The 56,467-nt window shown below is 62.6% G+C and carries 53 protein-coding genes and 3 pseudogenes (2 of these 56 cut by a window edge); 25 read left to right on the plus strand and 31 right to left on the minus strand.

The window, feature by feature from the left end; genetic code table 11:
• On the minus strand, positions 1–813 hold the 5' portion of the coding sequence (locus QZ648_RS20400; protein WP_169067374.1) for an efflux RND transporter permease subunit. The gene continues 2,361 nt to the left of window position 1, outside the view; 813 of the gene's 3,174 nt are visible here — the first part of the coding sequence; the start codon lies at positions 811–813; the stop codon falls past the left edge of the window.
• An 11-nt stretch (positions 814–824) separates the two neighbouring features.
• Positions 825–2,039 carry an efflux RND transporter periplasmic adaptor subunit gene (locus tag QZ648_RS20405; protein ID WP_291998137.1) on the minus strand — a complete coding sequence of 405 codons (1,215 nt, stop codon included), beginning with the start codon at positions 2,037–2,039 and terminating at the stop codon, positions 825–827.
• A gap of 186 nt (positions 2,040–2,225) precedes the next feature.
• Between QZ648_RS20405 and QZ648_RS20410 the strand changes: the two genes are divergently transcribed.
• Positions 2,226–2,837 (plus strand): TetR/AcrR family transcriptional regulator, encoded by a 612-nt coding sequence (locus tag QZ648_RS20410; protein ID WP_291998138.1) that lies wholly within the window; start codon positions 2,226–2,228, stop codon positions 2,835–2,837.
• A 68-nt stretch (positions 2,838–2,905) separates the two neighbouring features.
• Here QZ648_RS20410 and fabR read toward each other — a convergent pair whose 3' ends face one another.
• Positions 2,906–3,574 (minus strand): HTH-type transcriptional repressor FabR, encoded by a 669-nt coding sequence (gene fabR, locus QZ648_RS20415; RefSeq protein WP_291998139.1) that lies wholly within the window; start codon positions 3,572–3,574, stop codon positions 2,906–2,908.
• Positions 3,575–3,818: 244 nt separating this feature from the next.
• On the opposite strand from fabR, the gene QZ648_RS20420 reads away from it, so the two are divergent.
• The 3 genes from QZ648_RS20420 to QZ648_RS20430 all read left to right on the plus strand — a co-directional run bounded on the left by QZ648_RS20420 (position 3,819) and on the right by QZ648_RS20430 (position 6,428).
• Complete coding sequence (locus QZ648_RS20420) at positions 3,819–5,642, plus strand: acyl-CoA dehydrogenase C-terminal domain-containing protein (protein WP_169067379.1); 1,824 nt, start codon at positions 3,819–3,821, stop codon at positions 5,640–5,642.
• 76 nt (positions 5,643–5,718) lie between these two features.
• Positions 5,719–6,174 carry a hypothetical protein gene (locus tag QZ648_RS20425; protein ID WP_169067380.1) on the plus strand — a complete coding sequence of 152 codons (456 nt, stop codon included), beginning with the start codon at positions 5,719–5,721 and terminating at the stop codon, positions 6,172–6,174.
• A 47-nt stretch (positions 6,175–6,221) separates the two neighbouring features.
• Positions 6,222–6,428, plus strand: coding sequence for a hypothetical protein (locus QZ648_RS20430; RefSeq protein ID WP_169067381.1), 207 nt, complete (start codon positions 6,222–6,224; stop codon positions 6,426–6,428).
• A gap of 398 nt (positions 6,429–6,826) precedes the next feature.
• On the opposite strand, the gene QZ648_RS20435 is transcribed toward QZ648_RS20430, so the two are convergent.
• From QZ648_RS20435 to QZ648_RS20445, 3 genes are all read right to left on the minus strand, one after another.
• Positions 6,827–7,294, minus strand: coding sequence for a nuclear transport factor 2 family protein (locus tag QZ648_RS20435; RefSeq protein WP_291998140.1), 468 nt, complete (start codon positions 7,292–7,294; stop codon positions 6,827–6,829).
• A 77-nt stretch (positions 7,295–7,371) separates the two neighbouring features.
• Entirely contained in the window at positions 7,372–8,661 is a 1,290-nt protein-coding gene (locus QZ648_RS20440; protein ID WP_291998141.1) for a pyridoxamine 5'-phosphate oxidase family protein, read from the minus strand.
• A 53-nt stretch (positions 8,662–8,714) separates the two neighbouring features.
• On the minus strand, positions 8,715–9,260 hold the full coding sequence (locus tag QZ648_RS20445; RefSeq protein WP_291998142.1) for a peroxidase-related enzyme: 546 nt from the start codon (positions 9,258–9,260) through the stop codon (positions 8,715–8,717).
• A 130-nt stretch (positions 9,261–9,390) separates the two neighbouring features.
• On the opposite strand from QZ648_RS20445, the gene QZ648_RS20450 reads away from it, so the two are divergent.
• Positions 9,391–10,290, plus strand: a complete 900-nt coding sequence (locus QZ648_RS20450) for a LysR family transcriptional regulator (RefSeq protein ID WP_291998143.1) — start codon at positions 9,391–9,393, stop codon at positions 10,288–10,290.
• Positions 10,291–10,849: 559 nt separating this feature from the next.
• A complete protein-coding gene (locus QZ648_RS20455; protein WP_291998144.1) occupies positions 10,850–11,590 on the plus strand; it encodes a PEP-CTERM sorting domain-containing protein in 741 nt (246 codons plus the stop codon).
• Between the two features lie 553 nt (positions 11,591–12,143).
• Here QZ648_RS20455 and QZ648_RS20460 read toward each other — a convergent pair.
• The 6 genes from QZ648_RS20460 to QZ648_RS20485 all read right to left on the minus strand — a co-directional run bounded on the left by QZ648_RS20460 (position 12,144) and on the right by QZ648_RS20485 (position 17,636).
• Positions 12,144–13,391 (minus strand): DUF6596 domain-containing protein, encoded by a 1,248-nt coding sequence (locus tag QZ648_RS20460; protein WP_291998145.1) that lies wholly within the window; start codon positions 13,389–13,391, stop codon positions 12,144–12,146.
• Entirely contained in the window at positions 13,388–13,816 is a 429-nt protein-coding gene (locus QZ648_RS20465; protein ID WP_291998146.1) for a YciI family protein, read from the minus strand. Before QZ648_RS20465 ends, QZ648_RS20460 begins: the two co-directional genes overlap by 4 nt.
• Positions 13,817–14,147: 331 nt before the next feature.
• A complete protein-coding gene (locus QZ648_RS20470) occupies positions 14,148–14,951 on the minus strand; it encodes a DUF2971 domain-containing protein (RefSeq protein WP_291998147.1) in 804 nt (267 codons plus the stop codon).
• Positions 14,952–15,033: 82 nt separating this feature from the next.
• A complete protein-coding gene (locus tag QZ648_RS20475) occupies positions 15,034–15,426 on the minus strand; it encodes a hypothetical protein (RefSeq protein WP_291998148.1) in 393 nt (130 codons plus the stop codon).
• Positions 15,427–15,515: 89 nt separating this feature from the next.
• Positions 15,516–16,232: a DUF2971 domain-containing protein gene (locus tag QZ648_RS20480; protein WP_291998149.1), complete on the minus strand. Its 717-nt coding sequence runs from the start codon at positions 16,230–16,232 to the stop codon at positions 15,516–15,518.
• Positions 16,233–16,736: 504 nt separating this feature from the next.
• A complete protein-coding gene (locus QZ648_RS20485) occupies positions 16,737–17,636 on the minus strand; it encodes a LysR family transcriptional regulator (protein WP_291998150.1) in 900 nt (299 codons plus the stop codon).
• A gap of 106 nt (positions 17,637–17,742) precedes the next feature.
• Between QZ648_RS20485 and QZ648_RS20490 the strand changes: the two genes are divergently transcribed.
• The 4 genes and pseudogenes from QZ648_RS20490 (at position 17,743) to QZ648_RS20505 (ending at position 20,316) form a co-directional block, all read left to right on the plus strand.
• Positions 17,743–18,204, plus strand: a complete 462-nt coding sequence (locus QZ648_RS20490) for a DoxX family protein (protein ID WP_291998151.1) — start codon at positions 17,743–17,745, stop codon at positions 18,202–18,204.
• A gap of 91 nt (positions 18,205–18,295) precedes the next feature.
• Positions 18,296–19,033, plus strand: a pseudogene (locus QZ648_RS20495) (class III extradiol ring-cleavage dioxygenase); the annotation flags it as partial.
• 123 nt (positions 19,034–19,156) lie between these two features.
• Positions 19,157–19,281, plus strand: a pseudogene (locus tag QZ648_RS20500) (HU family DNA-binding protein); the annotation flags it as partial.
• An 804-nt stretch (positions 19,282–20,085) separates the two neighbouring features.
• Positions 20,086–20,316: a hypothetical protein gene (locus QZ648_RS20505; RefSeq protein ID WP_169067388.1), complete on the plus strand. Its 231-nt coding sequence runs from the start codon at positions 20,086–20,088 to the stop codon at positions 20,314–20,316.
• Here the strand turns inward: QZ648_RS20505 and QZ648_RS20510 are convergent.
• Positions 20,313–20,570: a hypothetical protein gene (locus QZ648_RS20510; protein ID WP_169067389.1), complete on the minus strand. Its 258-nt coding sequence runs from the start codon at positions 20,568–20,570 to the stop codon at positions 20,313–20,315. The genes QZ648_RS20505 and QZ648_RS20510 overlap by 4 nt on opposite strands.
• Positions 20,571–20,953: 383 nt before the next feature.
• Here QZ648_RS20510 and QZ648_RS20515 point away from each other — a divergent pair, with 383 nt between their 5' ends.
• A complete protein-coding gene (locus QZ648_RS20515; RefSeq protein ID WP_291998152.1) occupies positions 20,954–26,209 on the plus strand; it encodes a DUF4157 domain-containing protein in 5,256 nt (1,751 codons plus the stop codon).
• A 78-nt stretch (positions 26,210–26,287) separates the two neighbouring features.
• A complete protein-coding gene (locus QZ648_RS20520) occupies positions 26,288–27,187 on the plus strand; it encodes a hypothetical protein (protein ID WP_169067391.1) in 900 nt (299 codons plus the stop codon).
• 2 nt (positions 27,188–27,189) lie between these two features.
• On the opposite strand, the gene QZ648_RS20525 is transcribed toward QZ648_RS20520, so the two are convergent.
• Positions 27,190–27,582 (minus strand): hypothetical protein, encoded by a 393-nt coding sequence (locus tag QZ648_RS20525; protein WP_169067358.1) that lies wholly within the window; start codon positions 27,580–27,582, stop codon positions 27,190–27,192.
• Between QZ648_RS20525 and QZ648_RS20530 the strand changes: the two genes are divergently transcribed.
• Positions 27,548–27,769, plus strand: coding sequence for a toxin HicA (locus tag QZ648_RS20530; protein ID WP_169067392.1), 222 nt, complete (start codon positions 27,548–27,550; stop codon positions 27,767–27,769). The two genes, QZ648_RS20525 and QZ648_RS20530, sit on opposite strands and share 35 nt — an antisense overlap.
• Positions 27,759–28,082, plus strand: a complete 324-nt coding sequence (locus QZ648_RS20535; RefSeq protein ID WP_169067393.1) for a type II toxin-antitoxin system HicB family antitoxin — start codon at positions 27,759–27,761, stop codon at positions 28,080–28,082. Before QZ648_RS20530 ends, QZ648_RS20535 begins: the two co-directional genes overlap by 11 nt.
• Before the next feature lie 455 nt (positions 28,083–28,537).
• On the opposite strand, the gene QZ648_RS20540 is transcribed toward QZ648_RS20535, so the two are convergent.
• The 7 genes from QZ648_RS20540 to QZ648_RS20570 all read right to left on the minus strand — a co-directional run bounded on the left by QZ648_RS20540 (position 28,538) and on the right by QZ648_RS20570 (position 34,206).
• Positions 28,538–29,587, minus strand: a complete 1,050-nt coding sequence (locus QZ648_RS20540; RefSeq protein WP_169067394.1) for a hypothetical protein — start codon at positions 29,585–29,587, stop codon at positions 28,538–28,540.
• Positions 29,588–29,681: 94 nt separating this feature from the next.
• Positions 29,682–30,524, minus strand: coding sequence for an SIR2 family protein (locus QZ648_RS20545; protein WP_248595478.1), 843 nt, complete (start codon positions 30,522–30,524; stop codon positions 29,682–29,684).
• Positions 30,461–30,757 (minus strand): hypothetical protein, encoded by a 297-nt coding sequence (locus tag QZ648_RS20550; RefSeq protein ID WP_169067395.1) that lies wholly within the window; start codon positions 30,755–30,757, stop codon positions 30,461–30,463. The genes QZ648_RS20545 and QZ648_RS20550 overlap by 64 nt, the downstream gene beginning before the upstream one ends.
• A 1-nt stretch (position 30,758) precedes the next feature.
• Positions 30,759–30,953, minus strand: coding sequence for a hypothetical protein (locus QZ648_RS20555; RefSeq protein ID WP_169067396.1), 195 nt, complete (start codon positions 30,951–30,953; stop codon positions 30,759–30,761).
• A gap of 365 nt (positions 30,954–31,318) precedes the next feature.
• Positions 31,319–32,083 (minus strand): substrate-binding domain-containing protein, encoded by a 765-nt coding sequence (locus QZ648_RS20560; protein WP_169067397.1) that lies wholly within the window; start codon positions 32,081–32,083, stop codon positions 31,319–31,321.
• Positions 32,084–32,299: 216 nt separating this feature from the next.
• Positions 32,300–32,527 carry a hypothetical protein gene (locus tag QZ648_RS20565; protein ID WP_169067398.1) on the minus strand — a complete coding sequence of 76 codons (228 nt, stop codon included), beginning with the start codon at positions 32,525–32,527 and terminating at the stop codon, positions 32,300–32,302.
• Between the two features lie 125 nt (positions 32,528–32,652).
• Entirely contained in the window at positions 32,653–34,206 is a 1,554-nt protein-coding gene (locus QZ648_RS20570; RefSeq protein ID WP_291998153.1) for a hypothetical protein, read from the minus strand.
• A gap of 188 nt (positions 34,207–34,394) precedes the next feature.
• Between QZ648_RS20570 and QZ648_RS20575 the strand changes: the two are divergent.
• Positions 34,395–34,508: pseudogene (locus QZ648_RS20575) on the plus strand (aminopeptidase); the annotation flags it as partial.
• A 152-nt stretch (positions 34,509–34,660) separates the two neighbouring features.
• Here QZ648_RS20575 and QZ648_RS20580 read toward each other — a convergent pair.
• The 5 genes from QZ648_RS20580 to QZ648_RS20600 form a co-directional block, all read right to left on the minus strand.
• Positions 34,661–37,687, minus strand: a complete 3,027-nt coding sequence (locus QZ648_RS20580; RefSeq protein WP_291998154.1) for an ankyrin repeat domain-containing protein — start codon at positions 37,685–37,687, stop codon at positions 34,661–34,663.
• Positions 37,688–38,182: 495 nt separating this feature from the next.
• Positions 38,183–38,542: a hypothetical protein gene (locus tag QZ648_RS20585; RefSeq protein ID WP_291998155.1), complete on the minus strand. Its 360-nt coding sequence runs from the start codon at positions 38,540–38,542 to the stop codon at positions 38,183–38,185.
• Positions 38,539–38,727 (minus strand): peptidylprolyl isomerase, encoded by a 189-nt coding sequence (locus QZ648_RS20590; RefSeq protein ID WP_291998156.1) that lies wholly within the window; start codon positions 38,725–38,727, stop codon positions 38,539–38,541. Before QZ648_RS20590 ends, QZ648_RS20585 begins: the two co-directional genes overlap by 4 nt.
• Before the next feature lie 492 nt (positions 38,728–39,219).
• Positions 39,220–39,390 (minus strand): hypothetical protein, encoded by a 171-nt coding sequence (locus QZ648_RS20595; RefSeq protein ID WP_291998157.1) that lies wholly within the window; start codon positions 39,388–39,390, stop codon positions 39,220–39,222.
• Positions 39,383–40,396, minus strand: a complete 1,014-nt coding sequence (locus QZ648_RS20600) for a MerR family transcriptional regulator (RefSeq protein WP_291998158.1) — start codon at positions 40,394–40,396, stop codon at positions 39,383–39,385. The genes QZ648_RS20595 and QZ648_RS20600 overlap by 8 nt, the downstream gene beginning before the upstream one ends.
• A gap of 129 nt (positions 40,397–40,525) precedes the next feature.
• Between QZ648_RS20600 and QZ648_RS20605 the strand changes: the two genes are divergently transcribed.
• From QZ648_RS20605 to QZ648_RS20625, 5 genes are all read left to right on the plus strand, one after another.
• Positions 40,526–41,110 carry a high-potential iron-sulfur protein gene (locus tag QZ648_RS20605; RefSeq protein WP_291998159.1) on the plus strand — a complete coding sequence of 195 codons (585 nt, stop codon included), beginning with the start codon at positions 40,526–40,528 and terminating at the stop codon, positions 41,108–41,110.
• Between the two features lie 53 nt (positions 41,111–41,163).
• Complete coding sequence (locus QZ648_RS20610) at positions 41,164–41,346, plus strand: hypothetical protein (protein ID WP_291998160.1); 183 nt, start codon at positions 41,164–41,166, stop codon at positions 41,344–41,346.
• A complete protein-coding gene (locus QZ648_RS20615; RefSeq protein WP_291998161.1) occupies positions 41,339–41,521 on the plus strand; it encodes a hypothetical protein in 183 nt (60 codons plus the stop codon). Before QZ648_RS20610 ends, QZ648_RS20615 begins: the two co-directional genes overlap by 8 nt.
• A gap of 207 nt (positions 41,522–41,728) precedes the next feature.
• A complete protein-coding gene (locus tag QZ648_RS20620) occupies positions 41,729–42,136 on the plus strand; it encodes a hypothetical protein (protein WP_291998162.1) in 408 nt (135 codons plus the stop codon).
• 172 nt (positions 42,137–42,308) lie between these two features.
• Positions 42,309–42,776 (plus strand): fasciclin domain-containing protein, encoded by a 468-nt coding sequence (locus QZ648_RS20625; RefSeq protein WP_291998163.1) that lies wholly within the window; start codon positions 42,309–42,311, stop codon positions 42,774–42,776.
• A 357-nt stretch (positions 42,777–43,133) separates the two neighbouring features.
• Here the strand turns inward: QZ648_RS20625 and QZ648_RS20630 are convergent, their stop codons facing one another.
• From QZ648_RS20630 to QZ648_RS20640, 3 genes are all read right to left on the minus strand, one after another.
• The gene (locus QZ648_RS20630) at positions 43,134–44,753 is read right to left on the minus strand and encodes a GIY-YIG nuclease family protein (protein WP_291998164.1); all 1,620 of its coding nucleotides are present in this window, start codon (positions 44,751–44,753) and stop codon (positions 43,134–43,136) included.
• Positions 44,750–47,143, minus strand: a complete 2,394-nt coding sequence (locus QZ648_RS20635; RefSeq protein ID WP_291998165.1) for an ATP-dependent DNA helicase — start codon at positions 47,141–47,143, stop codon at positions 44,750–44,752. Before QZ648_RS20635 ends, QZ648_RS20630 begins: the two co-directional genes overlap by 4 nt.
• Before the next feature lie 196 nt (positions 47,144–47,339).
• Positions 47,340–47,858 carry an NUDIX domain-containing protein gene (locus tag QZ648_RS20640; protein WP_291998166.1) on the minus strand — a complete coding sequence of 173 codons (519 nt, stop codon included), beginning with the start codon at positions 47,856–47,858 and terminating at the stop codon, positions 47,340–47,342.
• Positions 47,859–48,248: 390 nt separating this feature from the next.
• On the opposite strand from QZ648_RS20640, the gene QZ648_RS20645 reads away from it, so the two are divergent.
• A complete protein-coding gene (locus tag QZ648_RS20645; protein ID WP_291998167.1) occupies positions 48,249–48,827 on the plus strand; it encodes a hypothetical protein in 579 nt (192 codons plus the stop codon).
• Here QZ648_RS20645 and QZ648_RS20650 read toward each other — a convergent pair.
• The gene (locus QZ648_RS20650; protein WP_291998168.1) at positions 48,736–49,599 is read right to left on the minus strand and encodes an NAD-dependent protein deacetylase; all 864 of its coding nucleotides are present in this window, start codon (positions 49,597–49,599) and stop codon (positions 48,736–48,738) included. The two genes, QZ648_RS20645 and QZ648_RS20650, sit on opposite strands and share 92 nt — an antisense overlap.
• Positions 49,600–49,840: 241 nt before the next feature.
• Positions 49,841–50,476 (minus strand): NAD(P)H-binding protein, encoded by a 636-nt coding sequence (locus QZ648_RS20655; protein ID WP_291998169.1) that lies wholly within the window; start codon positions 50,474–50,476, stop codon positions 49,841–49,843.
• A 1,060-nt stretch (positions 50,477–51,536) separates the two neighbouring features.
• On the opposite strand from QZ648_RS20655, the gene QZ648_RS20660 reads away from it, so the two are divergent.
• The 4 genes in view from QZ648_RS20660 to QZ648_RS20675 are tightly spaced (at most 10 nt apart) and all read left to right on the plus strand, a layout consistent with a single transcriptional unit that may run on beyond the window.
• Entirely contained in the window at positions 51,537–52,847 is a 1,311-nt protein-coding gene (locus tag QZ648_RS20660; RefSeq protein WP_291998170.1) for a TolC family protein, read from the plus strand.
• A gap of 10 nt (positions 52,848–52,857) precedes the next feature.
• Positions 52,858–53,400, plus strand: coding sequence for an LPXTG cell wall anchor domain-containing protein (locus QZ648_RS20665; RefSeq protein WP_291998171.1), 543 nt, complete (start codon positions 52,858–52,860; stop codon positions 53,398–53,400).
• Entirely contained in the window at positions 53,397–54,548 is a 1,152-nt protein-coding gene (locus QZ648_RS20670; RefSeq protein ID WP_291998172.1) for an HlyD family efflux transporter periplasmic adaptor subunit, read from the plus strand. The genes QZ648_RS20665 and QZ648_RS20670 overlap by 4 nt, the downstream gene beginning before the upstream one ends.
• A 1-nt stretch (position 54,549) precedes the next feature.
• Positions 54,550–56,467, plus strand: partial view of an efflux RND transporter permease subunit gene (locus tag QZ648_RS20675; protein ID WP_291998173.1) — the 5' portion only. 1,187 nt of this gene lie beyond the right edge of the window; only the first 1,918 of its 3,105 coding nucleotides appear in the window; its start codon is at positions 54,550–54,552; the stop codon falls past the right edge of the window.

A 56,467-nucleotide genomic window follows, 5' to 3' on the forward strand; every position in this document is an offset into this window, starting at 1 on the left:
GCCGATTTCGATCCGTGCCACATCCCCGAGTCGTACTTCGCCGCCCTGGCTGGAGCTGCGCAGCAGGATGTTTTCGAACTCCCCGACGGTCTGCAGGCGACTCTGGGCGGTAATCGCGGCGGTGAAACCCTGCCCGGGCAGCGCCGGCGTGCCGCCGAGCTGGCCGGCGGAGACCTGCGTGTTCTGTGCCTCGATCGCCGTCCGGATGTCGGCCGGCGTCAGCCGGTAGTTATTCAACTTGGCGGGATCGACCCAGACGCGCATGGCGTACTGCGATCCGAAAATTTGCACCTCGCCGACGCCGCTGACGCGCGACAGCGGATCCTGCACCGAGGAGACAATGAAATCCGCCAGGTCGACATTGTCGAGCGTGCCCTGTTTCGAAACGAAACCGATCACCATCAGGAAGTTGCGCGCCGACTTGGCGACCTGCACGCCCTGCTGCTGTACCGCCTGCGGCAATAGTGGCAGCGCAAGTTGCAGCTTGTTCTGTACCTGCACCTGCGCAATATCCGGATTGGTGGCGGCATCGAAAGTCAGCGTGATGGCGGCGCGACCGAAGGAGTCGCTCGACGAGTTGATGTAGAGCAGGCCGTCGAGACCGGTCAGTTTCTGCTCGATGATCTGGGTGACGGATTCCTCAACCGCCTTCGCCGAGGCGCCCGGATAGCTGGTGTTGATCACCACGGCCGGTGGGGCGATCGACGGATACTGCGAAACCGGCAACTGCAGAATGGAAAGTGCGCCCGCCAGCATGATGACGATGGCGATGACCCAGGCGAAGATCGGCCGGTCGATAAAGAAATTGACCACGCTTCAGGCCCTCACTTCGCGGCCGCAGCGGACGCCGCCGCAGACGCCGTTGCTCCGGCACCGCCACCGCCACCGGCGCCGGCTTCCAGCACCGTCACTGCTGCGCCCGGACGGATTTTCTGCAGCCCGTCGACAATGATCCGGTCACCCGCGGCCAGTCCTGCGCTTACCAGCCACTTGTCGCCGATCGAACGGGGTGTGGTCACCTGGCGCGCCTCGACCTTGTCCTCTGCACCGACCACCATCACCACGGCATTGCCGCGCCGATCGTGAGTCACCGCGGCATGCGGCACCAGGATGGCTTTTTCGATCTCGCCCTGTGCGATACGGGCGCGGACGTACATGCCGGGCAGCAGCTCACCCTGCGGATTCGGAAAGACCGCACGCAGGGTCACGCTGCCGGTATCCGTGTCGACCGAAATGCCCGAGAAGGCAAGCCGGCCGCTGGCCGCGTATTCGCTACCGTCCTCGAGCAGCAGGCGTACCGGAACCACCTGTTCTGCAAGCTGCTGCAGTGTGCCATCGGCGAGATCGCGCTTGAGGCGCAGGAGTTCGACGCTCGACTGGGTGAGGTCGACATAGATCGGGTCGAGTTGCTGGATGGTGGTCAGCGGGTCAGCCTGATTGGCGGTCACCAGCGCGCCGGCAGTGACGCTCGAGCGTCCGCTGCGGCCGGCGATGGGGGAGGGCACGCGGGTATAGGCGAGGTCGATGCGCGCTTTTACCAGCGCAGCCTGCGCCGAAGTGACGTCCGCCTCGGCCTGCTTGAGGGCCGCCACGGTGTCGTCGTCGGCCTGCTTGCTGATCATCCCTTTCTTCCCCAGGTCCGCGTAGCGCTGGGCTTTCAGCCGGACAGCATAAAGGTTTGCTTCGGCGCGGCTGAGACCTGCCTTGGCGCTTTCCAGGGTGGCGCGATAGCTTGCCGGGTCGATCTGGTAGAGCGTTTGTCCTTCCGTGACCTCGCTACCCTCGGTGAACATCCGTCGCTGCACGATGCCGCCGACCTGCGGCCGTACCTCGGCGACCATGTACGCCGCCGTGCGTCCGGGGAGTTCGGTGGTCAGCCTGACCGCCTCGGTGCTGGCCACGATCACGCCGACCGGAGTCGCTGCGGGAGCGCCACCGGCTGCCTGCTGCGGGCCACCGTCGCTGCATGCGGCCAGCGCCAGGGCGCTGGCGAGCGCGAATACCAGGCTTGGGGATGGCAGCCGTGATGGGAGATTCATGTTGTGCCTCGGTGGAGTCAGTGTAGTTGGTAGGGTTGGTGGAGTCGGTAGCGTCGGAGACTCCTGGGCAGGAGCGCTTGGATAGGTGGCGAAGGATAAACTAGAATGAACGTTCAATCTAGTGTATCTTTCCTGGCCCATTGCAAACTGTTTGCGAACTTTTCTCAGCCACTCCGTGGACCGTCGATGACCGAAGAAATGCACCCTGCCGCGGAATGCTCGCGCGCGGAAGCGCGGCGCACCCAAATCCTCGACGCCGCCGAGAACTGCGTTCGCGAATACGGCTTCCATCGAGCCAGCATTTCGAAGATCTCAACAGCTTCCGGCATGGGTGCAGGCCACATCTACCACTATTTTGCGAACAAGGAGGCGATCGTTGCCGCCATTGTCGCGCGTGAACTCGAGCGCTTGCTGACGCTCACCGCCGAGGTGCAGGCGGCAGAGAACATGCTCGAGGCGCTGGCCCTGCGTACCGCAACGGGTGTGCTCGGAAACCTGGATCCCCATGCTGCGGGACTCAAGCTGGAAATCGTTGCCGAGGCGTCGCGCAACCCGACGATCGCCGAAATCGTGCGTGCGGCGGACAGTCGGCGTAGCGCCGGTCTCGAAGAAACCCTCAGGGCCTTGCGGCAGGCGCACGGCCTCGCCGACGACCCAGCAACGATTTCAACAATTGCCGAGGTGATCGCGGCGATGTTTGAAGGTCTGATGGTGCGCGCCATACGCAATCCGGCCGCCGACCGTCAATTGATCGCCCGAAAATTCCAGCAGGTGGTCCGCGATCTGGTGCTTTCGTGAGCCGGCAGCGTGCCCGGCGGGCGTAAGCGGCGGCGGGGTACGCGGGGGGAAAGAGTGGTCTGTCGCCCTCAGCGTCTGCTCAATTCCTCATTCAAGCGGGTCGCGCCAAACAGGATGATCTTGAGTTGCTGCACGAAGTTTTCCGACATTTCGGCTTCGAGCAGGGCCTGCCCGGGCGGCAGGTCGAGAATGTCGGTTGCCGCCGCGAGCATGGTCATCACGATGATCCCGCAAACCATCTGCAAACTTGCCGTTGGCAGTTGCGTGTAAAGGCCGCGCATCCGGAAATCCTGCGCCATTTCATTGGTGAAATGGGAGACATCATTGCGAATCGCCAGGCGCAGGATGCGGCTGCCCCCTGAGCGCTCGCTCGAGATGAACATGAACTGCAAGCGGTTCAGCTTGACGTACTCCAGATAGACGCTGACTGAACGCCGCAGCATGTCGCGCGGCGCCACCGCCATCTTGCGTGCCTCGCGCAACAGCCGCCGCAGCGTAATCCCAACGTCCTCAACCAGCACCAGACCCAACTCATCGGTATTGCGGAAATGGCGATAGAAGGCGTTCGGGACGACGCCGGCTTCGCGGGCGATTTCACGCAATCCAAGACTGGTGAAACTGCGCCCCTCGCCCATCAAGGTCAGCGCGGCCTGCAGCAGATTCGCGCGCGTCAAGTCCTTGCGCGCGCTGCGTGTCAGGTACTGGGGATTCGTCGATGCCGTTCTATCGGCGGGCATGGCAACACTCCTGTTTCAGTGGCTATAAAAACACGTGTATCGAACGACGTGCATGAAATTGACCTATTATCGCTTAACAATCATGTTCCTACCTATAGACGGCAAGAGCAAGCTTGCTATCAGAAAGTTTTCAGAGGACACTCGTGCACTAAGCGTCGCAGCCCGGCAAAAGTGGCCGCTGATCGCTGCTCACACAGCGAACGCGGCACCGAGTCACTTTGCCCTCTTCTCGAAGGACAGCAGCATGCCGACCTATAAAGCTCCCCTGCGCGACATGCGCTTCCTGATCAACGAGGTGCTCGACTATCCCGCGCACTACGCGGGCCTGGCCAACGGCAGCGAGGCGACACCCGAGCTCGTGGACGCCGTACTTGAAGGCGCCGCTACCTTGTGCGAAGAGGTCCTCGCGCCGATCAATCTTTCCGGCGATCGGGAGGGCTGTCACTTCAACGCCGGCGAAGTCACTACTCCGGCTGGTTTCAAAGAGGCTTACCGCCAGTTCGTCGACGGCGGTTGGCAGGGACTTTCATTCCCGACGGAATATGGTGGCCAGGGGCTGCCAACATCGCTCAGCCTGTTCAAGACCGAGATGATGGGCGCCGCCAACTGGTCGTTCAACATGTATCCGGGACTAAGCCTGGGCTGCATCAATACCCTTTTGCGCTACGCTACCGAGGCACAAAAATCGCTCTATCTACCATCGCTCGTCAGCGGCGAGTGGACCGGCACCATGTGCCTGACCGAGCCGCAGTGCGGCACCGATCTGGCGCAGGTCAAGACCAGGGCCGCGCCGCAGCCCGACGGCAGCTACAAGCTCACCGGCACCAAGATGTTCATCTCGGCGGGCGAGCACGATCTGGCCGGGAATATTGTGCACATCGTCCTCGCCCGCCTGCCCGACGCCCCGGCCGGCACACGCGGCATTTCGCTATTCGTCGTGCCGAAGTTTCTTGTCGCCATTGACGGCTCTGCCGGCCAGCGCAACACCGTCAGTTGCGGCTCCATCGAACACAAGATGGGAATTCGCGGTTCGGCAACCGCCGTACTGAATTTTGACGAGGCAACCGGGCACCTGATTTTCGAACCCAACAAGGGCCTGGAAGCCATGTTCACCTACATGAACACCGCCCGAATCGGAATCGCGATCCAGGGTGTCGCCCACGCCGAAGCCTCTTTTCAGGGCGCGCTGGCCTATGCCAAAGACAGACGATCAATGCGCGCCCTCTCGGGAAAGAAGGAACCCGAGGCCAACGCCGACTCTCTGATCTGGCACGCCGATGTGCGACGCATGCTGCTGACCCAAAAGGCCATCGCCGAAGGGGGGCGGGCGATGATCTATGCGGCCGCCCAGACAGCCGACCTGATGTTCAACGCCACGCTCGAAAACGACCAGACCAACTACGACCGCTACGACAACGAACTCGGCTTCTACACCCCCATCCTCAAGGGCTTTCTTACCGAAATGGGCCTCGAAGCCGCCAATATCGGCATGCAAGTGTTCGGCGGGCACGGCTATATTCACGAGCACGGCATGGAGCAGATCGCCCGTGATGCGCGCATCTCCACCCTTTACGAAGGCACCACCGGCATCCAGGCGCTCGACCTGCTTGGCCGCAAGGTATTGATCGGCACCAAGGGAAAGTGCGTGCGCGAATTCACGCGCCTCATGCTGCGCCTGGCAAGAGCCAACTTGTTTGCGCGCGGCCCCACCGGCACCATGGCGCGCTCAATCATGAAGCGCGCCGTCGAGTGGAATCTCCTCACGCTGCGCATCATGCTACGCGCCGGCAAGGATCGAGATCTCGTGGGGTCGGCGAGCGTGGACTACTTGATGTATTCAGGCTACGTCATGATGGGCTACTTCCTCGCCTTGCAGGCGGAGAAAGCGCAAACGCTATTGCTCAACGGCAAAGGAAGCGAATCCGCCGATTTCTATCGCGCCAAGATTCAGACGGCCACCTTCTACTTTGACCGCATCCTGCCGCGGGCCGACGCCCACCGCAGCAGCGCACTGGCGCCAACGCACTCGCTGATGCAGATGGACAACGCAAGTTTCGCGTTCCTGTGATTCGGCTTGAACAATGCGGCAAGGCAAGCCATCTGCATCACGCCACACCCTGACCCGACAAAACAAAGGAGAAATTGTGCCCACCACAACAAGCTCATCGACAAAAGCAGCCGACACTCCTGTCGCCAAGACAGCCAAGGAGAGCATTCCGATCGCCGCCAAAAAGCCGCGCACGGTCAAAGCCAAGGCCAGCACTTCCACCCAGCCATCCCTGCGCTTCTATTATTCAGAGGCTCTTCGTGAGAAAACGGACACCGTCCTCTCGGCACTCGATACACGGCCAAGTGAGCCCGGCCACGGAGAGGCCATTGCCGACCTGGTCACCGAGTTGATCGATGCGGGCATGGATTACTATTTCCTGAAACCGCTCAAACAGGCTGAAGTCGGCTTTGTCGGCGAGCAGTCGGCCCGACTCGGCATATCCGGGGCGGTCAAGCTGCTCAGCTCGGTTAGTCGCAAGTTCCTCACGCGCATGGATCACGCACAACTGCTGGTCGTTGCCAAGCACCTACGCACTCTTGCCGCTCCATAACAGCCGGTCGTGGCGCTTGCGGCCATCACGGCAGCCGCAGACGAGACTTGAGCAGCGACCGTTCGGGGACGAGCGCGGCGGCAGCCAGTGGCCTGGCCGCCGCCGAAGCTTGTCCGGCCGATGCCGGCAGGCGCCAGAATATCGAGCATCGTGTTGGCGGCGTAAGAGCGTGCAAATCTGGTGGCTATGAGCGCAAGCGCAGTCCGAGCGACGACAATCAACGACCGGTACTTGCTTTCAAGCAGGCATTCTGAAAGAGGCGCACCTCGCCTGGTCATCGGCCGTTTCGGACATTGGCGTCACTCTGGGCGGACCTCCGGCAGGGTTCCTTTACCGGGCGCAGGACGGGAAATTGCACCGAACGGCTGCTTCGACCGTTTCGCTACGCCCGGTTCCGACCCAAAGGGGCCATCCGGACTTCTCTGAAGCTGTCACTCAGGCAGACTGGGCTTCCGCGGGTTTCGTTGCTACAAAGCTGCCGTTCGTGATCTCACACACCCGGCCAGAACCGGCCGAAGCAGGCCCCAAAAACCGAGCTTCGCGAACGGCTGCTCGCCCATCAGACACCGGCCGCTCTGCACTGTTGGGCGTCGGGCTATTGATCGGCCTTCGCGGTCACGGGCGGATACACAAGATCCCGTATTTGCTCTGATCACAGGTCCAGATCGCTGAGGCCCGGATGCTCGTCAGGGCGTCGTCCCAGAGGCCATAAAAACTTGCGGTCGGTGGCCTTGATCGGGAGGTCGTTGATGCTGGCATAGCGGCGCTTCATGAACCCCTGTTCATTGAACTCCCAGTTCTCGTTGCCGTAGGAGCGAAACCACTGCCCGGAGTCGTCGTGCCATTCATAAGCAAAACGCACAGCAATGCGGTTGCCAGCGCAGGCCCACAACTCCTTGATCAACCGGTAGTCCAGTTCCTTCGCCCACTTGCCGGTGAGGAACTGGTGCACTTCGTCGCGCCCGACGGGAAACTCGGCGCGATTTCGCCAGCGAGTATTCGGCGTATAGACCAGCACCACGCGATCGGGATCGCGCGAATTCCAGGCGTCTTCGGCCATACGAACCTTCTGTCTTGCAGAATCTTCGGTAAAGGGTGGGACGGGGGGTCTGGTTTCCATGGATCACCTCATTGTGAGCGGGTCAAAAAAAACAATTCGCGCCTGGGCGTGCCAGCCGTTGTCCAGCACGCCCACGTTCATTCAAAACTCTCGTACTGCACACGCCCGGCGCTGATTGCCAGTTCGTGTGCTGCTGATTTGGCGGCTTCGATCAAGCGGCGGGGGCCGCAGACGTAACACAGCGCGTCAGCCGGGGCGGCACGCATCACCGCATGCAAGTCGATGCGGGCTCCCCCTGGGACGCGCGTGAAATACAGATGCAGCTGCCCGGGAAACTCGACTTCGAGCCGATCCCGATAGGCCATCTCGGCGCCGCTCCTGCCGCTGTAGTGCAGCTCGAAGGTGTTGCCACGCGCCTTGAGCACCTGGCCCATCGCCTTGATCGGCGTGATGCCAATCCCGCCGGCGATCAGAATGGCCGGGCGATCGTCATCATGGAGCGGGAACTGATTGGCCGGATGATCGACAGCGAGTAGGGTGCCAATCTGCCACGACAAATGGATGGCCGCCGAGCCGCCGCGTCCTGACTGCTCGTGCAGCACGGCAATCTCGTACCTGTCGCGCCGGTGCGGATGGGTTGCCAGCGAATACTGCCGGGTGACCACAGCGCCGTCCGGAAGTCGCACAGGCACGGCGAGATGCGCGCCTGCCGTGACCGGAGGCAACTCGGTCCAGTCGGGGGCACGCAGTTCATAGGCCCGGACGCGTGGCGTCATCTGGCGTATGCCCGCAACGACAAGCTTCAGCGCGCCGCGACCGATCTCTTCGGCGCTTGCGGCGGCGGTATTGCGTTGTTCCGCCTCCCGCTGCCAACCGGTGACGAGCCCCCTGACTTCGCGCTCGGTAAAGCGCGGTGTGATGTATTTCGGGCAGTTCCAGTCGAACGCCTCCACCGTGATGATCACCCCACGCTCGACCCGTGCCCGATAGTCGGGCGACTCAAGGCGGGCAACGAGTGCCGGCTCCGTGTCCTCGTCGATCAGGCGTGCGCGTCCCCAAATCTTGAGCCGGCGCTGCGCGGGATAGTCCATCAGGAACAGGCTGACCCGGTCATCCCCGTCGAGGTTGCCGACCGAGATGTATTGGCGGTTGCCAGAGAAGTCGGCATAGCCGATCGTCTGTGGTCCCAGTACCTTCAGAAAACCCATCGGTCCGCCGCGGTGCTGGACGTAGGGCCAGCCGTTCTCGCCCACGGTGCCCTGGTAGAAGCTGTCACGTGCACCGATGAACTCGATCTCGACGGGTCTGAGCTCAACCGTTTCGGCATCGCCCAACTCGGTTGAACGGTAGGCGTCGCGGCTGCCCATCCGCGCCTGGGCGGCTTGAACTCTCGGGGTGAAGGCGATCTTTGCGAATGCACGTGCCATGGGGAACCTCCATGCGGCCCCGGGGGCGTGGCCCCCGGTTTTGGTTGACATGATCAGGCGGCAAGCTTCAGTTCGACTTTCGGGAAGTCAATGTCGACGCGTCCGGCCTTGCCCAGCAGGTTGGTCAGGATGTTCATGCCGACGTGGGTGATGACCTCGACGATGTCGGATTCGCTGTAGCCGGCATTGCGCATTTCCAGCAGTTCGGCGGTGGTGACTTCGCCCATGTGGGCGACCAGCGAGCGGGCAAACCTGACGGCGACTGCCGCTTTTTCATCGTGGCTGGTACCGGAACGATTGGCCTCGATCTCGTTGCCATCCAGGCCAGCCTTTCGGCCGATCGCCGTGTGCGCCGACAGGCAATACTCGCAGCTGTTTTGCTGGGCTAGGGCAAGGGCGATGCGCTCGCGCGTCTGCGGGTCGAGCGAACCGTCGCCTGCGATGCCATGCAGTCCCAGAAAGGCCTTGAGGGCGGCCGGCGAGTTGGCAAAGACCTTGAGGAAATTGGGCACCATGCCGAGCTTGGCATGGATTGCGTCGAAGAGAGCTTTCTGTTCCGGATTGGCCGATTCGGCGGTAACGAGATTGATGCGTGCCATGATGATTCTCCTGTTTGGTTTTGGGTTTGGGTGTGTCGTGTGCTGCCGACGGTTGTCACTTTGCCAAAGTCCACTGAATATAAGAATAGCTATATAATTGAATCCACTATTCCATTCGAAGGAATAACACATGGATCGATTTCATCTCATGACCGTGTTTGTCGCCGTGGCCGAAGAGGAAAGCTTCGCCGCCGCAGCGCGGCGACTGCGCCTGTCGCCACCGGCCGTGACCCGTGCCGTTGCTTTCCTTGAAGAACGGCTGGGCGTGCGGCTCCTGACACGCACCACCCGCTTGGTACGGGCCACCGACGCCGGCGTCCGCTATCTTGGGGACGCGCGGCGCATCCTGCTCGAGGCGGACGAGGCCGATGACGCGGCGGCCGGCATCAATGCCACGCCGCGCGGACACCTTGCGATCACGGCGCCGGTGCTGTTTGGCAAAATTTACGTGATGCCCGTCATCACGGCCTACCAAACGACGTTCAAGGAAACCACCGTGTCGGCGCTCTTCGTCGATCGCGTGGTCAATCTGATGGATGAAGGTCTCGATGTCGGCATCCGCATCGGGGTACTGCCCGATTCCTCCCTAAGGGCCATTCGGGTCGGGCAGGTGCGTCGTGTTGTCTGTGCATCGCCGGCCTACTTGAAAAAGTACGGCAATCCCCAAACCCCGGCGGATCTTGCGCACCATCAGATCATTGCAGCCACTTCAGTGTCCACCGGTTCGGAATGGACGTTCACAAGAGGGACGGAAAAGGTCGGCATCAAGCTCCTGCCGCGGATTCTGGTGAATACGAATGACGGAGCCCTGGAAGCCGCTAGGAGCGGCTTTGGCCTGACGCGGCTGCTTTCCTACCAGGTGGCAAGCGAAGTGGCGACTGGCACGCTCGAGGTAGTGCTGGCGGAGTTTGACGAGGCGTCGATGCCGGTTCAAGTGATACATCGGGAGGGGCGCCACGGATCGGCCAAGGTTAGAAGTTTCGTCGATCTGGCTGTGGAAAGGCTGCGGGCAGATACCGCATTGCAGTGAGTTTGTGCCCCTCCCGCAGGCATTCGTTCTCTTGAGAAAGCCGCGATTACCGTTCCAGCCAGCGACGGGCAATTTTCCCGCCAGGACCACTCTTTTTGATCGGCAGCTGTAGCATCATCTTGCTGGCGGTAAACGACTGCGTCGCTGTTAGATGAACTCAAAGTCTCTTTGAGGGCGTGAACTGAGTTTTTCAACTGCATCGGCGAGAAGTGGACTCTGGCTCTGGAGAACCCAAACCCACCAGTCAGCAGCCGTTGAACCGGTTCTGACCAATTGTTTCGCTTGGCGGGCGGTCAAGCAGCGAGAACTGTCCCTGACGACCCTGACAAGGCGATGGTTCCGGCAAGTGCCCGCTGTCAGAGTCTCCAACTGTCGAAAATTTTTACACCCGCAAAGGCTTTTGGCGATGGCGCTAACGTAAGTTGTTGTATTTAAATATAACGTAGTTCCGGCATATATATTGCTCACACAAAGGCGAGTTGTCTATCAGGATGTGAAAAATGAAAAATCAATTATTTCCTATCCTTTCCTTCCTTAGCTTCAGAAAAGGAACACGATCATGAAACGCATTCTGCAAATCAGCGCACTGACGCTGGCGCTGGTCGGCGTTGGCGGCGCTCAGGCCATCACTCTGTCGGACCTGTTGAGTGGCGGCAGCATCACCGCCGGCGACAAGGTCTTCAACAGCTTCACGGCGCTCAGTTATATGTCGGGTGACGGGCGAGTCGCGAACTACGCCAACATAGACGTCACCGCGCTCGACGATGGCGGCATGGACCCTGGCCCCGGCCTGCGCTTCACGGCATTGAACGGCGAGCTGACCGTGACGGGCAACGACAACTACAACTTCATTGATCTCGCGTTCGGCTTTCGTGTCACGGCACCGGTGGGCAAGCTGATCAAGGACAACACGCTTGCGTTTGCTCCGTTTGGCGCGAGCGTGTTCTATAACGGTGACGGGGCCAACGACCTGGGGGTCAGAATCCAAGAGTGGGTGGGCGACGCCTTCGTGGACCCGACAACGTCGGGTTACATCTACACGGAGTTCTCAAATCTTGACGGGACGCTGAACTCCGTAATCTCGGCCAGTTCGAATTTCGCGCCGCAGCAGTCGGTCTACGTCACCAAGGACATTCTGGTCTGGGCGGCCGACGCCACCGATACGGCCACGTTGTTCGGCTTCGACCAGCGCTTCTCGCAGCAGCTCAACAACGTGCCCGAACCCGGCACGTTGGCACTGGCTGCGTTGGGCGTGCTGGGCGCGCTGGGTATCGGCCGGCGCCGCAACCGCAACACCTGAGGCGCGCATTTAGCGCCCGGCGAGCATCGCAGGGCTGGGCAATGAGTCGGGGGTGGTTCCAAAAGAGCCACCCCTTGTTTCGTGTGCCCGGCGCTGGCCACGACGGGCGATGGCAGCTCGTCTTGCTTTGGCTTCGAGCTTTGCGCCTGTTCGCCTTCATGGAAAGCGAATGTCGGCAGCGGGAGCAGCACCGGCCATCCAACGCTCGCGAGGTTCAAGGACAGGAATGGGTCGTGATGCGCCCGACCTCTCGTCGACTTCGTCGCCGGAAAGCGGTCAGTGAAGTTTCGCTTCCCGGAAGCGGCCATTCATCACCGAGTGCTGACGACCCTCAGCGGCCGATCAGGTTTCTCCAAACCGGTCAGTCAGCCAAATCCAGATTCTGCGAACTGGAATTCTCCGCAGCGGCCATTGGCGACCTCAACCTCCCGGCCATATCCGGCCGTTCGTGGACGGCAGCTTCCTGGAGACGATGCGCAGCTCCGTGGTGACTCCAGTTCCTCTCTTTCGACTGTCGTATGCTCTGAAAAATCGGGCCGGCCCGGTGCATTGCCTACATGCGCCCCAAGCGCTCCAATAGCAACACGCGCTCACGTTCGTTCCCAGTCCAGGCAATGGCCTGGCGCAGGGCTTCGCGCGCTTCCTCGATGCAATCCAAGCGCTGTAGCAGGTCGGCACGCGCGCTGGCCCACCAGGGATAGCCGGCCAGGGGGAGTGCCTCCACAAGCGGGAGCGCTTGCGCCGGCCCGATCGCGTGGCTCAGCGCAACGGCGCGGTTAAGCGCAACGACGGGGCTGGGTTGCAACGCGAGTAGTGCGTCGTAGAGCCGCAGCAAATGAGGCCAGTCGGTGTCTTCGGCGTAGGTGGCGCGGGCATGCACCGCCGCCAGTTCGGCCTGCAGGGTGAGAGTGCCCGGCCCCTCCGATCGCAGTGCATTCAGGCTGCGGCAGCGCGCCAACGCAGCCAAGCCGCGTCGCACCAGTAGGCGGTCCCAGCGGTGCCGATCCTGTTCCAGCAGCAGCACTGGACGGCCCAGCGCATCGGTGCGCGCCGGCAGGCGTGAGGCTTGCAGCTCCATCAACGCCTGCAGCGCCTGCGCGTCTGCCTCCGTCGGAAGCAAGGCGGCGAGGTGTCGCGCCAGTCGCAGGGCCTCGTGGCACAGGGTCGGCCGCGTCCACTCGGCACCGCTGCTGGCGACATAGCCTTCGTTGAACATCAGGTACAGCACCGTACAGACGGCATCCAGACGCGCGGCGCGCTCGGATGCCGGCGGCAACACGAAGGGTTCACCGGCCAGCTGCGCCTTGGCGCGCGTGATTCGCTGAGCGATGGTGGCCTCCTTGGCGAACAGGGCGCGCGCGATTTCGGCCACCGTCAGTCCAGCCACTAGGCGTAAGGTCAGTGCCCATTGCGCCGCGTGCGCAAGCTTGGGGTGGCAGGCGATGAACATCAGCCTCAACGCGTCGTCACCCACTTCGTCGGCCTCGTCGGCCAGCAGCAAGTCCAGCGGGTCTGGCGCGAGGTGGGCCGCGCGCGCATCGGCGTCATCACCCAGCGCTTGCTGTTCCCGCGCCGCCATTTGTGCATGGCGCATTCGATCCAACAGGCGGTGCTTCGCGGCGATCATCAGCCAGGCGCCGGGGCGTTCGGGCCAGCCCTCGGCCGGCCAGTGTTGCATCGCTGCCACCAGCGCGTCTTGCACGCAGTCTTCGGCCAACGCCAGATCAGCACCTGCGCGCAGCAGAGCCCCGGTAAGGCGCCTGACTTCCAGGCGCCAGACGGCTTCGATGGGAGGCGTCATCCGCCCTGCTTGATGGCGGCCAGCTGTTCGCGGATGATGCGCTCGGCATCTTCGGGTGGCAGGTCGATGCCGCCCATCAGCGGGCGCACCTCGATGCAGCAGGGCTGACCAGGGAACGGAGCCGGAAATCGCTGCGCCCAGGCCAGCGCTTCGTCGTGTGATCGCACCTCGATCAGCGTGTAGCCGGCAATCAGCTCCTTGGTCTCGGCGAAGGGACCGTCCATGACGAGCACCTGACCGGCGGCGTCGTACTGCACGCGAAATCCCTGACTGCTGGGCTGCAGACCGGCACCATCGAGCAGCACGCCGGCCTTGGCCATCTCGTCGTGGAAGGCCATCATACGTGGGACGAGCGTAGGGTCATCAGGGAAGTCGCCAGACTCGCTCATTGTGGTGGCGCGAACTTGGATCATATAACGGGGCATGGAAGTCTCCTAAAATGGTTACATTACTCGACGAACGGCGGCGGCGCATTTCGACAGCCCCCCAACTTTCGGGGTTGCACTACTCCGGCTGGCAGCTTTGCGGCGGCGAGATCAGGGCAGCGAATGGCCCTTCTGGGTCGTGATGCGACCGACCTCTCGTCGACTTCGTCGACGGAAAGCGGTCAGTGAAGTTTCGCTTCCCCGAAGCGGCCATTCATCACAGAGTGCTGACGACCCATAGCCGACCGCCGGCGTCGAGGAAGCAGACGTTCAACGCCGTGGATAAGTCGCGCGCGATTAGCGAGTCGATCTTCATCTGCTTGTTAGGTTGTTAAAGCTCCAGCCTATCAGGCACATACAGTGCAAATTTACCTTGGAGTGGCCTAGCCCTATGTAGAGTTACATTCGTCGCTAATTCTTTGTTTAGGGCCTCAATTGTTAACTTAAGCTCGTCAAATTCTTCCTCTTTCATTCGCATTCCTGCTATGACTGATTTGAGAACACGTTCCCGGTCATACGGATGAATGCCATGGCCACGGATGAAATCCACAACTCTTTCTTCTTGTTCGTATTCCCAATCAGCGCTTTTTACAAGAAAGTGCTTCTCCGTACTGACGAGGCGATCATCAAAAGGGTCAATACTAGGCTTTTCTTGCGCATATTTGACCTCTTGTGGATATAGCCATTTAAGGATGCAATCTGTTGCTTCCTTGTGGGTTCCCATGGCGGACGTTGGTATGCTGAATTCAACTACGAACCCCGTGTGCGATTCCGCATAGTGCGCCCACATTAAAAGGTTTAAAGGGTCTCTTGAAAGGGAGCATATTCCTATTCGACTAGTGAATTCGCCGCCATATTCCGGGGACTTAACCGCCTTCTCGTAGCGTTTTATCATCTCCGGCTTTTTTTGAATTCGCTGGGCAGGAGATAGTCCCAGGGCATATCCAGCATTTTTAATTAAATCGCTTCGAGTCGCTATATATTTAGAATGTTGTGCAGGGTCAAAATCAGGAGCGCAGTCGAAAGGATCATTAAAATCTTTGGGTGAGGTGAATTTCATTGTACCGTCGCTTAGCACAGAAAGCGATCCCTCATTGCAAGGGAGATATTTATAACGAAGCAAATCAGTTTTCATCTGTTTTGAGTGGCCTCGCACCGCGTCATCGCGCCGCGTCTAGCGACCTAAGGAGGCGAGAACAACGCCAGGTTGCGCCTCATCAAAGAGTAGCGCAAAGATAACCCTGCAAGCTGCTGCTGACACCACCTGCCGCGTAAGTAACGGTATGTGCATCTGCGTTGACGGACACCACTCGTATTTCTGGGTGAATGCGGTCGATGTAGGTAGCTGGGTTGTCGTAAATTGCGCGAATAAACGAAACTGGCATTAAGTAATAGAGCGCTGAGCTTCCGCAAACCCAAAGTTCGTAGTCGGCGCTAAGAGTGTTGGGGTTGATGTTGAACTTAAACTTTCCTGATGCGTCTAGGTTTCTTGCGCAAAAGCGAACGTGAACAAGAGCTTTACCAATTTGCGCCTTGGCTTTTCTCACTGAGACTATGCTCACTCCATTTGCGACGTTGGCAAGTGCAGCATTCTTTTCACTGGCGCTCATAGAAGTCCCTACCTTTAGGTCCCGCGCTCAGCTAAGCGACGAGAACGAAGTGAGCAATCAGTACGGCGTGTATTGTCCGTTTGCTCGGTTTACTTTGGCAGCCAAGTAAGCTTTGAACGACGGATGGGTTTTGTAATGCCATATTTTTGGCTTACATCTTTAATCAGATTGTAAAAGGATAGTTCGGCCTCTGGCGAAACCACCACGCTCCGAAACAATGTGTTCAAGTTGCGTACCGGCAGGCGAATTGCACTGGGGTTGTTTTCCCACTGGCTATGTTGGCGTGGTACGATCATACGAACTTCCGCCTCATATCTATAAGCTTTGTGCTTGAAGCGTAGAAAATCGGTGTAACGCCCCACAATCATGTCTGGATTCTTAAAGTGATCAATGTATTGCACCTTATGAATAAGAATTTGCTCATTCCATTCAAGAGCCGTTTTAACCAGCTTGTCAACCGTCGTCGTGATGACTACGGCATTCTGCGAAGCGCCGTATAACTGCCACAATGCCATATTGTCGTGGGCTCCTAAACTCCAGCAATTTGCGTAGTTCCCAATACGAGACCTTCTGTAGAAATGATCGGCGTCAGTGTCAACGAGTTTCTGTCGGTGAGCTTCATTTCGGGCTTTGCGGAATGCTGGTGTTAATGCGCCCTCAAATCGATCAGAAAATCGGTCTGCGCGATTGAAGTAAAGTTCTCGAGAGCAGAGAAGGTCAAGATATTTGTAGAGATCCAAATATCGGCGGAGAATTTGTCCAGGCTTCAAGTCGACGTCGGTTGACACCTCTGGTGAAGCGTTCATGGTTAAGTTGGCCTAACGTTGTTATCGGGAGACGGTTTTGCGCTACAACTCCGCCGCCTGATCCCCAAGTCAGCGTCGCGCGACACGCTGTAAGCCTCACCATCGCAGGCTTTCGCGCGTACGGCGGCTACTTCTACGCGCTACCAAATCTCTGCGAAAAGCAGCACTTCGTGTGTAGGGGGATAGCATACACTGAGAGAGCCTCAATGGCCGTTTTGGGCGGAATTCTTCAGCGTCCGTTGCTGGCCGGGTCGAGACAGTGCAAGCATCAAGTTGCTTGCCGAATTCCGGACATTCAGCCGCGTCAGGGAACGCCTTGGCTATTCAAATTGGATGACCACCTCGACCGGCGGGTTGGCCGACTGCTGACGCTCAAGAATGTAGCGCAGCGGCGTGCTCGCCGGCGAATTTTCCGCGCGGCCACAGCGTGATCGGATAGCACTCAGCGTGCAGCTCCCCTGAACCTGTGCCGTGGCTGCCTCGCCACGGAAATTCCAATAGCCCCTATCCTGGCCAGGCCTGCATCCGGAAAGAGTCGGCGAGAAAGTCGATCAGCAGGCGAACCTTCGGCGCGACGAACTTGCGCGATGGGTAAACCGCGTACACGCCGAGTTCGATCGAACGGTAGGCCGGCAACAGCTCGACCAGGGTTCCGGCGATCAGATCCGGGCCGACGAGGAAGGAAGGTTGCAACACGATTCCCTGATGGCGCAGCGCGGCGACCCGGCAGGTGTCGCCGTTATTGGTGCGCAGGCGCGGTGACACTTTCACCGACAGCGTGCCTTGTGGCCCCGTGAACGGCCAGTTGTCGCCCATCGAGAACAGGCTGTAGGCGACGACCGCGTGCTGCGCCAGCTCCGACGGATGCGCCGGCGTGCCGTGATTGCGCAGATAGCTGGGGGAGGCACACAACACCAGGCGCGCCGAGGTGAGCTGGCGGCTGATCAGCGTGGAGTTGGGCAGGCGCGCGATGCGCACCGCCATGTCGAAGCCTTCCTCGACCAGATCCACCACGCGGTCGGCCAGCGTTACGTCCAGCGTCACTTTCGGGTGCAGGGCCATGAACTCGACCCATAGCGGCGCCAGATGCAAGTGGCCGAAAGTGAAAGGGACGTTGATGCGCAGGATTCCCGTGGCCTCGCCGCTGACCGAGGTGATTTCGGCTTCCGCCTCTTCGACGCCGGCGAGCAGTTCCTCGCAACGCGCATGGAAGACCTCGCCCTCGGCCGTCAAGGACAACTTGCGGGTCGTGCGGTGTATCAAGCGCACGCCCAGGCGCGATTCCAGATCCGCGACATGGCGCGATACCGCCGCCTTGGACAGCGCCAGCGCGTCGGAGGCGCCGACAAAGCTGCCGGCGTCGATCACGGCGACGAAAACCCGCATGGCTTCGAATCGGTCCATTGGTCTCGAAATTCGGAACAGTGAATCGCATTCAAGCATGTTTATCTGTCCAGAGGCAATTTCTACAATGCGCTCTTCGCTTGACCACCCTTGTCCGGAGCACCCCATGAGCACCGCCAACACCACTTCCCTCCTGCAACGAATCGTCGCTACCAACGCCGGCTGGAGCGCGCTGGCCCTGCGCATTCCCGTGGGCATCATCTTCGTTGCCCACGGTGCGCAGAAGCTGTTCGGCGCCTTTGGCGGCTACGGCCTCGAAGGTACCGGCCAGTTCATGGCCTCGCTCGGCCTGACGCCGGGCTACCTGATGGCCTTGCTGGCGGGCAGTGCCGAGTTCTTCGGCGGTCTGGCGCTGATCCTCGGGCTGCTCCTTCGTCCTGCTTCAGCGACCCTGGTGTTCGCCATGCTTGTCGCGATCTTCAGCGTGCATATCGACAAGGGCCTGTTCATGGCCAACAACGGCTACGAATTCGCCCTGGCACTGCTCGCCGCATCGCTCTCGCTGTTGATCAGCGGCGCGGGTCGAGGGTCGCTGGATGCCCTGCTGGCCGCGCGCGGCGCGCGCTGAAGCGCAGCGCGCGAACACTCATCCGACCAGGAGCGACGCCATGGAACGTCTACCCAGTTTGTTCGTCTCGCACGGCGCCCCCAGCTTCGCGATGGAGCCCGGCCTGGCCGGGCCGCGACTGACGGCCCTGGGTCGCGAACTGCCCAAGCCCCGCGCGGTGCTGATCGTGTCACCGCACTGGATGACGCCCCGTCCGCAGGTCGGGATGGTGGAACGGCCGAGGACGATCCACGACTTCGGTGGCTTCGACCCGGCGCTGTACGAGATCGACTACCCGGTGGCCGGTCACCCGCAGCTGGCGCGTCGCACGCTCGATCTGCTGCAGGAAGCCGGCTGGTCGCCGCGAGCGGACGAGCGCCGCGGTCTGGACCACGGCGCCTGGGTGCCGATGCTGTACCTTTACCCCGCGGCCGACGTGCCGGTCTTCCAGGTCTCGCTGCCGTCACGGCTGGACGCCGATTCGGCGTGGACCTTCGGTCAGGCGCTCGCGCCGCTCGCCGACGACGGCGTGTTGATCGTCGGTTCGGGCAGCCTGACCCACAACCTCAACGAGGTTCGCGGCGCCCACGGCCCCCACGGCCAGCGCGGGCACCACGGTCATGAAGAGGCCTATGTGGCCGAATTCGCCGCCTGGGTTCGCGAAGCCCTTGTCGCCGGCGACAGCACGCGCTTGCGCCAGACCCTCGCCTTGGCCCCGTATGCCCAACGCGCGCATCCAACCGCCGAGCATTTCTGGCCACTGCTGGTGGCCGCCGGCGCGGCTGCCACGTCCCTGCCGGCGACGGTGATCGATGGCGGCATCACGCACCGCGTGCTGGCGATGGACAGCTTTGTTTTCGGAAGAGCCGGCCGCGAAGGTCGCGAAGGTCGCGAAGGTCGCGAAGGTCGCGAAGGTCGCGAAGGCCGGGATGACGGCATCGTGGCGAAGGAAATCCTCGACGCCGGCGGGCACTCTCTTGCGCAAGGCGATAGCGGCGAAATTCGTGGTACGGAAGCTTCCGTCTGAACCACCACCCAGCGAGGAGCGGGCGCGATCCAAGAACCGGCGCCACGGTTCCGGTCCCCGAAAAGCGAGTGCTTCCACTTCACGGTTGTCGGGAGTGCCGCCCTATTGCGAGCACTCCCTACGGTAGTGATGCATTCTGGATGAGACGTTCGGCAAGCATCTCCCACCCACCGTCATTGCGAAGAGGCGCAGCCGACGCGGCAATCCAGAGCTTTGGTTTTTCGCGTTGTGAATAGGTCAATGCGGCGGGAAAGAGTTAGAGGATGGAACTGGATTGCCACGTCGGCTGCGCCTCTTCGCAATGACGTGTGGGCTGGTGTAGTGCCGCACTCCTCATTCCTCGTTCCCGACAAGCCTTTCAGTAAACCTGACAGCGGAGCGAAACCGACGCGGTAGCCGTAATTTAGAGGTCCCATATTGCGTGTAATACGACACTAGCGACGATCGCTCCGCTTCGCGCCCTCTCTCGCAAGCAACGCCGAACGCCGAAGCGCATCCGGAAATTCTCCCCGGCAGCCTGGGCCTCGAAGAATTCCGCGTCGCCGTCCAGCTCATCGAAGCGCTCTACCCCATTCGCCACGCCGCCGAAACCCTGGGCCGCCGGATCGACGACAGCTACTTCGCCGCCGGCAGCGAAGCCTACGTCCGAGCCTTGCTGGTGGGCCAGTACGCCAAAGTCCACCACATCCACACCGGCGCACTCGAAGAAACCCTCGACGACCTCGGTCGCCGCTTTGCCCGCAAGACCAGGAAGAGCACCGAAGCCCCGTAAAGCCAGCCCTCTGGCCGGCGGCGACCATCCCGGTCATTGTGCCGGCCAGGGGTGCCCATTCCAGGGACGGATCGATCGATCCATGCCGGAGAAGCAAGGGTCCATGCCGACGATCGATCATTCCATGAAAAACATGGGAGGTTTCATGTCGCTGATAGAACGCTTCATGAAAAAGATGGAACGTTTCATCCACACGATCGACGCTTCCGTCAAAAACAAGAAACGACCGAGGTTGGCGATGAAACATTCCCTGCCAACGATAGAAGGCTTCACCACCGACAGGGAGCGATTCGCCAATCTCGGCCAATTCTGCCGTCAGATCCTCAACGACTAAGCCGCAATCTCCAGCCACTGCACGACCCCAGCCTGCCGCTCACCAACAATGTGGAAAATCTTCCCACCTGGCCCAATTGTCGCCTCGACGAATGGTTGCCAATCAAAAAACTGCCTGCCTGATTTACAAAAGGGTAGGTGGGTGCGCTGCACGTTCACCTTGACGAAGCGCCACAAGATTCGGATGCGGAAGGTGGCACTCTGCCGGGTTTCCCGGTTTCCCGGTTTCCCGCGGGTTTCCTGCTCTTCCGGCATCAGGCAGTGCTCGGGGTGCCATTTGGAAGGGCTCTTCTGCAAATGGTGACGCATGCCGGCCCAAGATCGGCGATTGACGGCTGCACGCGGCGTCAGCCATACTCTCCGAAGGCCGGTTGGATTTCCTCTCCTTTACGCGGCCGCCGGGCTTTCGCAGAAACCATGAAGGCATGCCACGCAGGGCGTTGACCTACGGCGCCATGCGAGCCTTTTGCGAGGGCGCGACGAGGCGTGCCGGGCCATGTTTCTCTGGTCCGGTTCATGGCCGCGAGCCACCGACAGTGACGGGGCATGAAATGAGCAAACTTGCTCTCTCTCGCAGGCGTGTCTCCGACGGGGTTGCCAAATCGGCGGACGCCGCGCGCCCGGCGACGAACTCGGGCATGCCGCGCTACCTGGAACGTCGCCCTGCCGCCGTGGCCCAACCGACCGACGCAAGCGCAGTGCCGGGCGATGCGATCGCCGATCGCGTGATGTCGAATGCATCGGCTTTTCCGCAGGCAGGCGAATCGACACCGCCCCACTCCCGAACCAACGAGACACACGCGGCAGCGTTCGCTCTGCACGGCGTTCGAGCAAAGCTCACCGTCAGTCGTCCGCAAGATCCGGACGAGGAGGAAGCCGACCGCTTGGCGGACCAGGTCATGCGTATGCCGAGAGGCGGGCCGCTGGCGACGTCTCCGTTCGTGAACTCGGCCGGCGCGTGGGCGTCGGCGAAGGCGGAGCGCGACACGCGCAGCCCTTCCCTGTCACGAAAACCCACAGCGTCGGGCGCGGCGCCCACTGCCTCCTTCGCCGTTCCGGACCGGAACAGCGGCCGGGCCTTGAACGCGAGCGTGCGTGACTTGTTCGAGCCACGCTTTGGTCGTGATCTCGGTGACGTTCGCATCCACGACGACGCGGCGGCCGCCGATTCGGCGCGCCGGATCGGCGCGCGTGCCTATGCCTACGGTGATCAGGTCGTCTTCGGCGTCGGCGAGTTCGCGCCCGACAGCGACGCCGGGCGGCGCCTGCTCGCCCACGAACTGACCCACGTCCTCCAGGAAAAAGAGGGTGAACAGCGCATCCGCCGCGCGCCCGAGGACGTCACGCGACTTAACCAGCTTCCCTTGTCGGCACACCGATCCCGGCCGCATTTCACCATCGCTTTCTACACGGTGTACGCGGAGGCGACCGGAGATCTCCCGGATTTCAAGGCACGCGTCAAGTCGGCCTGCGCCGAGAGCAGCGAGGGGCTGAATCTGGACGCGGGCAACCAGGGCGCGGTCAACGCGGCGGCGGACGAGATGGCGGAGTTGACCGACGGCCTCACCGTCGGCGGAGCCTACCAGCCCTTCGATCTCGCCGGGGCAGTGAAGAAGCTCTACGAACTGATGCCCTCGGTACCGGGCGACATCCAGGTCACCAACTTCGGCTTCGAGTACATTTACGGGCGGCTCGTCTCACATTCGGCCGATTTCGTGGCCTTGAGCCTGCAGGAGCACGCGCACGGCCCCGATATCGACGCCGACCCCGATCTCAGCGCGGTGGCCGGCAGCAGCGACACGGCCTTCGTGCAGCTGTCGCAGGACCTGGCGCGCATCGTCGCCGCCCTCAGCGACGGCAAGAGCCTGCTGATGCTGGAGCTGGAGGGTTTGGTCAGCACGCTCGTCGATCTCCGCAACCAGTTCGATCCGCGCGCATCGCGAGACGAGCAGGCTGAGAACTACCGGATGCGCAGCGAGCTGGCGCGTCGGGCGCTGCTCGTCAACGACAAGCTGATGAAGATGAACGACGATCCGACGGCGCCCACACCGCTGGACACGAGCGTGGAAAAGACGCTCTCGGAAATCCGTAGGACGGCAAGAAGCGAGGAAGACACGCGCACCGCGCTCGGCGACACGAAATCGCTGCTGGCGGCACAGCCGCTCAACATGGCCGATCGGGTGGACGATCCCTTCTTCAAGGAAAGCGGGCTGAGCGAGGAGGCCGAAGGGGCGGAGATCAAGCCGCAAGTGGCGTTTCCGAAGACCACAGAGGGCTTCGCGGCCGAGGCACAGCACGACCTCGCGGATCGGATCAACAGGCAAAGCAAGGGCCTGCAGGAGCAACTGGCCCAGATCGTCCCGCCGCACGAGGAATCGAAATACAACCTGCCCGAGTTCGCGAAAGTACACAAGCACTGGTTCAGCCTCTTCGGCATCGAGGCGGAGAAGGCCATGATCCAGCAGGCCGGCGCGCTGGACCTGTGGCACGGTATCCACCAGGCAACCGCCATCGGCACGCTCTCGGTGAGCGGCGACATGATGACGGCCTGGCTGCGCTACGAAACCATGAAGCAGACCATGGGCCTGCTCGGACTTTTCGTCGGCACCGGGGTTGAGCGCGAGTTCGGCAGCGTGATCGCGCAGCAGACCATGCGCCGAAAGCAGGCGCTTTCCGGAACCGGTGCCAGCGATGCGCGATACGAGTTCGCGGAGCTCTACGGCAGCGCGTCCTCCCTGACCACGGGCGGCGAGGAGGCCTCCCGCAGCAAGGTCGCCGCAGAAGGCGCCAAGACCAGTTCGGCCCAGTTCTCGCGTGCCGCAAGCGTGCCGACCTTCCTGCAGACGCAGGCTGCCCACCAGCAGGGGCTTACCCCGGCACCGCTGCCGGTGCTGGGACTGCGCAAGGTCGAGGCCAAGGAAGGTTGGAGCTATCTGGTCGAAGTTCCCGATTACCTCTCGGGAAAAACCATCGCCTACGAGCAGAAGACGGCCACGCCCGAGGTCGCGGATTACCTGTTGGCGCAGCGCCAGCACGCCGCGACCCTCAAGAGCACGCATTCGGCCTTGGTGACGGTGTCCTCCCCCGGCAAATTCAGCAATGCCAGAACACTGCGGCACGTGGGGCCGACGCCCGCGCTGGAGGGCGCCCAGACCTCGCAGACTTCCAGCCTCGAGCGAGCCGACCGGGACGCGCGCGAGGCCATCGCCATGCCCGGACGTGGCAGCAGCAAGACGGCTCCGACGGGTACCGAACTGCTGCAAGGCGCGATGCTCGACTATCTCAACTTCTTCTTCAAGGAGGGCGATTCGGCGCTGCGCGTCGCGGCGATCATCCATATGATGAATGTCGAGCACGGCATCGGCAAGGTGTTCGACAAGATGCTGGAGCCAGCGGAAATCGCCAAGGTGCTGACAAAAGCTTTCGGCATGGGCTTCGGGCTCGGCGTGCTGGCCAGTCTGGGACCGATCGGCAGCATATTGTCCTTGGGGATCGGCAAGGCGATGAAAGTCGCCGGCGGAAGCGACATTACGGCCGCTCTCACCGTGGCGGCATTCCTCAAGGAAGCGGCCGAAACCGGAGACTTCTTCACGGCGCGAATGATGGGCTATCTCGGCGTTCCCATCGTCGAGGACATCAAGCAGCTCTTCGAGTCGGTGATTTCCGCCCCGGCGGCGATGGCCGGCGCGAAGGCAGCGGATGCCAGCGTCAAGGCGGTGCTGGACAAGATCAACCAGAAGCCGCCGGCAACCATCGCCGAGGCGGCCGATCTCGCGCGCGAGCTGGCGAACGCCTCGCCGGACGCGCGCGCGGACATGCTGGCCGCCATGGACAGCCATATCGCCGATATGGAAGCGCAGGGATTCGGCAAGACGCAGTCCAGCCAGGACTACGACGTCATGATCGCGTTCCGCAACGCCTTCCATCAGCAGAGCACGCTGAACCAGATGCTCGATCCGTTCACGACCAAGCTCGAAACCAAGGTGCCCGAGGAGGCGAAGACAGCGTTCGGCGGCGAGCCGTTCCGCCTGAAGACGCCGGGAGAGCGTGCCAAGCTGCTGGCGGCGATGGGCGACCTCGCCGGCAAGGTGATGCTGTTCCAGGATCCGACGCTGCGTGGCGGCGACGCGGCGACAGTGCGGGTCCATTACGACAACGGCAAGGTGCGGATACATCACGGCAGCGAGGCCTCCGCGCGCGACATCGAGCTGCACTTACCCACGGTGCGTACACTGCGCAAGTATGAGGGCTTCAGCGGGTCGGTGCGCAGCCTGCTCGCGCGCGCGATTTCCCTGCTCGGCTTCACGCAGACGCCGCAGTACGGCAGCAAGGGCTTCGAGGCCGAGCTGGAAATCAAGAAGCTGACCGAGATCCGCGACGATCTTCTCGCCCGGCAGGAAGCGATCGATCTCAACGCGCGGCGCCTGATCGACAAGCAAATTGACAACGCGATCATCGACCGGCACATCGCCGACATCGACAAGCAGATCCTGCAGCACATGCGCGATCTCGACTCGCTGGAGGCCGGTCAGGGTTTCATCGCCGCCCGGAAGAAATCGGCTGGACTCGCGCGGGCAGAGACGCTCGGGCTGGATCAGGCGACTCCGACGGGGCACTACTGGCGAGAGCGCGAGGGGCAGCTCGAGTTGGTATGGCAAAACGAGAAGGCAGCGGGGTACTTCCTCAATCAGGACATCCTGCGAGCGGAGATCGCCAAGGGCAAGGCGGGCGATGCAAAGCTCGCCATTCGCCCGATCGCCGAGAACGCGTCCGCAGGTGCCCTGAAAGCGACTTCGATCGGGTTGGGAGACGCGCCGAAAGGACATCATTGGCGCGAGGACACGACCGGCGGGCTCACGCTCATACGCACGGACGAGAAGGCGCCGCACTTCTGGTTCGACCACGACGCCTACAGCAAGGCTGCAGACAAGTCGAAACCCTCGAAGTTCATCCGCCCGATCGCGGAGAAAGCAGACAGCGATTCGGCGTCATTCGACGCCAAGACCTGGGACGAAGCCTACGGCGAGCTCGGTGGCGGCGAGGCGAAGTCATCGTTCGGCAAGTTCACCAAAGTGATCGGCGAACTCGGCGTCGACAAGGTCGCGATCATCGACAAGATGAAGCAAACGGAAGGCGGGGATTCACGAGGCGATTCGCCGACCGGACTCAAGATCAGAACGATTCGGCACACGACCAAGCAGCACTTCATCGATGAAGTCATCCTGCCCCACCTGATCGATCCCAAGTCCCTGGCGGATTCACCGCGCTACCAGGCGCTGATCGATCAGGGCATTAATCCGCGCGAGGCCCAGATCGCCGCCAGCCACGAGCGTCTGCTCCGCATCACGCGCCAGCTCGACAGCGCCGACATCGGTAGCCTGGGCGAAAAGTGGCACACCCACTGGTTCGCGCAAACCGGCGACAAGACGCAGTTCAGCGTCAGCCAGAAGGATATCTCCGATCGGTACTCGGGCACCGACCTCGGTCAGGATCGCAATCTCGACCTGCTGAAGCTCGTGGGCGACGAACAGGCCGATCTGGTGGAAATCAAGAACCTCTCCTCGCCGGTCGGCGAGCGCGAAAGGGGCGAACTGGACGCGCACCTCGCGCTACAGGGCAAGGATGTCATGATGCCGGGCGCGGCAGGGGCCAAGGCGACGCCGCGAACGATTCGCATGGTCGTATGGGTGATCCTGAATCCCGATTTCCTGACCTCCAATGCGAACGTCGTATTCATGACGGATCGGCTGAAGAAGAACGCGTCCCTGGAGTTCCGCGTCTACGACGACAACGGGAAGATGGTTTCGGTCACCGGCGCGAACTATCGGACGGTGCTGGCCGGGCTGGCCGCCGCGGCGAAGAAGTCGAAGGCTGCGCGCGAGGCGGAGCCTTGAGCCGCCGCGATCGAAGACCCCGGTGCGCTTGGCAAGCGCGCTCAAGATTGCAGCAAGATGGAGACGAGGGCGACAAAGGTGATTGAACTAAGCTTGTCCGGAAAAGACATCAATGCGCTGGCAAGACAGATCAGCGAGCAGTCGTACTTCCACGAGTCGCTGCCGGAAACGCTGGAAACCGATTACGCCGCGCAAGCGATCGCGCCCGGGTGGCCCGATCGGATCGGCGACGCCTCCAAGTGCTTCGAGGCGGTGTGGGACGGGCAGCGGCGCCTCGCCGTCTACCCCGGCCTGACGGTGGAGGTCACACTGCCGCTGCCGCCGGAGTCCGAACCGATCATCGATTGGCTGGGCGAGCTCGATTTCGAGCTCGCATCCTTCTACACGCTGCATCCCGAGTGGCAAGCCATCGATCCCGATTACCTCCCGCCGGGCTTTACCAACCGTCATCGCCTGCACGGCGCCTTTGCAGCCATCAAGGGCAAAGGCCACCGGCGCCTGGTATCGGATCGGTGGCTCGACTACTGTCCGATCAAGCTGACGCGCCGGGGTGATCTTTCCTTCGTCCAGTTCCACGACCTGAAGGCCGACGCCGCCACCAGTCTGCAGCAAGCCAAGCCCGGTCACATCGCGCTCAGCAGCGAACCGCAGGGCGGCTTCATCAAGGATGGCTATCTGCTGCGGCATGACTTCAATGGGGTTCTCGAAGAACGAAGGGGCGTGCTGAAAGTCGCCGTGCTTGGGCGTAGCCTCTCGGCGCGGGAAATGCTCGACGCCTGCGCGGTGCGCGGGGAGGTCAGGGGCAAGAGGCTCAACAATGTTGGCTTCGTCTTTCTCGACGAGACCGAAATCGGCGATCATCTTCACCAGTTGTGGTTGCGCGGACTCGAATGCTGGACGATTCGCGACGGACGCGAGATTCGCCTGGACGATGCCTACGCACCGCCGCCGCTCGCGCCGCCTGCCTGGGCGCGATAGGCTCAGGAACGAAAGGCGAGCGATGAACAGATGCAGCTTTCACCCACGCTCCATTGCGAGCGCCGATCGATCGAGAAGCGCTCCATCGCGGCGTGACGCGGGTCGCGGTTTCGGCGCGTCGCCGCAGCGCTACCTGACCAGCACGCGCGTGACGATGACCCGGCGGCCGCGCCGCGCGCGCTGCAGTGCGGATCACGTCGAGCGAGGCCGCCACCCTCGGTGTGTTCGAGATTGGCATGACGACGCAGCCCTCCACGCCGACCAGCAATGCCGGGATCGTGGATACGATCAAGCTCCCCCCTGAGCCGAACGGCCCGTACTCGGTGGAGATCGGCCTCGTCCCGGCGGTCAATGTGACCGATGTCGCCGGAGAACGTCCGCTTCGGAGATCTCATGAAGGTTTGCGAGGAGCACTTCGCGAAGCCACGCCAATCGGGTACGAGTCTTGCGATCTTCAAGACGCCTTGGGTGGGCGATCCCCGGATCAACATCCAGGACGACAAAGGCAGGGCGAAGGGGTATCAGGTTCGGCAGGTGCTAACGGCAATTGATAAGTTGGAGGACATGCGCAATGAACGTTGATCATTACACCTGCCGTGTCACCTGGTCGCCCGAGGACGGCGAGCACCTTGCCCTGTGCGCTGAATTCCCGTCGCTGTCGTGGCTCGCAGCGACGCCAGAGGCAGCGCTGAAGGGGATCCGTCAGGTGGTATCCGATATCGCCGCCGACATGACAACGGCTGGCGAGACCATTCCTGTAGCTCTGGCGGAAAAACACTACAGCGGTGAGTTCCGTGTCCGAACTCCGCCAGAAGTCCATCGCTCATTGGCCATGCAGGCGGCTGAGCAAGGCGTGAGCCTGAACAGGCTGGCCAGTGCAAAGCTGGCTGGCTGACGGCCACGACGTTCGCTAACAATCTGGCTACACCTGCCGCCAGATGGTGATGGACTGCTTTCGGCGCAGATGCTGGGGGAGTCCTGTCGGCCATCAAGAGACGTAGACGCGGGGAAAAATCGCCCGGCACGAATGTCGGCTAACTGATAAGAAATCGGCAGCGGTGTTTGGTCGGTCAGACCTTGACGATCTCAGGAATGGACCCACTTTTGCTCACAAAAACGGACCCCCCTGGTCGTCATGGCCATGCGCGCGAAAGTGCCGCGCACACAGCCATTCCCGAGCGTACTCGCCTCTACGCGGCGTCAAGGGTACGCTGCGCCGGGCTGCAAAAACCGCAGCCCGCCCTTGACCCCGCTCCGAGGCGAAAACCTGAGTGTTGGCGCGCGCCAACGGTGGGTCAATTTTCGTGAGCAAAAAAGAGTCAGTTTTCGTGAGCGTCGAGGGTCAGAGCATTACACCTCACCGCACAGCGCGAGGAGTTCACGCGTCTGTGTGACCTGCGCGTCCATCTGCGCGCGCGTGAAGAGCTGCAGCGCGGTTTCGAGCCATGGCCTGGCTTCCTGTGGCTGCTGCAGGTCCTTGAGGAGCGAGTTCCCCACCAGGAGATACAGCGGCGCCGCGCTCTCGAGCTTGCCATCGGCCTCCAGCAAGCGCGCCGCCTCCAGTCGCGCGCGGACCGATTGCTGCGGCCGCTGCAGGTCGCGAACCGCTTGCGACGAGGCCGCACCCTCGAGCAGTTCGACCATCGCCGGCACGGGCCTTCCGGTCGCGCGGCTGGTGCAGCGCTGCAGCTTCTCCTGCAACGCCGGCATGCGCTCGGCGATGTTGCGCAGGCGCCAGTTCGCCATCGCCCGCCAATACGATCGCACGGCAACCGCCTCGAGACCCGGCGCTTCCGCTTGTGCGTCACCGATATCCTCGGCCACCGTGGCGGCGCGCTGGGCGTCCCCACACCGTTCCAGCACGTCGAGCGCGGCAATCATGAGGGGCACACGCTGTGTCACCGGCATGTCGACCGCACGCATCATCGATGCATAAGACGACAGTGCCAAGGCGGTCTGGTAGTCATCCTGCACACTGAATCCGAGCTCGACTGCCCTTCGGACGCTCTCCCTCGCCTCTTCGTCGCGCCCCTCTTTCGCCAGTAGCGTCGCCGACAACATCGCGATCGAAAAATCCAGAGATCCGTTCGGCTCGACCTTCGCGATCCCCGCCGCTTCGTCAAGATCCGCACGTGCGCGTTCGCTGCCGTCGGTCATCAGGCGAGCCGCCGCGAGGTTCAGGAGAACGTAGCGCAGATCCCTACGGTAGCCGAGCATCCTGACCAGCGCGAGCCACTCTTCGCCCGTGGCAACGGCGTCGGCCCATTCGACGAATTCGAGCTGGCCAACCATCCGAAGATTGAGAATCCGAGACAGGCTCCGTTTGTCGCCCGCCTCGCGGGCGCTACGCTCGACGTAATCGAGGTGCTCGAGAAATGGCTTGCCATAGCCAAGCCGCAACTAGGCGCGCGCGAGCGCTTCGTACAGGTTGAGTGGGACGATCGCCTCGGTAGGCCCCTTACCGGCGGCTGCCTGACGCACAAGGGCCTCGGCATCACGCCACGCATTGAGCGCATCGGTATTGCGCCCCCAGGCCCGTGTGTAGGGAGCCAAGCTCGACGAGCGCCGAATAGATCCCCGGCCACACGCCGAGCGCGCGGGCCTGCTGCTCCGCGGCTTTCAGATGGGCATAGGCATCGACGAATTGTCCGTGGTTACGGAAAGCGGCACCGGAGAGCAGGTTCGCCTGGCAGGCCAACTCCACTGAGCCGAGGCCCAGCGCCAACTCACGCATCCGGTGGAAGCAGGCAATGGCCCCGCTGTGGCTCCCCTCCACGTTCAGCAGGCTACCGATGGCGCGACATGCGGTTGGCGGACTGATGTGCCGCGTCGCCCATTCATCGAGCGCGGATGCCAGACGGGCGCGCTTCGCATAGCGCCACGCAAGCCTCTCCTCCGTCGCGACCGCGGTGGCGACAGGCCGCAAGCTTTCCGGAAGCACGGCGGCAATCGCGTCGGGCGCGAGCCCCGCAGCGACCAGTGCGCGGCCCCCGTACATCCGGGCGAGTTCGACGACGAGCGGATGCGGTTTCTCCTGGTACTCGTTCGAGCGAAAACAGCTCCAGAAGAAACCACGGGCCCGATCGAGCAGGCTGACCATGCCGAGGTAGTCAATATCGATCTTGAGATCAGCGCCGCTGTAGCCCCAGAAGAGGAAGTAGTGCGAGACCAGCAGCCGTTCGAGTGCCGCCCGGATCGTAGAGCGAAGCCCACTCCCTTCCTGCTCAACGGTCGCAGTGATCGTCGCGGGAATCGTGATGCAGCCGTGAATTTTCAGCAGGTGAACATCCTCGGCGGCAGGCGTGAACGAGGCGAATTCTGCGTCAGTACGATACAAGCGAAACGGCACGTCGCGTTGTCGGAGCGCCTTTTCGAGAAAGCCGTCGAAGTTGTGGTGACTACGTGCTGAACAAGCCCCTCCGCAGCGAGCGCCGCCACCGCTTCGTGATTCGCGTTCGGCTCGCCGTCGTGCAGGGCACCCAGGGAATCGAAGTAGGCGGGCGTCGCGTCCGCGAGGACGCTCGCCACCAACTCCGGCGTCATGCCACGCTTGCCCGCCTGCGCGAGCATTTCAACCGCGGTGAGGCGGCCAATGTAGGCGGCGGAGGTCGGGTCGCGGGTCGCGGGTCGCGACAGCGGCGATCGTCAGGTCGCGCAGGTCATGCCAGTCGGGAAGTCCGGCCGGTGGATCCAGACTGATGCCAGCGCCACAGAAGAGCGCGATCTGCTTCGCGGCGAGCAGTCTCGCTGCGGCGTTCGCTTCCATTTGCACCTCCTTCGAGGGACTCATTCTCGCCAGCCTCTGTGATATACCTCACAAGTTGGGTGTGCTGTATAGGCATGGTAGCCCCCATATCGTCGTCGGACCAATCAACGACCAGTTCTCTGGCGCTGCAGTCATTGGGGGGAATGCGTCTTGAGCATCCGCTGGACTCCGCATTGCCGCCTTTCAACCGCGTTCGCGGAAAAAAGCGAAGTCGATGACTCCGGATGACCGCTTGCTGACCAACGCTACTGACCTTTTCGACCCAAAGGCGCCACACGGACTCCCGAAAAACGGAAGTTCGAAGCCGCGCTTCTGCAGCCTCAACGTTTGAGTTAGACGTCAAAAGGCGATAACGCCACGCATACTTACAGCGGCTCCATTCCAGATTTCCTTACAACGGCGGCCGTTTCCGGCTGCCGTAGCGCTCTCAGAAAGGCTTGAGCCGCTTCTGGCTTGGGCGCTCGACTGTGCGCTGCGCCAGAGTAGATCGTGTAGTTCTGAATCTCCTCGGGAATGGGACCGAGGAACTGGATGCCCTTGACGTGGAGCAATTCACTGATCTGCTGGAACCCAAGCTCGGCCTCACCGGCAGCCAGTATGTCACCGATTTGAGCGCCGGAGGGCGGTTGCTTGACTTTGGCCTTGATCTGCTCACCCACACCCAAGCTGCTGAAGAGGTCGGACAGATAGCGTCCGCTTGTGCCCAAGGAGATGACGATGGACTTGGCGCCCAGCAGTGCGGACTTAAGTCCCTCAATCGAGGAAACATCGGGTCGAAGTGCGGACGGCGCGACCGCCACGCCGATAGATGACCTGGCAAAGTCGGTGCGGCTGCCTTGCGACAACTTGCCTTCGGTGGTTAGGCGATCGATGTTTTGCGCCGCATTGACGACGACGTCTGCTACTTCGCCTTCAGTGATTCGCTTCGTGATTGCTTCCGTGCCTGCCCAACTAACGATGACCGTATTACCGGAGGACTTCTCGAAGTTTGTCACTGCCTCTGAAACTGACTCCTTTGTCGCATTCGGCGCTAGAACACTGATGTTGGCTGCTGTGGCATGAAGGCAAGTTGCCGCAGCACCTGCGCAGAGGATGCGGATCAAGAGAGCTACGACTGAAACCGGTTTCATGTATACCTCCGTTGACTGATGGAGTCCTGTCCGATGAGCTCGCGTTCTGCGTAGCTGAAGAACGGCCATTCTGATGCCTAACGAATAGCGTTTATCTGCCGCCCCCGACAGCGCCCCACTCATCAACCGTGGGCGGTTCGCGGCAGATAAACCTTGTTGAACTGAACCGCCGCACTGGCGGTAGCCATGGGAATTGTAAGGCGGGGCCACCCAAGGTCAATCGTTTTGCATGAATTGAGCGAGCGGATCGACGCTCATTGATCGGCGACGATGGGCGTCGATAGCCGTTCGGGCGGGAAGCCGCTGGAGAGCAACAGACGGGTTCTGGCACCAGTCGGCCACCAAGAAGGCGAACGCCACCGCGTACCGCATCACCGCCAGATCGCCGATTGCCGCCAATTTCTTCTGTATCGCAGTCCAGCGGCTGCTCACCGAAATCGTCAATGCGTACTTCTGTTAAGGCGATTGCCGGAAAAGAACGTACCAGATTGCGTCGGATTTTCGGTCGGCTTCAAGGCGCGACAACAGGCGCGTAGGCGAACTATGAAATTCCCCCGCAAGACTTGTCGCTATTGCGCGAATGATTCTGACATGTTGAAGGCGGCTGGAAAGTCGATACGGCGGCAGCGGACGGCGGCCCACATTGCTTTCACGCCGTTTTGCGTGACCCGGTAGAGACGAGAGTTGGTGACTTTGGCGATCAGGCGGCTGGTTCGATGCGTACGCCGCTTGATTTCGGCGGGGTTATTGGCAGGGACCGAGTAAAGCTTGCCCTGGAGATCGCGGTTTCGGAAGCCATTGATGGCGAACTCGCCGGCCAGCAGCGAGGTGAACAGAGCGACATTCTCCGCGGTGACCGGGTTGAAAGCGGCGACATGCCGACCGGCCTTGCTCTGTGACCGGCACAGGCGATCGATGGCCTCGATCGCCTGACCTTGAAGGGGAGGAGCATTGGCCAAGGCGTCGATCAGGCGCGAGTTGGCACCGTGAGCGACTTCGGCATAGCGCCAGAAATTCGAGACCCCTTTGCGCATCGGCGACCACCGGCAGACGACCTGGCTCTCGGCATTTTCGGACGAGGTGAGGATTTTGAACTCTGCCGGATTGTTGAGGGTGGTCTCGATTCTCAAGACGTTGAGATGATCGTAGAGTTTGACGGAGTTGCGTCGGATACGGAACTTGATCCGGCAACCTTCGGGCCGCTTCTTGCTGTCGATCACGACCTCGCCCGTGAAGAGGTGATGAGGTTTTTGGCCAAGAAAGCGCATGATGTCCGTGGCACCGAAGCCGGTGATGGCGGCATGGACGAGGTCCTGGTGGATACGTTCGAGATCGGCTCTGGACTTGAACAGGATATCGGTGGACACTTCTGCCTGGTCCATGCCAAACCAGTAGCCGTCGAATTTCGCCGCGGCGATGGCCGGCAAGAGCGGATTGACGCTGGCCACCTGGCGAATCAGGAACGCAGGCCAGTCGGTGTGGTTGAGCTGCTCGGCAAGTGCCGCGGTGGCTTCGAAATCCGACACCCAGAGAATCTTGTTGTCGCTCCGCTCGAAGGCGACACCCACTGGCGGCAGTTGCCGACACAGCCACTCCCGGCCATTGACGTAAATCTGAGTGGCGTACGCTGCCCAGGTCTGGATACGCACGTGCATCCAGCCAAAAACCGGGTCGATCGGATACCAGTACAGGTGCAGGCAGTGACGATTGCGCCGAACGACTTCCAGACCTTGTGTCTGGCGATTGCCGGCGACGGCGAACGAGAGGCACGGTTCGAGGACCGAGAAGATGCAGACCAGGCCTTCGCTGATGCCGTCTTGCTCGGCGATGGCCCGGGCCATCGCTTCCTTCGATCGACCGCTGGCGTGCGTGTGCGCGGAGGCGAGAAAGAGGTAGGGACGCCCCGCCTCTTCGGCGGTCGTCTTGGCGTGTTCGACGAGCGTTTTGGTTTCGCTTTCGAAGAACGTCCCGGCATCCTTGAGCAGCACGCCTCGCTTGGACAGGTAGCGGCCAAACGCGCCATCCGGAAACATCGAGCTCAGGTAGCCCTCGAAGATGATCCGCTCGAATCCTTCGACCACACCCAGGATTGACTCTTCGTGCTTCTTGAGGAAAATGTCCATGTCGCCTCCCTTGCCGTGCGGTGGTCTACCTCCTGCGTGGGGTTGAGGATATTGTCCTCGCAAATTAAATCCGGCGGTAGCGGGGGCGACACCTCCTTTTGGTTGCGGCCAACGGCCGCGCTATGTAACTGTTGTCGCAACACAGAAAACGGGCGAAAAGACAAGCAAGATGGTAGGTTCTTTGACAGAAATCGCCTTACGTGGTGTGGAAGGTGTTCGCTGCACCGGAGTTTTCTCTGCACGCCAAGCGCTGCTGCCTGCTAGAGGTCGGCTGCGTCAGCTACCGTGGCTACTACGACCGGCGCGACGGAGTGTGCCCTCAGGCTTGCGGATCGGGCATGCAGCGGCTGTCCGCAGCAACCGCCCTGCGCAGCCAGCGCCGACTGTCAGCAGCCAGCCACCGTCTCGTCTGCCGTACCGGCATCACTTCTGCGGCGCGCAGGCGTCCGTTCGGTCAGCCCTTCTTGCGCGCCTCGATCTCCCGTCGGACACGTTCGAGCTCGATGCGTTTGGCCTCGGCCGAGCCCCAGCGGGCCAGCCGCTCCGCCGCAGCCGCCCGCTCCGCCGCCCGCGCTGCCGCGCGCTGCGCCTGGAGGGCTCGCGCTTCGGCGAGACGTTTTTTCTCCTGCGCCCTGGCGCGTTCGGTGGCGATCGGCAGGCTGCGCTGTGGCAGCCCCGCCAGTGTGAGATAGCTGTCGATGGCCTCGGGGATGCCGTCCCGCCAGTCGCCGTCATTCTGGCGGGAGAACTCGTTGATCAGCGGCAGATTGAGCGCCGCGTAGACCGGCATCCAGATCTCCTCCTCGCCCTGGCGCCGACGCACGGCGAGTTTTGGATTGAACTGATACCAGCCCTGGGCGACGCGTTTGAAGAGCGCCCGGTTGTACGCGTAATCGCGGTCCACTTCATTGCGGGCGAGCACGCCGTTGAGATGCGAGCGCCGGTTGCGCTCCGGGCGAACGATATTGGCCGGCAGATGCAGCCAGGCATCGAGAATCGGCTTGTTCTCGAAGGCGCCGTTGCTCCGCCGCTGGCAATGGGTGAAGCGCGACTTGAAGAGAACCCATAGCGTCTGGAAGAGGAAGTACTCGGACAGGTGCCGGTCGAGGCGAACCAGGCGTTCGCCGGTATTGACGTCGACGCTCATCGGGGCGAGCTGTTCGTAAAGCGCGGCGAGTGGGCCGCGGGCGAACTTCGCATCGCGGAATCCCTCGCGCAGCGCCCAGTGCAGCGCGTTGTACCCATAGTGGTCGACGGCATCGCGGTCGGCGCCGCGTTCGAGCAAGGCTTCGACCAGGGCGACGTTGCCGGCCGCCGCCGCCGCCATCAGCGGCGTCAGGTTCATCGGCAGCCGATGCTCGCTCCCGTACTGCTCGCACTGCTTCAGGATGTCCTTGAAATGGCTGGCGAAGTAGGGAACGTAGGTCTTCCGTCCGAAGGTCGCGCGTTGCTGCGCGAAGTTCGCCGCCTGCTCGAACTTCGCTTCCTCAGCCAGCCATGTGGCGAGTTGCGGTTCGTCATGGCAGGTCGCGTATTCATAGAGCTGCTGCTTCATTTTGGCGCCGGGGAGCTGCTCGCGGAACACCTTGACCAGCAGCTCGACGACTTTCGCTTCGCCGAAAACCGGCCAGGGAACCGGCGTCTGCTTGAGGATCGTGCGACGGATCGCCTCCGCCTGTTCCTGCTTGCCCTGCAGTTCGAGCTTGCGCGCTTCCTTCTGCCAGTCTTCGAGGCTCGACTTCCCGGCTTCGACCTTGACCTGCCCGAGATTCATTTCGAGCAGCCCAAACAGGGCATGGCCGGTATCCGACTCGATCACGTAAACATTCCTGATCGCACGGGTCAGCGCCACGTAGAGGGCATTGACGAAGAACTTGTAGACCTCCAGCGACTTGTCGGTCTTGTCTTTCGCCCGCCGGTAGTCCAGCGTATCGGCGGTCAGATCGGCCGCCTCCACACCGTCGACGATCTCGCTGAACTCGGCGCGGTGGTCGGAGATGAAGCGGTAGAGGACGATATTGTCGTATTCGAGCCCTTTCGCTTCATGGATCGAGAAGAGCAGCGGCGTTGCGAAGTGCTTCCTGGCTTCGGCCTTGTCCTCGTCGCGCATCACCAGCACGGCGAACTGCGTCGATTGGCGAATCTTCTGGTCGAGCTCGCGCTTGCTGGCGTCCTTGTCGGGCATCAGCGCGACCTGCCCGGCTTCGCCGCCAACCGCCTGCACGAGGAAGTTGCTCTCGCGGTCGATCGAGCCGAAGCGCCGGTGCTTGATCTTCAGCAACTGGTTGGCGACACGGGTGGCCTCGAGCCCGTTGCGGAAGTTGGCGGTGAGTACGCGCAGTTCCTGCCGCTCGGCCAGCTTCGGGTCTTTCCAGAACAGGCTCTTGACCTGGCTCCAGGAAAAGAAGTTGGGATGGACAATCTGGTTCGAATCGCCGCAGAGCAGGAAGTGGCCCGGCCGCTTCAGGGTCCTGAGGACCAGCGCCAGTTGCACCGTGGTGATGTCCTGTACCTCGTCGACGACGACGAAGTCGTAGCGCGGTGCCGCCAGCGCCTGCCAGTCCTGGGCGACCAGATTCAGGTCGTAGAGCTTCGCCTCGGCGAGCCAGGCGCGGTACTTTTCGAAGAGGTCGTAAAGCCGCTCGCGCAGATCGACCGGAAAGATCGACTGGCGCACGCCGAGCGCCAGATAGTCGGCGCGCGCGAGGACGCCGCCGGCGCCGGCCGCAAGCACGCCGCGGATCTCCTCAAACACCTGATGGCCGTCGAATTCCCGGACGGTCTGCCGCAGGCGCGCGAACCAGCCAGCGAAGTCGCGCCAGCTTGCCTCGCGACCCGGCGGCACGCGGATCGACTCGACGAATTCGCGGTAGGAGAGGAAAACGGCCTCCTGGCCGCCGTGCTCGAAGCCGTTCGCGTAATAGAGGTCGCGGGCACTTTGCGCGAGGTAGCTGGAGTGCGTGACGTAGAGCACCTCGCCTTCGGCGTGCTTGAGTTTCTCGAGGGTCAGCGCCGTCTTGCCGCTGCCGGCGCTGCCGACGACGATCAGCGGTGCTGGCTGGCGATAGATCGCCTCTTGCGTGTCGTCGAAGGAAATCGGCTTGTCGAGCAGGTGAATCGTTGTCCGCTCCGGGTGCAGGTAGCGCACCGGCAGGGCTTCAGCGATCGCCGCGTCGGCGTCGATGTCCAGGATCTTGCTCTCGTCGATCGCCGCGCCGCGCAGAAAGCGCGACTTGTCGTAGTCGTGATTGGCGATCACTTCCAGCATCAGCGCGCAGACTTCGTCGCCGTGGCGAAGCAGCGAGAACAGCAGCCGGTCGGCGTCGTCGAGCCGGGCGCGGTAGAACCTGCCGTGGCTGAGATTGACCAGCTTCTTGACCTGTGCGGCACGAAAGTCGTTGCGGGCGATGGCATCAGCCACCTTGCGGTAGCTGGCCTTGACGCGCGAGGTGTCAAGGCCGGTGTATTCAAGAATTTTCACGGTGAGTTTCGGCGTGGAGGGTGTGACAAGGAAGCCGGATCCTACTTCGCCGCAGTCGGTCCTGGCCATTTATTCAATGACAGCGACTCTGCGGGCATGGGCGGCGAAGTCGAACCGCATGAGGTGTCTGCTCGCGCAGCGTAGCTCGGCGGCTTGACGCCGGCGAGTCGACGACGCGAGGGCGCGGTTCACTACCAGGCGACGCGCTGATTGAGCTCGTAGTCCGCTGCCGGCCGGGCCTCGGGATCGCTTGTGCGCACTGTCGGGCCGTCGGTGATGACGGTGATAATCCGCATCGCGCCGCCACAGTGGGGGCACCCGAGCGGGAAAACGTCCTACCTACGGGCTTTTCGGAATGGAAGCAGGCTTCTGCGCCAACCAGCCGGCGTTCTCCGAAATCTGGAATCTGGATTTTTCAATGACCGCCATGCGGCGCGTGCGTGACTGAGTACATCCGGCCGTCGCCGTCGCCGTAACCCGCCCGGCGGCAAGTGCTCAGGCTGCCGTAGCCATGTGCATATCGACATGGATGTCACAAAACGGACAGCGCAAGGCGCCGGCCTCGGTGCGCTCGAGCAGCCCCAATGTGACGAGTTCTGCTGCATCCTCGTGCACACGTTTCACGTCACGTCCAAGACGGCGTGCAAGTTCGCGGACCCCGACCGTACCGCCGTCGTGCTGCATGGCCTGGAGGATGCCCCAGCGCCGTTCGGTCAACCTTCCAAAGAAGGCTGCCGGCGTCTCGAAGTTGAGGGTCTCTCCCTCATCGGTCGAGGCTGTCGCTGCCTTTCCAGCCTGGCGCAGGGCCCCTCGCCAGTCTAAGCCCAAGGTGATTGTCAGTCTGCATTTGCTCATCGCGTCCTCCTTTTATCCACTTCCTTGATGAAGTCCTCGATCAGCTGATCGATCGCAGCGAAGCGATAGGGAAACTCCTTGCCGTCAAGAGGGCAGTGATCGCCCTTGCCTCTCTCGTTGTCAATTTCGACAACATGCAGGCTCCAATACACGTCGGCGTTGAGTGACCATGAGCGAACTACCACTAATTGAAAGTCCACGTGGTTGGACGGACGAACGGCAGTTCATAGCCGGGAGGCTGAGTTCGCAGGAGTGCCAGTAGGCGGTCGTTGGCCACAACAATGCTTTTTGGTAACGGCTGCTTTCGCGCGCGAGGCTGACGGGGTGCTCCCGGCCAACAAGATACGTAGAGGAGGCTAAAAATCGCCCGGCGCGAACGTCGCCTAACTGATCCGGAACCGGCCGCCGGGCTCTGTTCGCTGTCGGTCCAGTTCTCGGCCATTGCGGTCATTGGCGGAATGTGCCATGAGCGTCGGCTGTGTTGCGCATTGCCGCCGTTGGGACCGGGTTCGCGGAACGAATCTGGAGCGTTGCCCCCGAGCGACTGCTTACCGAGGAGCGCTACTCATCCCTCCGGCCCATTCATGCCGGTCGAGCTTTTGGAAAGCGGGGATTCGCCGCAACATTCCGCGCGGTGGGAGCGGCCGTTGGTTACGGCGGGGTGATATTGGCCACCTCTACGGCGGGTTTGAGCGCGTAGCGGCCAGGGCCAGACTAGTGTCGTCGAAGCGCCGCATCCCCCGCGCACCGTCCTGATAGCGAATTTCAACATCGAACCCACTGCAGTGCCAGCGCAGGGCTCCGGCGATGTCCGGCACCTGCAGGGCGAAAGGATGAAGTCTATCCATGCGGGTCTGGCGAAGCGAACGGCACGAAGCCCTCGGCGGCGGCCAGGCGTGCCAACGCCTGTTCGACGATCGCGCGTGCGATTCCGGTGGCGCGCTGCAAGTCTAGGTGCAAGGCGACGTCGGCGGGGTTGCGGCTGGCGCATTCCGCGCTGTAGTTCTCGAACGCGTGCAGGTTCATCACCAGATCCACCAGGTGCCGCGGACACTCGCATTCGATGGTGCGGGAAAGGTTGGACAATTCGGCCAGCGCGCGCTCGTCGAATCTCGGCGGAGGCGCGTCGGCGGCGTCTGGCCCGCCGAGCGCAGCAATAGCATCGAGGGATGGCCGACGCACCAGGCCAAGGCAAATCGCCTCGATCTCCCCGGCATCCGAGGTCGCGCGCGCCACCGCATGACCGGCCGCCCGCATTCGCCGTATTAAAGCGCTCGGCGCAAAGCGATACAACACGATCGCACGGGCAGCTCCGCAGGCCGCCTTTATCGATGCCACACGTTCGAGATCACCATCGTGCAAGGTCTGCAACTCGACGATTACGACGTTTGCCGCCACCCCTGCCAGCGCCGTCAACGCTTGCGCCGGGTCCGGGCAACTCGCCACCACCTTGAGCGCGCTCCCGGCAAACGCACTTTGGACCCTTTGTGCGATCAGGAGCGGACTGACCAGCGCGACTCGGATTGCGGGGTCATGCTGCACCGAATCCTGGCGAGCAGGCTTGTCGTACAAGGTCTCAGACGCAGCACGCATGGCAGCGAGCCCGTCGCTGTCGACCGAGGCCACCGTACCTATCGGATGACCCATGTCGACCAGTTGCTTGATGAGGGTCAGGCGCCGGATGTCTGCCGCCGAATAGAGGCGCTGCCGACCCGAACTCAAACGCGGTCCGACCACCGCATACCGCCTTTCCCAAATACGCAGCGTGTTGACGGGCACGCCGGCGAGACGTGCCGCGACACCACTGCGGTAAGCGCCAGCTTCCGACTCACCAGATCTTACGGGGTCACTCATTTTGGCCTCTTATGGTCAATGTTGTTGCCGATAGAACCGCTTGTTGTATTCCGTTTGTCACGCTTTTATTGTACAGCACACTTTCATCGCAGTCCACCTTGTGACTGGAACGTGTCAATATGGGGTCGCTTGCTCATCGGCACTTCTGATGAATCACTTGTCGCCAAGGAGGCTGCATGCCGTCGATTGCTCTTCACTCTGATTCCAGCCAGCGCCTTCGGCCTGGGAACTGGAGGAATCTCGTCTGCCCAGCGGATCCGCTTGGCGGATTCCGACAAGCGAGCGATTTCCTTGGGCTACGTGCGCGACGCCTTAGGGGTCGATGCAAAGAAGCAGGTCACCTTCACCCAGGGGCATTTCTGCAGCAACAGCCAGCACTTCGCCGGCGATGCAGAAGACAGCTCGACGCCATGCGCCGTCGTTGGCGGCAAGCAGGTCAACGCCAAGGGTTGCTGCATCGTCTGGGTCAAGAAGACTTCACGGCTGGAAAGGACATCGATGGCGTCCGCTAATGGGCACCCGTCCAGTTTGCGCCATCGATTCGGTATCGGAGTATTTGCAGCCGGGCTAGTGCTGGTGGCTTGGCTGCCCCTGGGGGTCTTCGGCGTCGTTCCATTCGCCTTCGTCCTGCCGGGCGAAACTGCCCTGCGCGCTCACGCTTCTGCGGCGATCGCCTGCCTATTGGTCGCTGCTTGGGCCCTCTGGAGGCGTTGATCGCGCCGCCACATTCATTTCTTCAACCGCAACACCGCGAAAGGACAAGCTTCATGATCAAACTATCTGACATATGCATTTTCATCTCGGTGCTTATAGCGTTTGCCGTTTCAGGCTTTCTCTGGTTCAACGGCCAAAAGGAGGAAGGCCTATTCACGGCAGTTTGGGTCCCGTCGATTCTCGGCTTCGGCATCTATTTCAGATTGCTCGCCCTCAAAGGAGTCAGCCATGACTGATACCACCATTCTCTACGTAGGCGTCGTGTGCTTCGGCCTTATCGTAGTCGCTCTCATCACGGCCTTCCGTGAGATAGGCAAGATGACGGACGAGAGTAGGGCGCGCCAGGCGCAGGTGCCGCGCGCGGCGACGTCCGCCAATCGTGCCGTCGTCGACTCCGGCCGCGTGACCTGAGCGGTGGTGGGGTCGAAGGGGCGGCATCCTGCTAGCTTTTCGCGTTCCGGTTCCGGCGACGGCGGTGCCGAGTCCCGGGCGCGGAGGCCACAACGACAGTCAAATGTGGCCCGACAAGCCACTTGTCCTCATCGACGGGCGGCTGCGGACGGCAATTGGCCCAAGGTCGTACTCTTTGGCGTGACACGGCGGCGTACGCACATTGCGATGTCGCTCAGCGCCTGGACATCTTCCACCCTGATGTCCAGTCCTGCTGCGGATCGGCATTGTGGTGTCGAGTTTATTGCTCTAGTCCAGGACATGAACGCCTGCCGGCCGCCGGAAACCATCACTCACTTTGCCCTCGACAACCGCTCGGCTCATTTCTTGAAGGAGATCGTGGCCTCATTGGCGACCCGACCCGAGCCTCTTGAACATGTTCGTACGTCCGAACATCGTTGCCGGCTCAACCCAATCAAATGTGCCTTCTCAAGAAGGGCGCGTGCCCTCCTGCGCCGTATCCGTGTCGATTCGGTCCCTGAACTCAAGACTCGCAGCCTCCCCAAAGGCATTGAGGAAAAAAACACCACGCCAGTTGTCTTTCGCTGGAAGACGCTCGATCCAGCGGTCGCTTGATACGTAAATGTCTTCTCGGAACGCTCTACTAGTCGCCGTGCAATCATCCCGGTGACAAAAAACAAGAAAATTTCACCGAAACATCGAACCTAGCTTCTTTCAACTTGTCTTAGACAAAGAGGCTAAAGTCTCTTGCACCAAGAAGTTTTTCTTATTTTTACAGGAGAAAGTCATGTTCCAACTCAAGCCTGTTTTATTCGCCGCCTCGCTCACCGCGTTGAGCATGTCTGCTGTTGCCGCCGATAAGGACATCGTCGATACTGCCATCGGTGCCGGTAACTTCAAGACCCTAGTCACCGCAGTGCAAGCCGCCGGTCTGGTAGATACGCTCAAGGGCAAGGGCCCGTTCACCGTCTTTGCGCCGACCGACGCAGCCTTCGCCAAGATACCGAAGGACCAACTCGACGCCTTGATCAAGGACAAGGCCAAATTATCGGCGGTACTCACCTACCACGTCGTGCCCGTAGTCGTGATGGCCAAAGACGTCAAGGCGGGAGACGTAAAGACCGTACAGGGTGGGATGTTGCATATAACCACCGACGGCGGGGTCAAGGTAAATGGTGCCAACGTGGTGGCTACGGATGTCATGGCCAGCAACGGCGTGATCCATCCCATCGACTCGGTATTGATGCCTAAATGAGTGCCGGGGAAGGCGGGTTCGCCCGCCTTCTGTCCAGGACGAATGGGGCCGCCGCCTCCATCGAGAGTCGGTTCGGTCCAATTTTTACACCACGCGCGGATCAGTAGGGCCGGTCAAAGCATTGGCCAGTCCTCCCCGCTACTGACGCAGGTCGCGACGCTACCCGTTGTCGCGAGAGTCCCACCCCCCCATAAGCCTTTGACTGTTAACGACGTTGACTCAGCGGCAACGATTTCAGGGAATGTGCGCGCTCCGCCAAACAGCACCCGCGCGAGCATGCCACGGCCGCCGATGGCTGGGGGTCGAGCTCGCCAAACGTCACGTCAGTGGCGGGTACCCTCACCAAGACCCCGAGTATCAACCCGTGATGACGCTGACGACGCCGCCTTGGCGACGGATCCGCGCGAGCTCGCTCCAGAGCACGCGTACCCTGTCGTAGGTCTGGACCGTCCAGTTGCACGCCGCCTTTGCCGGAGCGCTCGGGAAGTCGCCCTCGTCCACGGCAAAGCCGGTCGCGATGACGGCGCCGCCCTTGAGGACGAGATAGCGGTGGAGGCGCTCGCCGGGCATCCGCCAGACAATGGTGCTCGACGAAAGCTGGTTCAGAGCGCCCACCCTGATCCAAAGGCGCGCTGCGTGGTGGATCAGTCTGACTAGGCGCGTGGCTACCTCCTCAGGGGTGACGACGTGCACGGTATCGCCGAGCATCGCGTCGTCGTTCGCATCGACCCCCGTTTCTTCCTCTTCCTCGGGGGTGGAGTCCATCCTGGCCACCAGCGTGCGCACCTCGCGCACGCCCTGAGCGAGCAGCGCGCGCAGGGTCGGAACCCTTGAGGTCGGCCAAACCGCCATGAATAGGGCCAACCCTTCGGTCGCCACGCTCGGCTCGACGTCGCGAAAGAACAGGGTTGGAATGAGCTCGGGTGCGGCGACCGGCAATGTAAGTGCCAGTTCGATCACGCGCAGGGCCGCGAATGGATCTTCTCCGGAAAAGGGCCCATAGCGGTAGCTCGTCTCGACGACCGCGGGTCTAAGCTCGTGGTCGAAGTGCGAGAGGCGGCGGTCGCCGGTCTTCAGCGCGACGTTGTAGGGCGGCGCGTGCAGCTTGATCAGGTCGGTCTCGAGTAGCGCGGCCTCGAGCGCAGTCTCGCACGGGGTCACCTCGATCTTCTGAACCTGGGTGAGCATCTCCAGCTTGTCGGACGCGTGCTTCTGGCTCGGCCGGAAGTAGGTGTTGACGCGCGCTTTGAGCGACGTCGCCTTCCCGACGTATAGAATTCGTCCCCCGGGGCCGAGCATGCGGTAGACGCCGGGTGCGTCGGGCAAGGCGAGCCTGACGTCGCGCTCGACCTGGAAGCGGCGCATCGGCTTGACCCGGTTCGCGCCCTTGTGCGGCTTGCCGTCCTTGAGCCACTGGGTGAGTCCCTCGACGGTGGTCACGCTGTGCTTCTCCGCCAGCTCTTTGCAAAGCGCGCACCAGATGTGGCGCGTCGCATGGACGTGGCTCGCGGCCCGCTTCGCGGCGTCGACGCCGAGGCCGTAGTAGCCGGCGATGGCGCGGATGCTCCGGCTCGGCAGGTCGGGGAAGATGCGCCGGCTGATCGCGTGCGTGCAGATCATCGTTAACGGGTGGTTCCTGGCCGCCGTGTGCCTTCGCCAGATCTCGTCGAGAAACGGCGCCTCGAAGCGCGCGAAGTGCACGACGGCGAGCGGCCTCGGGAGCGCTTCGACCACGGCGTGCAGGCGCGCGAAGACCGCTTCCTCCGCCACCGCAAGCGTCAGGTCCGCCGGCTCGAGGCCGGTCAGCTTCAGAATGCGCGACGGGATGATCTCGTCGGCCGGGCCGCGCACGACGGCGCCCTCGACAGGCCCCTCGATGCCGCGGCTCCAGGCCAGCTCCAGGATCCTTCCGGCCGTTGGCGTCGTAGCGGTCGTCTGGGCATCGAGAAACAGGGCGTCGACGTCCTCGAGCCTCATGGCGTGCCCCCCGCGCTGCCCCAGAAGGCGTGCAGATCAGAGAGGATGCTCGTCGAGACAAGCTCCCTCACCGAGTCCACGTACCAGTCGCGCGGCATCAGGTCGCTGTAGCTTCGCTCGACGAAGCGGCCGTCGATCAGCACGATCACGCCCCGGTCGAGCTCCGAGCGGATGACGCGCCCCGCGGCCTGGATCACCTTCGCCATGGCTGGATACGTGTAGGCGTAGTCGTCGCCCTGGCCGTAGTGCTTTTGATAGTAGTCACGCAGCGCCTCGCGCGCCGGTCCGACGCCGGGAATCGCCGGCCCGACGATGATGGCGCCGACCAGCAGGTTTCCCGGATAGTCGACGCCCTCGGATAGTCCGCCGCCGGCGACCGCCAGGAGCAAGTTGTGCTGGCCGGGCTCGGCGAGCTGCCGGAGGCAGGCGGTTATCTCGTGACGTGTCATCTGTGGCTTCTGCACAAGGAGCGTTAACCCGGGCGGTGGTGTCAGGTACGCTGCCGTATCGGCGAGGAACTGGAAGCTCGGGAAGAATACGACGTAGTTTCCGGGGCGCACAGCCGCGATGCGTTGGACCGCGTCGGCGATCCTGCCAACCTCGCGCGCGCGATCCCTGTACTTGGTCGACACCTGCGGGATGATCAGCAGCTTGCGGTTGGCCTTCGGAAACGGCGAGGTAAACTCGGCCGTGTGGAGACTTTCCTGGTTGAAGCCGGAAAGCCGCGCGTAGTAGTCGAACGGCTTGAGCGTCGCCGAGAAGCCAACGACCCGCCTGAACGCCGAGAACGACTGGGCGAGCGCGTCGCGCGCATCGCAGCAGACGACGCGGAGGAATTCGTCTCCTTTATCCCGCTCGTAGAGCGTGACGAACGCGTCGGCTGGCTGGGCGAGCGCGGCGAGGAGGCCGTCGATGCTGCGAACGAGGGTCAGCACAGGATCCCTGGCGCCAATCATCGCGGGCGAGGCGAGGTAGCGCGCCATCAGGCCCTGGGCTGCCGCGCCGAGCTGCTCGACCTTCCTCGGCGCCGGGGTGACGCGAGCCACGTTGCCTCTGGCCGGAGCGACCGAGGAGATCAGCGCCACGGCCGCGCGGGCAAGTGCGCGGGCGTCGTCGACGAACTCGGGCGAGAGCAAGGCGGCGTCTCCCTCCAGTCGCTCGAGCTCGTTTCGTGACAGCGCCGCCGAAAGGTTCTCGTTGGCCCGAACGAAGAGGTTATGGGCTTCGTCGACGACAAGGCTCGGCAGGCACGCCTTGCCGCGCAGGGCGGCGGTCATCCGCCCGACCAGGCCATGGGGGCCGATTACGTAGTTGTAGTCGCCAACGATCACGTCAAAGAGCGGTGCCGCGCCGAGGGAGAGCTCGTAGGGGCAGACCTCGTATTTCCGCGCGAAGCCCTTCAAGGTCGCCTCGGTGACGAGGGGGTGCCTGACGAGCTTCTCGGTGAGCTTGCCGGCGGCAACCTTGGCGTAATAGTTCTTCGCAAACTCGCAGCGCTCGGGCGTGCAGACGGGCTCGTCCTTCATGCAGATGCGACTCCTGGCGGTCAGGGTAAGCGAGCGAATGCCCGATTTTTTAGATTCGGCCTCCTGGAACTGGCGGACGGCGTCCTCGGCAACGCGGTGCTGGCTGTTCTTGGGTGTTACGTAGATGACGGGGCTACCGCCGAGGAGGGCGTGGCGGAGCGTCGGATGGAGGATGCCGAGCGTCGTGCCGAGGCCGGTCGGGGCCTGGATCATGACGTAGTCCTTGTCCACCAGCGCCGTCTCCAGCTCGGCCATGAGCTCGATCTGACCGGGGCGCGGCGTGGCGAAGGGAAAGGTCAGCGCCGCCCCAAGCTTCTTCCGCCGGCGGTCGAGCGCGCGGCGCGCCTTCTCCTCTTCCTCGAGCTCGGCGAGGCGGCGGCCGAGCCAGGCTTCGTAGCGCGCCGCGTCGTACTCTAAAGGCATCTCGACCACAAGCGCCCGGGTGCGGGTCGACACGACGGTCATCCGGAGCACGGGGACGACGCCGTGCTTCTCGTTGTAGAGGTAGGCGTAGGTTTGAAGCTGGAGCCTATATGGATGATCGGGAGTGGCTTCGAGGCGCCGGGCGAGCGCCTCGGCGTCGAAGGCGCTCTTGATCTCCTCGAGGAGCGGCGGCTGGCCGGGGACGATGCCGTCGATACGCCCGCCGACGCGGAACAAGAGCTTGCCGATCGCGAACACGTGAGCCAGCGCCACCTCGGCCTCGTAGCCTTCGATCTGCCGCGAACGCTCCGCCTGGAGCGAGACGTGGATTTCGACACCCTGCTCGGTCGTGGCCCCGTAGCCCGAGTGGACCTCGATGCTTCCGGTCCGGGGCGCGGGCAGCGCGAAATCGCGGACGGCTATCGGGATGGCTCGGCTCATGGAGGTATCAAACCGCAGACAAGCCATTAAAACAACCCAATTTTAAAGCCATGCCCGGATTGAATCGCACCAGAGACACTCGAACAGTCTGCACAAAGTTTCAAACTGTGCATGGCGGTCGCCAAGCATTGCATAGCAACCCTTGGCGGACTCCGGGGGGCTTCCATGCATTACGGGTGCTAGGCGGAGCTTCTCTCTATGCGGGATCACCACCAGATGGGCGCTCAGCAAACCAACGTTCGACCACCATAGTGTGCAGTGGAAATGCCAGAGGCTCGGGCCGGGCCAGCACCCTGCGTTCGCTGACCTCGGCACTGGCAGCGAATGCCGGCAGTTCGCTGGCGCGGCGCGGCAGGGCGGTACCGAAGACCAGCACCGTACCATCCGGCGCGCTCAGCACATCAAAGAGCCGCAACTCGGTCGGATTGACGATGATTCCAGCCTCTTCGCGCAGTTCGCGTACCGCTGCGGCCTGCCAGGATTCGTTCTGCTCGATGAACCCACCGGGCAGGGCCAGCTGACCCTGGCGCGGCGGGATCGCCCGCCGAACCACCAGCACGCCGTCATCCACGGGCAGCAGCAGCACCGAAACCGGCAGCGGATTGACGTAGCTGATTGCGTCACAGCCGGCGCAGGTCCGCGGCCAGGGCTGATCCAGGGCGTAGGCGGCACCGCAATACGAACAATACGAATTTTTCAGGTGCGGGCCTGGCATGCGGTGTCCTCGGTTGAATTGAGCAGGCGGAAGGAGAGGACAAAGAAAGGACAAGAAATCCAATGGGATATCATGGATTGAAGGAGTATGGCTGAAGCAGTGTGAAGTCGTCAATCGCCGATTCTGGGCGGGCATGCGGCAAACGTCACAGGCGTCGCCAATAGTCCAATGGCACCGCAAGCACTGCCTGACCCCTGGCGAGCGGCCAAAATAGGGTGAGGAGCGGCCCTTCGGGAAATCCAATTTCTGCGAAACGGCGCGCACTGAGGCAAGTTTTTTTCATGAACACTTGCGCATCCTGTCCGAGGCCAACATCGGTACGCCAGACTCGGAGGATTGCTGCCAAAATCCCGCTCCGATCGCGGTCGCTCCCGCGCTCTGCCGCCGGTCGTGACCGATCATCTGATCGCCCTAAAGGAAGAGTTGCCCCAGTTGTCCATTCCGCAACTCATCCGGGTCGCCTTCGAACGTGGGATCGCTACAGAGGCGCAACCCGTGCCGCGCTCAACCGTCCATCGTCTGTTCAGCCGTACCGGCCTGATGCACAAGACGGCGGAGCCTTCTGAGCAAGACCGTCGGCGCTTTGCCTTCGCCCAGGCCGGCGAGTTGTGGATGAGCGATGTCATGCATGGCCCCACCGTCGCCACCGGCGAACGGGGTCAGCGGCACAAGGCCTATCTGATTGCTTTTATTGATGATGCCACGCGGCTCATCCCCTATGCCGCCTTCGCCCTGGCCGAGAACACCAAGGCCTTTCTGCCGATCTTCAAGCCGGCGCTGTTGCGCCGAGGGGAACCGATGCGCGTACAGGCGGCGAGCAGGGTGAGTAGTGGAATCAGTTTGAGCAGGCGCGGCTGCAGCAAAAAAGAAAGTTGTTTCATCCGCAAATCTCCGCAAAAGGTCCTGGCGCGAAATCCCGCAGAAGGCGGTAGAGCGTCTCGCCGCAGTCCGCCTCTACCTTGCCGGTGAGTAGCGGATCGGCGCGGGTGGCGCCCCGGTTGATGGCATACACCGGCTTGCCGAGTTTGTGTGCCTGATCGGCAAAACGAAAACCCGAATAGACCGTCAGCGACGTCCCGACCACCAGGAGTCCGGCCGCCACTTCAATCGCGCGAGCAGCGTGTGCCACCCGTTCGCGTGGCACGCTGTCGCCAAAGAAGACCACGTCCGGTTTTAACACGCCGCCGCAGGAAGTACAGTCGGGTACGCTAAAACCGGCATAAGACGCGTCTTCAAGATGTGCGTCGCCATCCGGCGCGACCCGGAAGCGGTCCGCCGAATCGGCGTCGAAGCCTGGATTGGCCAAGCGCAGCCAGGCCTGCAGGGTGCTGCGCGGGTAGATCTCCTGGCATCTCAGACAGCGCACGCGGTCGATGCCGCCGTGCAGTTCGACTACCCCAACGCTGCCCGCCTTCTGGTGCAGGCCATCGACGTTCTGGGTAATCAGCGCACTGATCGCGCCGAGCGCCGCGAGTTCAGCCAATGCCCGGTGTCCCGCGTTGGGCTCGGCCTGCCCGATGGTCGGCCTGCCGACAAAACTGCGTGCCCAGTAGCGCCGGCGCACCGCTTCGGAGCGCAGGAATTCCTGATGCTGAATCGGCTTCGACTGCAGCCATTGGCCATTCTGGTCGCGGTAGGCGGGAATGCCGCTGGCAGTGCTGACTCCGGCGCCGGTAATCACGGCCAGCGGGCCGGTTTGGAGCAGAGTGCTGATCAGACTAAGGTCATCGCTAGCGGTCATGCTGCGGTGGACATCGATCTAGCCTTCCCGTTCTCGATCCGCCAGCCGGTGCAAATCCTTGAAGGCAGACTCGCCATTGATGATGAGGATAGCGCCGGCGGCCAGTCAGCGCGGCGCGCTGGATTCCGCAGTATCCGGCTGCGGCCAGCTCGATGGGAAACCGCCGAGGCCGAGCATCAACGGCGTGAGGAATAAGGAACGACTTGTTCTACCAAGCGCCAGAGGCTAATACAGCAGCGCATCAATTCACAAGCACATAGGCCTTGCAGACGCTGGCCGGATTGCCGATCTGCTTCACGCAAAAATCGGCGACGTCGGCCCGCGCAATTATGCCATTGCGCCACTGTGACGGCTGATCAAGCGCCTGGTAGCGCCCGGTGCTTACGCCGCCCGTCAACACGCCGGGGCGCACGATCGTCCAGTCCAGCGTAGTCTCCTTGATCAATTGCTCCTGGATACTCTTGTCCGCGTAGGCGCGGCCAAACACCGCGTGAAACGGCAGCCGCTGCAGCACGCTAATGCTGTCCCGGCTGTCGCCGGCGCCGAATCCCGTCACGCAAATCAAGCGCTTGATGCCTCGCGCCGCCATTGCGGCCACCAACACCCGGGTCGCATCGGAGAACAGACGTACAGGACCGAACAATTCCGTGAAGCTTACACCCAGCGTCTGGATCACGACATCCACGCCTTGCAGCGCCGCCTCGACATCTTCGCGGACGAGCGCGTTGCCACACACTTTCTCGAGCTGCGGAAGCGTGAGGCTGATGCTGGTGGCAGATCGCGCCAGCGCGCGCACTTGATGGCCTGCCTCGAGTGCGCTTCGGACGGTCTCCAGACCGATGCCTTTACTGGCCCCGATGATTAATACACGCGCCATGATCAACCTCCATTTACTCTCAGTAGTGTCCCCACGTTGGGATGATGCGAAATCGGTGCGGTCGACGAAGGTCCCAAGAATAGGAAATTCAACGCATTATGCATGAGTGTCTTCTATCGTGGCCGCCTCAGTCAATCGCCGATGTCGCGCCAGGAAGTCCCAAGCGTCGCCAGAAAACCTTCCGCAGCGCACCCCCAGCACTGCCAGTTCCTGTTGCCCAGAGAGTGGCTGCAATGCACAGATGAGCAGCCTTTCAGAATGCCTTTTCAGCGAGCCTCGCTAGCTGCACAGATCATATCCATTAGTAATTTGTTCCGACAGGCAGGTTACGCTGCAATCCGGTCATTCAGCCTGAGAGCCTCGACAAGCGGGAAAGGGTCGATTCCAGTAATAGCCTGAAGTGCCAACCGGTCGTTCGAGCCAACATCCAGAGCTACGACCGCTGACCTGCCCATTGCGGTCATTGGTGCCACAAAGCACCAATGACCGCAATGGCCGAACTGCCGCCGGATCAGTGATCCCCGCCTCCGGCAGCTTTGGGATCCGTAAGCTGCCAGTGCGATCGCAGCGGTCATTGAGATCGCAGCGGTCATTGGGCCGCTCCGGGTCGATGCCGGCCGAGCTTCCGACTGCGGGATTTTTCGCCCGGCTTCCCCGGCGCGAATGGCCGCTCGCCAGAAGTTACAGGAATGTAATCCGGGCGTCAGCCTGCTGTGCGGGCAAGTTATGCAGAATGCGCCACCAGATGTCACTTGCCAGTTCAACTCCCGGAACGGGATCTTGTCATGAAGCCATTTCGCCTTCTCGCCTTCTCGTCGCGCCCGCCGTCGTATCGTCCGCCAATGCATTCGCCCGGGATGCTGCGCGGGTCGAGGTTTTCAAGAGCGCCACTTGCGCTTGTGGTGGCGGCTGGGCCGAGGATCCTGGCGGCAAGGGTTTCGCGGTGACCAGCCTCAGGGTCGAAGAGGTGCCTGACGACCGCGAGAAGTTGGGGATGTGGGCGCAGGCTGTTTTGCGCCACAGCGCAAGGCTTCCGGCCGCGGTTTTTACCAGCCATGGAATGACAGCAGACCTTGATCCGGCGCACTCGCCGCACTCGCAGCGCGCCGTGTGCTGGCCATTGCGCTTGGCAGCGTGCCTGGTCGGTGTGCTACTGAGCCTGTCGGGAATGGCCGCTTCGCCGCCAGCGGCGCCGGAAGGCAGCCTGGGATTCTGGCTCGAAGAGGCGTGGCTAAGAAACCCGCAGGCGAAAGCAGTGGACGCCCGCGAGGGCGAAGCGCGCGCGGCGCAGGAACTGGCCTCGGGGCTGACGCCGGAGCCGGGGTCGGTCAGCGTCGGCGCGCTCAACGACCAGCTGAACAGCAATCGCGGCAAGCGCGAGATCGCCGTCGAGCTGAACGCCTACCTGTGGTTGCCCGGACAGAAAGCGGCCCGCGAAGCCGAGGCCGAGAGCCGCTTCGATGAAGTCGGCGCCAGGCGCGCCGCCCTGCGCCTGGAACTCGCCGGCGCGCTGCGCGAGGCGTGGTGGACGCTGGCCGCAGCGCGTAATAGTGCCCGCCTGGCGGTGGGTCGCCTGGAGACTGCGCGCGCGCTGGCAAGCGAAGTCCAGCGTCGCTACCAGGCTGGTGATCTGTCGCGGATCGACGCCAACCTGGCACAAATGGAAATGCAGGCCGCCGAAGCCGAGTCGATCGACGCCGACAGCTCCTTGCTGCAGGCGGAGCACGTCTTTCGCGCACTCACCGGGGCACCCGCGCCGTCGTCGATCAGCGCCGAACGGCCGGCGACGCCAGGGCATGGCGGCACAAAGCCGTTGGCACCGGAGACCTTTTCACCCTCACCCTTGCACCCGCAGCTGACCGCCGCCGCAGCCGCTTCGCGCAGTGCCCGCGCCAAGGTCAAGGTCGCTGAAGAGTCGCGGCGCGCGGCGCCCGAAGTGAGCTTGCTCGCGCTTCGCGAACGCAGCGACTTCAATGAATCGTATTCGGACAGCATCGGCATCCGTCTGAAGATCCCCTTTTCTTCAGGGGCCCTGGTGCGCCGTGAAAGCTCGGCGGCGCAGGCCGAGGCCGATCAGAGCGACGCTGAAATGCAGCGCCTCGAGCAGCGCGTCGAGCTCGACGCCATGCGTGCCCGCCAAGCTTTGCAGGCCGCCGAGCGCCAGTACGCGCTCGCCGAGCAGCGGCGCACGCTGAGCAGCGACAGCCTGCGCCTGGCGGAAAAAAGCTTTGCCCTGGGCGAAGCCGACCTGGCAACGCTGCTGCGTATTCGTTCTGCCGCTTACGCTGCCGACACTTTTCTCGGCCGCCAGGGGATTGCCCGTGCGGCGGCCATTTCGCGCCTCAATCAGACCCTGGGAGTGCTGCCGTGAGAGTGTTGTCGTGAAGCAGCTTCTGGCCACCGCCCTGCTGACGGTCGCGTTTTCGGCCTTTGGCCACGGCGGCGAAGATCATGGCGCGCCGCCCCCGGCGCTCAGCCAGAGCGTCGCGCCACGGGCCAGTGCCGCCACCGCCGACTTCGAAGTCGTCGCCGTCCTCGAAGACGGGAAACTGCTGGTCTATGTCGATCGCTTCGCGAGCAACGAGCCGGTGGCGGGTGCCAAGGTCGAAGTCGAGAGTGATGTGACCAATGCGCAAGGCCTGGCCAGCGAAACCTCACCCGGTACCTACGTCCTTCAACTCGCCGCCGACTTTCCGGCGGCCAGGCATCCGCTGACCATCAGCATCGAGACCAGCGACAATGCTGATTTGCTATCGCTGATCCTCGATACCTCGCAGCCGCCAGGCACCGCTGCGCCGCACACCCATGCCTGGAGCGAGTGGGCGGTTTGGCTCCTGGCCGCCGGGCTGCTGTTCGCCGGCGCCGCCTTGCTCCTGCTCCGGCGCCGCCGGCAACACCGATCCCCGCGAGGCCACCAAGCATGAACTTGCGCAGCATTTTCGCCTCCGTCACGCTGTCCTGCTTCGCCAGTGCCGCGCTGGCGCATGGCGGCGAGGATCACAGTCAGGACAACAAAGCCGCCGCAGCAGCGCCGGCCAGCACGCCAGGCGACGGCGCCACGGCCAGCGGGCGCCACGCCGCATCGCCGCAGCGCCTGCCTGACGGCAGCCTGTTCGTGCCCAAGCCGCTGCAGCGGCAGATCGGCGTGCGCAGCCAGCGCGTCGTCATCGCTCCGCTCTCCGCGACGATCGAACTCAACGGCCAGGTGATCGCCGACCCGGAGACCGGCGGCCGCGTGCAGGCGACGTTTGCCGGTAGCATCGAACCCGGCCCGAAAGGCATGCCGGTTCCCGGCAGGAAAGTCAGCAAGGGCGAGATCCTGGCCTACCTGCGCCCGGTCAGCAGTGCCATCGAGCGGGGTAACCAGAGGGCACAGCAAGCGGAGTTGGCCGGCGAGTTGGCGATTGCGGAAGCACGCCTGCGCCGGCTGCAAGCGCTTGAAGGGGCCGTGGCGCACAAGGAAATCGAAGCCGCACGCATCGAGCGCGGCGCGCTGCGCAAGCGCCTGGCGGCGACCAGCGCCAGCATCGACGGCGCCGAGCCCCTGCGCGCACCGGCGGCCGGCGTGATCAGCGCCAGCAGCCTGGTCGCCGGTCAGGTCGTCGATGCCAAGGAAATCCTCTTCGAGATTATCGACCCATCGCGGCTGGCGGTGGAGGCACTGGCCTACCAGGCGGGCATTGGCGCGACGCTGATTTCGGCCAGCGCCCTGTCCGAGCAAAGCGCGCTGGAGCTCGCTTTCGTCGGCGGTGGCCGGCAGATGCGTGAGCAGGCGCTGCCCCTGCTATTTCGCATCGTCACGCCGAACACCCTGGTCGCCGTCGGGCAACCACTCAAGGTGATCGTGCGCACGGCGCACGAGATCGAGGGCGCCGCCGTGCCGCGTTCGGCGCTGACGCGCATCGGTGCCGGCGAGACGGCGGTGTGGGTGCATACCGAGGCCGAACGTTTTGTCGCCCGCCGGGTGCATCCGCAAGCGCTCGATGCGAACACGGTTGCGATCAGCGACGGCCTGCACGACGGCGATCGCGTCGTGATCGAGGGCGCCGGACTGCTCTCGCAAGTGCGCTGACATGTTCGAACTGATTATCCGCGCCAGCCTCAAGCAACGGCTGCTCGTCCTCGGCATCTCGCTGTTGCTGATCATCTACGGCGCGATCACCCTGCGCCAGGTGCCGGTCGATGTCTTCCCCGACCTCAACAAGCCGACGGTGACGCTGATGACCGAAGCCGGCGGCATGGCGCCGGAGGAGGTCGAGCAGCTGGTCACTTTCCCGATCGAATCGGGAATGAACGGCATGCCCGGGGTGACGCGCGTGCGCTCGGTCTCCGGCATCGGCCTGTCGATCATTTATGTCGAGTTCGAGTGGGGTTCCGACATCTACCGCAACCGCCAGCAGATCGCCGAACGCCTGAACCTAGTCCGCGATCAGTTGCCGCCGGGGGTGGTCCCGCAGCTCGGGCCGATTTCGTCGATCATGGGCGAGATCCTGCTCATCGCCATTCCTGCCGACCCTGCCAAAGTCAGTCCGATGACCGTTCGCGAGTACGCCGACTGGGTGATGCGACCACGCCTGCTGACCATCCCGGGCGTCGCGCAGGTGATCCCGATCGGCGGCGAAGTGCGCCAGTACCGCGTCGAACTGCGCCCGGCGCAGCTGCAGGCCCTGGGCGTCGAACGCGAGAAGCTGGAAGCCGCGCTGCGCGACTTCGGCGCCAACACCAGCGGCGGTTTTCTCGAAGTGCAGGGCCGCGAATACCTGATCCGCCAGATCGGCCGCAGCGCGCGCATCGAGGATCTGCAGAACCTGGTGGTCACCGTCAGGAACGGCCAGCCGATCGTTCTCAAGCAGCTCGCCGACGTCAAGCTGGCGCCGGCGATAAAGCGCGGCGACGGAAGTTTCCAGGGCAAGCCGGCGGTGATTCTCTCGGTGCAGAAGCAACCGGCCGCCGACAGCGTGTTGCTCACTCGCGAAGTCGAGAAAGCCATCGACGAACTCGCCAGGAGCCTGCCCGAAGGCATCGAGGCGCCGTCCTTCCTCTTCAAGCAGGCCGATTTCATCGAGCACTCGGTGAACAACGTCGAAGAGGCACTGCGCGATGGCGCGATCCTCGTCGCGGTGATTCTCTTCCTGTTCCTGCTCAACGTGCGCACGACGATTATTTCGCTGATGGCGATTCCCGTATCGCTGCTGGCGACGGCGCTGGTCTTCCGCTACTTCGGCCTGTCGATCAACACCATGACCCTCGGCGGGCTGGCGATTGCGATTGGCGAACTGGTCGACGACGCTGTCGTCGGCGTCGAAAATGTCTTGCGCCGCCTGAAGCTCAACCGCGCCGCCAGCACGCCACGCCCGGTCGTCGAGGTGATCGCCGCGGCGACCCTGGAAGTGCGCTCGGCCATTGTTTACGCGACGCTGATCATCGTTCTGGTGTTCGTGCCGCTGTTCGTCCTGCCGGGCATCGAGGGGCGCCTGTTCACGCCGCTCGGCGTCGCCTACATCGTCTCGATTCTCGCCAGCATGATCGTCTCGGTGACACTGACCCCGGTGATGGCCTACTACCTGCTGCCGCGCATGCAGCAACTGCATGCCGGCGACAGCCCGCTGGTGATCTGGCTCAAGCGTGTCGACGCGCGCCTGCTGCACTGGTCCTTCGCACGCGCGCGTGGCCTGCTGATCGGTGCGCTGCTGCTGGTGCTGGTGGTCGCCGCCAGTGTGCCCTTCTTTCCGCGTTCCTTCCTGCCGCCGTTCAACGAGGGCACCCTGACCGTCAATGTGCTGCTCAACCCGGGCACCGCGCTGAGCGAATCGAACCGCATAGGCACACTCGCCGAGCAGCTCGTCGCCCAGGTTCCCGAGGTGACCAAGGTCGGCCGGCGTACCGGGCGCGCCGAACTCGACGAACATGCCGAAGGCGTGCATTACACCGAGATGGACGTCGACCTCAAGGCTTCCGATCGCGGCCGCGCCGAAATCATCGCCGACATCC

The organism is Candidatus Accumulibacter sp. ACC012 (assembly GCF_907163155.1).
Classification (GTDB): Bacteria; Pseudomonadota; Gammaproteobacteria; order Burkholderiales; family Rhodocyclaceae; genus Accumulibacter; species Accumulibacter delftensis.

What these genes read in the sequence shown, in the direction of transcription:
- QZ648_RS20405 (WP_291998137.1), bottom strand. Translation starts at nt 2,039, where the DNA reads ATGAATCTCCCATCACGGCTGCCATCCCCAAGCCTGGTATTCGCGCTC.
- QZ648_RS20410 (WP_291998138.1), top strand. Translation starts at nt 2,226, where the DNA reads ATGACCGAAGAAATGCACCCTGCCGCGGAATGCTCGCGCGCGGAAGCG.
- fabR (WP_291998139.1), bottom strand. Translation starts at nt 3,574, where the DNA reads ATGCCCGCCGATAGAACGGCATCGACGAATCCCCAGTACCTGACACGC.
- QZ648_RS20420 (WP_169067379.1), top strand. Translation starts at nt 3,819, where the DNA reads ATGCCGACCTATAAAGCTCCCCTGCGCGACATGCGCTTCCTGATCAAC.
- QZ648_RS20435 (WP_291998140.1), bottom strand. Translation starts at nt 7,294, where the DNA reads ATGGAAACCAGACCCCCCGTCCCACCCTTTACCGAAGATTCTGCAAGA.
- QZ648_RS20440 (WP_291998141.1), bottom strand. Translation starts at nt 8,661, where the DNA reads ATGGCACGTGCATTCGCAAAGATCGCCTTCACCCCGAGAGTTCAAGCC.
- QZ648_RS20445 (WP_291998142.1), bottom strand. Translation starts at nt 9,260, where the DNA reads ATGGCACGCATCAATCTCGTTACCGCCGAATCGGCCAATCCGGAACAG.
- QZ648_RS20450 (WP_291998143.1), top strand. Translation starts at nt 9,391, where the DNA reads ATGGATCGATTTCATCTCATGACCGTGTTTGTCGCCGTGGCCGAAGAG.
- QZ648_RS20455 (WP_291998144.1), top strand. Translation starts at nt 10,850, where the DNA reads ATGAAACGCATTCTGCAAATCAGCGCACTGACGCTGGCGCTGGTCGGC.
- QZ648_RS20460 (WP_291998145.1), bottom strand. Translation starts at nt 13,391, where the DNA reads ATGACGCCTCCCATCGAAGCCGTCTGGCGCCTGGAAGTCAGGCGCCTT.
- QZ648_RS20465 (WP_291998146.1), bottom strand. Translation starts at nt 13,816, where the DNA reads ATGCCCCGTTATATGATCCAAGTTCGCGCCACCACAATGAGCGAGTCT.
- QZ648_RS20470 (WP_291998147.1), bottom strand. Translation starts at nt 14,951, where the DNA reads ATGAAAACTGATTTGCTTCGTTATAAATATCTCCCTTGCAATGAGGGA.
- QZ648_RS20475 (WP_291998148.1), bottom strand. Translation starts at nt 15,426, where the DNA reads ATGAGCGCCAGTGAAAAGAATGCTGCACTTGCCAACGTCGCAAATGGA.
- QZ648_RS20480 (WP_291998149.1), bottom strand. Translation starts at nt 16,232, where the DNA reads ATGAACGCTTCACCAGAGGTGTCAACCGACGTCGACTTGAAGCCTGGA.
- QZ648_RS20485 (WP_291998150.1), bottom strand. Translation starts at nt 17,636, where the DNA reads ATGGACCGATTCGAAGCCATGCGGGTTTTCGTCGCCGTGATCGACGCC.
- QZ648_RS20490 (WP_291998151.1), top strand. Translation starts at nt 17,743, where the DNA reads ATGAGCACCGCCAACACCACTTCCCTCCTGCAACGAATCGTCGCTACC.
- QZ648_RS20505 (WP_169067388.1), top strand. Translation starts at nt 20,086, where the DNA reads ATGCCGACGATCGATCATTCCATGAAAAACATGGGAGGTTTCATGTCG.
- QZ648_RS20510 (WP_169067389.1), bottom strand. Translation starts at nt 20,570, where the DNA reads ATGCCGGAAGAGCAGGAAACCCGCGGGAAACCGGGAAACCGGGAAACC.
- QZ648_RS20515 (WP_291998152.1), top strand. Translation starts at nt 20,954, where the DNA reads ATGCCGCGCTACCTGGAACGTCGCCCTGCCGCCGTGGCCCAACCGACC.
- QZ648_RS20530 (WP_169067392.1), top strand. Translation starts at nt 27,548, where the DNA reads ATGTCGCCGGAGAACGTCCGCTTCGGAGATCTCATGAAGGTTTGCGAG.
- QZ648_RS20525 (WP_169067358.1), bottom strand. Translation starts at nt 27,582, where the DNA reads ATGAGATCTCCGAAGCGGACGTTCTCCGGCGACATCGGTCACATTGAC.
- QZ648_RS20535 (WP_169067393.1), top strand. Translation starts at nt 27,759, where the DNA reads ATGAACGTTGATCATTACACCTGCCGTGTCACCTGGTCGCCCGAGGAC.
- QZ648_RS20550 (WP_169067395.1), bottom strand. Translation starts at nt 30,757, where the DNA reads ATGCTCGCGCAGGCGGGCAAGCGTGGCATGACGCCGGAGTTGGTGGCG.
- QZ648_RS20555 (WP_169067396.1), bottom strand. Translation starts at nt 30,953, where the DNA reads ATGGAAGCGAACGCCGCAGCGAGACTGCTCGCCGCGAAGCAGATCGCG.
- QZ648_RS20560 (WP_169067397.1), bottom strand. Translation starts at nt 32,083, where the DNA reads ATGAAACCGGTTTCAGTCGTAGCTCTCTTGATCCGCATCCTCTGCGCA.
- QZ648_RS20570 (WP_291998153.1), bottom strand. Translation starts at nt 34,206, where the DNA reads ATGGACATTTTCCTCAAGAAGCACGAAGAGTCAATCCTGGGTGTGGTC.
- QZ648_RS20585 (WP_291998155.1), bottom strand. Translation starts at nt 38,542, where the DNA reads ATGAGCAAATGCAGACTGACAATCACCTTGGGCTTAGACTGGCGAGGG.
- QZ648_RS20595 (WP_291998157.1), bottom strand. Translation starts at nt 39,390, where the DNA reads ATGGATAGACTTCATCCTTTCGCCCTGCAGGTGCCGGACATCGCCGGA.
- QZ648_RS20600 (WP_291998158.1), bottom strand. Translation starts at nt 40,396, where the DNA reads ATGAGTGACCCCGTAAGATCTGGTGAGTCGGAAGCTGGCGCTTACCGC.
- QZ648_RS20610 (WP_291998160.1), top strand. Translation starts at nt 41,164, where the DNA reads ATGATCAAACTATCTGACATATGCATTTTCATCTCGGTGCTTATAGCG.
- QZ648_RS20615 (WP_291998161.1), top strand. Translation starts at nt 41,339, where the DNA reads ATGACTGATACCACCATTCTCTACGTAGGCGTCGTGTGCTTCGGCCTT.
- QZ648_RS20620 (WP_291998162.1), top strand. Translation starts at nt 41,729, where the DNA reads ATGTCGCTCAGCGCCTGGACATCTTCCACCCTGATGTCCAGTCCTGCT.
- QZ648_RS20625 (WP_291998163.1), top strand. Translation starts at nt 42,309, where the DNA reads ATGTTCCAACTCAAGCCTGTTTTATTCGCCGCCTCGCTCACCGCGTTG.
- QZ648_RS20630 (WP_291998164.1), bottom strand. Translation starts at nt 44,753, where the DNA reads ATGAGGCTCGAGGACGTCGACGCCCTGTTTCTCGATGCCCAGACGACC.
- QZ648_RS20635 (WP_291998165.1), bottom strand. Translation starts at nt 47,143, where the DNA reads ATGAGCCGAGCCATCCCGATAGCCGTCCGCGATTTCGCGCTGCCCGCG.
- QZ648_RS20640 (WP_291998166.1), bottom strand. Translation starts at nt 47,858, where the DNA reads ATGCCAGGCCCGCACCTGAAAAATTCGTATTGTTCGTATTGCGGTGCC.
- QZ648_RS20650 (WP_291998168.1), bottom strand. Translation starts at nt 49,599, where the DNA reads ATGACCGCTAGCGATGACCTTAGTCTGATCAGCACTCTGCTCCAAACC.
- QZ648_RS20655 (WP_291998169.1), bottom strand. Translation starts at nt 50,476, where the DNA reads ATGGCGCGTGTATTAATCATCGGGGCCAGTAAAGGCATCGGTCTGGAG.
- QZ648_RS20660 (WP_291998170.1), top strand. Translation starts at nt 51,537, where the DNA reads ATGACAGCAGACCTTGATCCGGCGCACTCGCCGCACTCGCAGCGCGCC.
- QZ648_RS20670 (WP_291998172.1), top strand. Translation starts at nt 53,397, where the DNA reads ATGAACTTGCGCAGCATTTTCGCCTCCGTCACGCTGTCCTGCTTCGCC.